This window comes from Aeromonas sp. Y318-3, assembly GCF_027706185.1.
In the GTDB taxonomy this organism is placed as follows: domain Bacteria; phylum Pseudomonadota; class Gammaproteobacteria; order Enterobacterales; family Aeromonadaceae; genus Aeromonas; species Aeromonas veronii.
This window is the reverse complement of record NZ_JAPDCN010000020.1, coordinates 1-56,169: the sequence shown is the minus strand read 5'-3', so window position 1 is coordinate 56,169 and position 56,169 is coordinate 1. Positions and strand designations below refer to the sequence as shown.

Here is a 56,169-nt window from a genome sequence, read left to right as displayed (position 1 = left end):
GCTCTCTCTGCTTTTTGGATAGCGGCAATCTTGTGGCTGCATCCGGGTGATGCGATCGACCCGAAAGTGGCGAAAGCCCTGACGCAGTTCGCACCAGGCCACCAGTACCCGTACCTGTTCGAAGTAGCCTAGAGCAAAGGGCCAGACGGTGCGCTCAGAGGCCTCATCCTTGAGATCCCGATAGATCAGGGTCACCTTACGTTGCTGGCGGATGGCACTGCGCAGGGGGGCTTCATCGGTGAGGCTGTCGCTGCGGGAGGTGCCGATCAGCAGGGCATTGCTCTGGAGCTGCTGGCGATAGTCGGCGGGCAGCACGGCTTCTATCTTGGCCAGCGCACTGCTGGCCGATGCACTCAAGGCTCCGTCACCGTGGGCGACTACCCAACGCGAACCAAGCACCAGTGCATCCAGCTCCTCTTCACTGAACATCAGTGGCGGCAGCATGAAGCCGGGACGCAGCACATAGCCGATCCCTGGTTCACCCTCGATATGGGCACCTTGCGCCTGCAGGGTGGCGATATCCCGATAGAGGGTGCGCAGGCTGATGCCAAGCTGGCTGGCCAGTTCTGTGCCAGTGATGGCGTAACGGTGGCCGCGCAGCAGCTGGAGCAGGGCCAGCAGGCGTTCGGAACGGGACATGGGATGACTCCTCGGGATTTCTGGTTAGCCTGCCATAGCGGAGTGAGCGGGTATAGAGGATGTCATCAGACGTTGTTGCCGCGAAAAGATCGTCGCCACTCGCTGGGGGAGATGGCAAAGCGGGCACGGAAGTGGTTGCGCAGGGAGGTGGCACTCTTGAAGCCAACCAGCTCGGCTATGCGGTCGATGGAATGGCCGCTTACCTCCAGCAGCTCCTGACTGCGCCTGAGCCGCTCCGCCAGCAGCCATTCACCCACCGAGAGGCCGGTAGCCTGATGAAAGCGGCGGGTAAAGGTGCGTCGGCTCATCAGGGTATGGGCCGCCAAAGAATCCAGGGTATGGGGCTCTGCCAGATGAGCACGCAGGTGATCGAGCAACTGGTTCATCCGGACATCGCGGGTGGAGGCGGGTACCGGCTGCTCGATAAACTGGGCCTGGCCCCCTTCCCGGTGGGGCGGGATCACTAGCCGCCGCGCCACCTTGTTGGCGATGGCTGAGCCGTGGTACTGGCGCACCAGATAGAGGCAGCAGTCCAGCCCGGCGGCAGTGCCTGCCGAGGTGACCAGCCCATCGTCATCCACATAGAGGGCGTTGGTATCAAGCTGCACGCAGGGAAAGCGGTGGCAGAAATCCTGCTCATACTCCCAGTGGGTCGATGCTTTGCGACCATTAAGTAGTCCGGCGTAGGCGAGCACATAGGTGCCAAGACAGAGCCCGACCAGTCGGGCGCCTCTGGCTCTGGCGGCAATCAGGGCATCGAGCAACGCAGCGGGTGGCCGTGCTGCCGGGTCGTGCCAGAAGGGGATAACGATGATCTCCGCCTCGGCCAGCACCTCCAGCCCATGGGGCGCCTGAATGGTGAAGCCTTGCGCCGAGTGTGCGTGGCGGTTGCCATCACCGCAGCAGATCTTGAGCTCGAACAGCGGCTGGCCCGGCAGGATATCGCCGAAGATGAGGCAGGGAACGGCGCAGTGAAAAGGGCTGAAGTGATCGAAGGTCACCACGGCAACGATCGGGGTGGGCATTATGTTGGCTCCTCTCTGTGCGCAGACCACTCATCATAAGCGTCTGACAGTGAAAGCCGAAGGGCCATGTCTGGCATGGCCCCCCTGCGGATCACAGCGATATCGCCTCGCCATCTTCCGGCACCCGTACCCGATCCATCATGCCCCGTTTCGCCAGATAGTTGCGCAGCTCCTGGCGTGACAGCACGGCGTGGTTGACCGCCTCCATATGGCTGGCGATCAGCGTGGCTTGCGGTGCAGCCTGATAAACGGCGGCGACATCCTCCTTGCCCATGATGATGGAACCGAGTCCGGGCACCTGTGCATCGCCGCAGTTGAGGATGATGACCTCGGGTTGATGCTGTTGCAGGGCTTGTTCGACCGAGGGATGCCAGATGGTATCACCGGCCAGATAGAGGCTCTGTTCATCGGGATGGGAGAAGACCACGCCGCATACCTCTCCCATGCGCTCACCCAGTACCGCCATCAACGGGTCGCTGCCGTGCTGGCCACCGGTCTGTTGCAGGCGAATGCCGGCAAACTCGGGCTGGTCGCTCAGCAGCCGCACATCCTCAAAGCCACTGGCACGAATGGCATCAGCATCTTTCTGATGTTGTACCAAGAGCGGCAGATGTTTGGGGATCAGAGCTCTGGCGGCATCATCCCAGTGGTCGGGATGGTCGTGGGTGACGATCACTGCGTCCACATCGACCAGCTCATCGATCGGTAGCGGCAGCTCGACCAGCGGATTGCGCAGCTGGCTGTTGGCGGTGCCCTCAAAGCCGGGGAAGGCCCCCTTGGCCGAGAGCATGGGGTCGATCAGAAAGCGGGTGCCGGCATAGTCGAGCAGCAAGGTGGCGTTGCGAACCTGGGTAATCTTCATGGGATGGCTCCATGTTGGCTGGTGGATATGCAACCAATTATGGGGTGCGGAGCGCATTGCCATCAGTGGCCCACGGGTCGATTATCATCACTATCGGGCCAACAGGTTGATGTTCTACAGGTCGGCACGGCCATTTTAAAAATTTGAAAAAAATCCCCTTGAAAGGAAAAAGTGAGCCCCTATATAGGTAACAAGGCCGGAACGCTCGACAGAGGTTTCGACCAGGCGCCCGTCCATCAGGAGGGCAAACAATCCGTTATCGCTCACAAGAGGGTAATACTATGCGTTCTATCGACTTTTCTCCGCTCTATCGTTCTGCCATCGGTTTCGATCGTCTGGCCAATCTCATCGAATCTGCGGCCAGCAATGGCAATGCCGGTTATCCCCCTTACAACATCGAGCAGCTGGGTGACAACGATTACCGCATCAGCATGGCGGTGGCGGGCTTTACCCAGGAAGAGCTGGAGCTGAGCTTTCAGGAAAATCTGCTGACGGTGAAGGGCAACAAGCAGGCCGACACCGGGCGCAACTATCTCTATCAGGGGATCGCCGAACGTGGTTTCGAGCGCCGCTTCCAGCTGGCCGACTATGTGCGGGTGAAAGGGGCCGACCTGAAAAACGGCTTGCTGCACATCGAGCTTGTGCGTGAAGTGCCCGAGGCGATGAAGCCGCGCAAGATAGAGATCAACGGCTGATAGCTCGAATTCACTGAAATTTTAAAATTTCCCGGGTGCCGATAACGGGCCTGTGGAGAGTTGAACCTGTTGCTTATTAGAAGGATAGGATTATGCGTAACCTCGATTTTTCTCATCTCTATTCCAACGCCGTCGGCTTCGAGCGGATGGCCCGCGAGCTGGAAGGTCTGTTCGAGCAGAAGACCGCCGCTTACCCCCCGTACAACATTGAAAAGCGCGATCAGGATGGCTATCGCATCACGGTCGCCGTGGCTGGCTTCGAGCGCGAAGAGCTGGAGCTGGAGACCGAAAACGGTACCCTCAAGGTGAAGGGGCGCAAAGGGGCTGCGGCCGGTGAGCGTCAGTTCCTCCATCAGGGGATTGCCGAGCGTGACTTCGAGCTCGCCTTCAAGCTGAGCCAGCACGTGGAAGTGCAGGGTGCCAAGCTGGAGCATGGTCTGCTGACCATCGATCTGGCGCGCGAATTGCCGGAGGCGCTCAAGCCCCGCGCCATCCCCATCGGTAAGCCCGAGCAACTGGCGTTGCCCGGTTAAGCAAACCGGATCGCGATAAACAATAAAGGCCTGCATCTGCAGGCCTTTCTGTTTTTGTATCGCCGGATTGGATTAACCAGCGTAGAGGGCGTTGATTTCATCGGCCAGAATAGCGATGCCGCGACGCACCAGCTTCTCGCTCTGGGAGTAGTTGAGGCGAATGCACTCCTGGCTGTGACGCCACTCGGGGTCATCGATGCCGGGGAAGAAGTAGTGACCCGGCACGATCAGCAGGTTTTTCGCCTTCAGTCGCTCGTACAGCTCCTGACAGTGGATCGGCAAGCCTTCAAACCAGAGCCAGAGGAAGAGGGCCCCTTCTGGTTTGTGAATGTGGAAGCGCGGGTCGGGGATCGCTTCGCGCAGCAGCTGCACCGCCAGCTCTGCCTTTTGCTGATAGAAGGGTTTCACCACCTGTTCGCTGAGGGCGATGATATCGCCGCTCTCGATCATCGGGATGGTGATGGCGGGCCCCAGACTGCCCGGCGCCAGATTGATGATGCCGCTCAGGTTGGTGATGGCCTGAATGATCTTCTCGTCGGCGATGACGATGCCGCAGCGGGTGCCCGGCAAGCCGAGCTTGGAGAGGCTCATGCAGAGGATGGTATTGGCGTTCCAGAACGGCTTTGCCTCACTGAAGATGATGCCCGGGAAGGGGACGCCGTAGGCGTTGTCGAGCAGCAGCGGGATTCCCTTGTCGCGGGCGATCTGATCGAGATGTTCGATCTCTTCGTCGGTCAGCACATTGCCGGTCGGGTTGGTCGGGCGGGAGACACAGATCACCCCGATATCGTCACCTACCTGCAGACTCTCGAAATCCACGTGGTATTTGAACTGGCCATCGGGCAGCTTCTCGATGGTGGGCTTGTAGGCCACGAAGTAGTCGTCGGCCAGCGCCGAGTCGGCATAGCCGATGTATTCGGGGGCGAGCGGGAACAGCACCTTCTTCTTGCGGCCATCGGCAAATTCACCGGCCAGCAGGTTGAACAGGTAGAAGAAGGCATTCTGACTGCCGTTGGTCAGGGCGATATTGCGGGCCGAGATGTCCCATCCCAGCTCCTTGCTGAGCAGGGCTGCCAGCGCTTTGGTGAACCTGTCTTTGCCCTGTGGGCCGTCGTAGTTGGCCATCGCTTTGACCAGCTCGCCGTTGTCGAGCAGGCTCTTGGCCTCGGCCTGAAAGCGTTCCAGCATGGCGGGGATGGGGGCTGGATTGCCGCCACCCAGCATGATGGCGTCCGGATTGGTCAGCCCCTGATTGAGGTCATCCATGAGTTGGGTAATACCGGCGTGGCGAGTGAACTTCTCGCCGAACAAGGAAAATTCCATTCAGTGACAGATCCAGATTTGAGTTACGGGGATGTAGCACCATAGCTCAGTTTAAAAGCGGGTGTCGATCAAAAAGATGGGACGTTCCACGTGGAACATGGTGCAAAAATCAAGCGTGGTTAAAAGCACCAACTGTTGGTTTAAAAATGACCGAGCGGGATGCATTTTGCGACTCAATTTGGTATCGAGATATAGTTAATTTAAACAAAATCATCATGTTATGAATTGCGTGAGGATTGGCACAACTATTGGAATAGCTATCTGGTCATCTCAACCATACCGGAGCAAACCAGATGAAAAGCCTGATCGCTACCCTGATTGTGAGTGCCCTGAGCCTGAACGTGATGGCCAACGAAAACCCGCGGCCCGAGCTGGAGAGTGCCCAACTGGAGCAAGATGTGCAGAGCGAGTTGCAACAGGCATCTCATGCCGTGGTGCAGGATGCGTTGCACAATCTCAAGCCGCTGGCGCTGGATACCCTGGTGGTGGAGGCGAGTCAGGCTGTGGCGACTCACCCCGAGAGTTGAGGTAGCGCAGGGGGGTCTGTCCCGTATGTTGTTTGAAGAAGCTGATGAAGGCGCTGTCGCTGGAGAACTCCAGCGCAGCGGCAATCCGGCTGATGGGCTCGCTTTCTGCCAGCAGCTCCATGGCGCGCAACAGCCGCCACTGCTGACGCCACGCCTGATAGCTCATGCCGGTCTCCCGCATGAAGATGCGGCCAATGGTCTTGTCACTGGCACCCACCCGCTCGGCCAGCCGGTTGAGCCGATCGGGCAGGGCATCCCCCCGTTTCAACTGCTGTAGCCAGTCGCCCAGTCTGGGATCGGTCGGCAGCGGCAACTGCCACGACTCCCGCGGCGCCTGCCCCAACTCCTCCATAAACAGTGCCACCGTCCGCTGTTGCTGCTCTTGCGGTTTGTCCCACGGCCAGAGCGCCATCCGCTCGATCAGTTCGTGCAGCAGTGGATTGACCGCCAGCACCTCCACCGTGCCGGGCAACTCGGGGTGCGGCTGGAAGTAGAGAGAGCGATAGGCCACCACGCCGCGCATCAGTACCCGGTGGGCGGTGCCCGCTGGCAGCCAGGCGGCGCGGGTAGGTGGCAGCAGGCAGACCCGACCTTCCAGCTCCATGGTCATGCAGCCGGATTGGGCGAACAGCAGCTGATGGCGTTGATGTTGATGCAGACCCGAGTCGTGCCAACCGAGCGCGGAGGCAATGCCGATCACGCTGCCCGTCAGCTGGTCGGGGTCAAAAGGGTGATCGGGAAGAATAAAGGCCATATGTCCGATTTTTGATGTTTATAGTCCTGCTTATTGTAATCAGACAATTTGAATCTCTCTAGACTGGCGACCTCTTGTGAAGGAGGTTTGTCATGAACAACAAGTTGCCACCGCTCTGGCTGGTGGTGGGATTGATGATGTTTCCCCAAATTGTGGAGACCATCTACAGCCCGGTACTGACCCACATCGCCAGCCAGTTTCGGGTGAGCGAGGGGCAGGCATCCCAGACCCTGTCGGTCTATTTTCTGGCGTTTGCGGTGGGCGTGGTCTGCTGGGGGCGGCTATGCGATCTGATCGGACGGCGTCCCGCCATGCTGGCGGGTCTGCTCACCTATGGCGTCGGCACCTTGCTGGCGCTGCTGGCCAACCAGTTTGAAACCCTGCTGCTGGCCCGGGTCATCTCGGCCTTTGGCGCTGCGGTAGGATCCGTGGTGACACAGACCATGCTGCGCGATAGCTATCAGGGCAGCGATCTGGCACGGGTCTTCTCGGTGATGGGCATAGCGCTCTCCTTGAGCCCGGTGCTGGGGCTGCTCAGTGGTGGCCAGCTGGCGAGCGGGTTCGGCTATCTCGGAGTGTTCAGCGGTCTGCTGGTACTGGCAGTAGGTTTGCTGCTGGTGACCTGCTGGCAGTTGCCGGAAACCCGCCCGGCCACCAACCAGCGAGTCGCGCTCTGGCCGCTGGCGTGCCGGATGATAAAAGATGGTGGGCTCTGGCGCAGTGCCATGCTGGTTGCCCTGTTCAACACCATGCTGTTTGGTTACTACAGTCTGGCCCCGTTCCTGTTTGCTGGGTTGGGGCTGAGCACTGGCGAGTTTGGTTACTCGGGGATCTTGCTGGCGCTAGCGACTCTGCTCGGCGGCCTGCTCAACAAGCATCTGTTAGGGAGAGGGTGGCAGCCGTCCTCTCTGGTCAGGTTGGCTTGCGCTCTGGCGCTGGTCGCCGGGCTGCTGGTCTGGGCGAGTCAGTCCAGCCTCTGGTTCCTGTTGCCCATGATGGGTGTGGTGGTGGCCTTCGGGCTGGCTATCCCCAATGTGCTGAGTCAGGCGCTGCTGGCCTATCGCGAGGTCGCTGGCAGTGCTGGCGCCCTGTTCGGGCTTGGCTACTACCTGCTGCTCAGTCTGGGGTTGGCGGTGGCGGCCGGATTGCAGGATCTCGGCCTGTTGCTGAGTGGCTGTGGTCTGTCGGCGCTGATTTGCTGTGGGCGTCGTTCCACGTGAAACGTCAGTTGCCGATAAAGCGGTAGCCAATACCGGATTCGGTCTCGATAAGCGTCGGTTGCTGGGGGTTATCCCCCAGCTTTTTGCGCAGGCTGGCGATGACGATGCGCAGGTAGTGGGTGTCCTCCTTGTGGCTCGGCCCCCAGATGTCATTGAGCAGCTGGGTCTGCATCACCAGCTTGCCGGGGTGGCACACCAGCGCCTGCAACAGGGCGAACTCCTTGCGGGAGAGGGGGATCTCTTCGTCTTTCATGGTCACCTTGTGGCTGCTGACATCCAGCGTCAGGCCGCATTGGGGGAAGTGGCGCCGCTCGCCGCTGCTGACACCAGCCCGCTGGCGCAACAGCACGCGAATGCGGGCCATCATCTCGCCGATGCCAAACGGCTTGCTCATGTAGTCGTTGGCACCGGCATCCAGCAGCCGCACCTTCTCCTGCTCCGAATCGCGGGCCGACAACACCAGCACCGGATTGGGGTGGTGCTCGCGAATGGCCTGCAACACCTGAATGCCATCGCCATCCGGCAGACCGAGATCGAGGATCACCAGATCGGGGTTGAGGTGGCGATACTGCTCCAGCCCTTCATTGACCCCCACCGCCTCACTCACCTGATGCCCCTCGGCAATCAGGCTGATCCGCAGAAAGCGACGGATCGCCGCTTCATCATCTATGACCAGAATGTGTGCCATCGAACCTCCAGAGGCGAATGGTGGGAGGGGCTGATTGACCCGATCTGGCGGTCAGCCATCAGACCTCCGGTGAATTGAGGGCGAGCGGCAGGGAGATGCGCATGCAGGTTCCGTTGCCATTGGGGCCGGAGAAGGCCCAAATCTTGCCGCCGTGGGCCTCTATCATAGCGCGGGAAATGGCGAGGCCAAGCCCGGTGCCACGGCTGCCGCAATCGCCCACCGGCTGGGTGTAGAAGAGATTGAAGATCTTCTCCCGATCCGACTCGGCGATACCGACCCCGATATCGATGATGTCGATGATGAGGTCGGGCTCGGCCACCATCACCTTGAACTCGATGGGGGTGCCTGCCGGCGAGTAGCGGGAGGCGTTGTCGAGGATGTTGACCAGCACCTGCTCGATCAGGGCGCCATGGACATAGAGCTGGGGCACATGCTGATCGAAATGGACCAGCAGCTTGTGCTGGCGCCAGGAGGAGTCGAGTCGCTTGCGGGCGCTCTCCACCAGATCCGCCAGATCGACCCAGTCCCGTTTCAGCTGGAAGTCGGGGGAGCCGATGCGGGTCATATCCAGCAGATTCTGCACATAGCTGTGCAGGCGGCGCGCCTCCTCCTGCACCGAGTGGAGCAGTTCGTCACGGTCTTCGGCGGGGATCCGGTCACCATATTCCAGCAGAGTGCTGCCTGCCCCCATGATGGTCGCCAGTGGCGTCTTCAAATCGTGGGAGACCGAGGAGAGCAGGGCCGCGCGCATCCGGTCGGTCTCCGCCTGTAGCTGGCTATCGGCCAGCCGCTCGTTGAGGTCGATCCGCGCCAGCGCGGCGCGAATGTCGGTGAGCAGCGCCTGCAGCTGGTGTTCGGCAGAGGAGGAGAGCGGATTGGCCAGCGTTATGCCGATCACCAGATCATCGTTGAGGTGGTGATACTGGGCCTCGGCGGCATTGAGGGTCGCAGTGTGGGCCCCGGCGCTCTGCTTCTGGGCCAGACACCAGTCGATGGCCGCCTTGTCGGTCTGGCCGGGCCTGTGCTTCTCGTTGCCGAGCCGATCATTGAACTCCTTGTCAATCACCACGGTCGGCTGGCCTAGCGCCAGTGCAATGGCCTGGGCACCTTGTCTGAGCACCTCCTCCGGGCTGCTGGCGGTGGCCAGCCCCTGACTGAGGGAGAGCAGGGCATTGCCCAGCTGCTGGGTCTCGCGCAGACCGATCAGCTGTTGCCGCTGGCGGGAGGCGAGGCGTCCCGCCGTCATACCGACGATAAGCAGCACAAACAGGGTGAGCAGGTCGCTGTGGTTGGCGACGCTCAGGGAGAAGTAGGGGGCGGTGAAGAGCAGATTGTGGGCGATAAAGCCCAGCACCGCCGCCAGTGTGGCGGGCACCAGACTGGTGGTGAGGGCAGTCGCCAGCACCCCCAGTACAAAGATGAGCGGCAACGCTGCTGGTGGCAGCCAGTAGGAGAGTCCCCAGGCGGCGGCCGAGGTGATCCCCATGATCACCACTGCCAGCAGGCTGTGGTGTATATCCTTCGGGGTCGGGACGCGCATCCCCACTTCGGGCTTCTGCTTCTCGGTATCGACCAGCGTGATTTCGAGCCCCTGCGCCTGTTTGAGCAGGTGTTGCACCAGCGAGCGACGCCATGGCGCCTTGTGGGGTTTGCCGAGCAGCAGTTGGGAGACCTGCAGCTGTTCGGCGGTCTCCAGCAGGGTGTTGGCGACCGCCGGGCTTGATAGCGTCAGCACCTTGGCACCGAGGTGGGAGGCGAGCGCCAGCGCCTGCTCCACATCGGCCGAGCGGCGGCCATTGCTGTCGACATGCACCACCAGCCACGGGAGCTGACGGCGCTGGGCAAAGCGGTGGCCGTAGCGCACCAGCGCCGAGCCGTGCAGGTCGCCGAGGCAGACCATCAGCTTGCCCCGCAGCGGCAAGGTACTCTTGCCTGCTGCCTGCCACTGCAGTTGCAGATCGCCCTCCACATGGCTGGCGGCGGTCTGCATCGCCAGCTCCCGCAATGCGGTGAGGTTGTTGAGGGAGAAGAAGGATTGCAGTGCCGCCTTGGCCTGATGGGGCACATAGACCTTGCCCTCCTTGAGGCGGCCGAGCAGCTCCTTGGGGGGCAGGTCGATCAGCACCAGACTATCGGCTTCCAGCAGCACCTGATCGGGCAGGGTCTCTTTCACCCTGACCCCGGTCAGCTGCCACACCAGATCGTTGAGACTCTCCAGATGCTGCACGTTGAGGGTGGTGTAGACGTCGATCCCGGCGTTGAGCAGCTCCTCCACATCCTGCCAGCGCTTCTCGTGGCGGCTGCCGGGGGCGTTGCTGTGGGCCAGCTCGTCCACCACGGCGATGGCCGGTTTGCGGGCGAGCAGGCCGTCGAGATCCATCTCCTCCAGTCGCTGCTGGCGGTGCATGTGGATCTTGCGCGGCATGATGGCGAGCTTGTCGAGCAGGGCCAGCGTCTCCTGCCGGCCGTGGGTCTCCACCACGCCGATCAGGATGTCGACCCCCTCTTTGGCCTGTTCCCGCACAGCCTGCAGCATGGCGTAGGTCTTTCCCACGCCGGGAGCGGCCCCGAGAAACACCTTCAGCTTGCCCTTGTGCTCCTGTTCCAGGCTCGCCAGCAGGGCGTCGGCCCTTACCTCATCACGCATCCCCATGCTCCTGCATCAGACTCGCCAGCAGGGCGTCAGCGCTTGCTACATCAGCCATTGTTATCCCTATCGAGCCAACCGCCCGTTTCGAAAATCGAGGTCATCACCAAACCGGAATGGGCGCCATCAGGCGCCCTTTTTATGATCCAGTTGCAGATTCAGCTGGAGAATGTTGACCACCTGCGGGCCAAGGATACCAGCTTGTGTGGCCGACTTGACCTGCTCCGTCAGTTGGGCGGGATCCAGTCCACGTTCTTTGGCGACGCGGTCGACCTGAGCCAGCACCGCATCCAGCGGCAGATGGGGATCGAGGCCGGAGGCGGAGCGGGTCAGCATGGCGGGGGAGCGGGTTCCAGGCTGTGCCTTGGCCACCTGTTCGGCAAACTCTGCCCGCAGCGGTGAGCTCATCCCCAGATTGCTGGCGCTGCCGCCAATGGTGTTGAAATCGCTGGCTGAGGGGCGGGGATGGAAGTAGTCAGCCCGCTCGAATCTCTGCCCCAGCAGGGCGCTGCCGATGAGTTGCTGCTTGCTGTCGGTGAGCTGGCTGCCGTTGGCCTGCCAGGGGAACAGCAGTTGGGCCAGCCCGGTCACCGCCAGCGGATAACCCACTCCCAGCAGCAGGGTCAGGGTCAACAGGGTTCTGATTGCTATCATGATTCTCTTGCTCCAAATGGATGGCAGGGGATGCGGGTCTGACCCGCATCCCGGTTATGTCGTTACACCAGACCCAGGCCGGTAATGACCAGGTCGATCAGCTTGATGCCAATAAACGGCACCAGCAGGCCACCGACACCGTAGATCAGCAGGTTGCGGCGCAGCAGGCTGGCGGCCGAGCCTTTCAGGTCGACACCGCGCAGCGCCAGCGGCACCAGCGCCACAATGATCAGGGCGTTGAAGATGATGGCCGACAGGATGGCGCTCTGCGGGCTGCCCAGCTGCATCAGGTTCAGTGCCCCCAGTTGCGGGTAGGCGGCGATGAACAGGGCTGGCAGGATGGCGAAGTACTTGGCCACGTCGTTGGCGATGGAGAAGGTGGTCAGGGCGCCACGGGTCACCAGCAGCTGTTTGCCGACCAGCACCACGTCCAGCAGCTTGGTGGGGTTGGAGTCGAGATCCACCAGATTGCCCGCCTCCTTGGCAGCCTGGGTACCCTCATTCATGGCCAGCCCCACGTCAGCCTGCGCCAGTGCGGGCGCATCGTTGGCGCCGTCACCGCACATGGCGACCAGGCGACCATCGGCCTGCTCCTGCCGGATATAGGCGAGCTTCTTCTCCGGCGTCGCTTCGGCGATGAAGTCATCCACCCCGGCTTCGGCGGCGATGGCGGCGGCGGTTTTCGGGTTGTCTCCGGTGATCATCACGGTACGGATCCCCATATGGCGCAGGATCTGGAAGCGAGCCTTGATACCGGGCTTGATGATGTCCTTGAGGTAGACCACCCCCAGCAGTTTCTCCTGAGTGCAGACCAGCAGCGGAGTCCCACCCTGACGGGCGATGCTGTCGACTGACTTGAGCACCAGCTCCGGCACCGCCTTGCGGTCGAGGCTGAGGTAGTTCAACACGGCATCCACCGCACCCTTGCGATATTGATGACCGTTGCGATCCAGTCCGCTCAGCCGGGTTTCGGCGCTGAAGGGGATCACCTTGTCGCTCTCCAGCTGACTCGGCTTGGCCATGCTCTTGCTGGCCAGAGTCAGGATGGATTTGCCCTCCGGGGTGTTGTCACCCAGCGAGGCCAGCATGGCGGCTTGTGCCAGCAGGGCGGGGTCGACACCCGGTGCCGGGATCAACTCGTCGGCCATCCGGTTGCCGAAGGTGATGGTGCCGGTCTTGTCCAACAGCAGGGTGCGCACGTCACCGGCCGCTTCGACGGCACGGCCAGACTTGGCGATGACGTTCAGCTTCACCAGTCGATCCATACCGGCAATACCGATGGCTGAGAGCAGGCCGCCGATGGTGGTCGGGATCAGGGTGATAAAGAGGGCAATCAGGTAGAGGCGCGGTACCTGGGTGCCGTTGTAGTCGAGGAACCAGGGCAGGGTGGCGACTACCAGCAGGAAGATCAGGGTCAAGCCCACCAGCAGGGCGTCGAGCGCCATCTCGTTGGGGGTCTTCTGGCGCTTGGCCCCTTCCACCAGTGCAATCATCCGATCCAGCGTGCTCTCGCCCGGATTGTTGCTGACGCGCACCCAGATCTCGTCGGAGACGACCGTCGTGTTGCCGGTCACGCCGCTGCGGTCGGTACCCGACTCGCGGATGACGGGGGCGGATTCGCCGGTGATGGCGGCCTCGTTGACCGAGGCGATACCAGCGACCACTTCGCCGTCGGCCGGGATCATCTCGCCGCTGCGTACCAGCACCAGATCCCCCTTCATCAGGCTGGTGGCGGGTACCCATTCGCCCTGACCATCTTTTGCGTTAGCCACCCGGCGGGCCTTGAGCTGGCTCATGCCCGCTTTCAGGCTGTCGGCGCGGGCCTTGCCGCGCCCCTCGGCCAGGGTTTCCGCGAAGTTGGCAAACCAGAGGGTCAGCCAGAGCCAGGCGGTCAGCTGCCAGGCCAGCGAGGGGGCGACGCCGGAGAAAGGCTGCCCCAGCAGGGACTCCACGGTCGCCATGACTGCGGCCAGCCAGAGGGTGAACAGGATGGGGCTGCCAAACAGCGCCTTGGGATTGAAGCGATAGAGGGCCTCAACCATTGCCTGGATGATCTGTGATTTCTGTTTTTTGCCCTTCACCAACATGGTGTCGGTGCTCATTGCAGTGGACTTGCTCATTGGAAAGCTCCCAGCATCAGATAGTTGGCCATTGGCATCCGGATGGTGATCGAAAGGGTCTGGTTCATCAGAATGCACCTCCGATCAGACTCAGATGTTCGGCCACCGGGCCCAGTGCCAGCACCGGCAGGAAGGAGAGGCCACCTATCAGCAGGACGGTGATGATCAGCAGGGTAACGAACAGCGGGCCGCTGATGGGGAAGTCCCCTACGCTCGTCTCCTGACGGGGCGCGCGGGCCAGCTGACCGGCGATGGCCAGTACCGGAATGATGTAGCCGAAGCGACCGAGCAGCATGGCCAGACCGATGGCGATGCACTGCCAGTTGTCACCGGCGGCAAAACCGGCGAAGGCGGAGCCGTTGTTGCCGGCAGCCGAGGCATAGGCATAGATGAGGCGTGACAGACCGTGCGGGCCATCATGGCCGATGATGCTGCTGGCATCCGGCATCAGCAGGGTGACACCACCGATCACCAAAACCCCCACCGGCATGACCAGCATGCTGGCGACGACCCACTTCATTTCGGTGATGCCGAGGCGTTTGCCCAGATAGGTCGGGGTACGTCCCACCATCAGGCCGCACAGGAACACGGTCAGAAGCACGAACAGCATCATGCCGTAGATACCGGAGCCGACCCCGCCGAAGATGACCTCACCCAGCAGCATGTTGATCATGCCCACCATGCCGCCGAGCGGAGTAAAGCTGTCGTGCATGGCGTTGACGGCACCGTTGGAGGCGGCAGTAGTCGCCACTTCCCAGATGCTGGAGAGCACAGGGCCGAAGCGGCTCTCCTTGCCTTCCCAGTTGCCAGCCATGTTGCTGGCGTCAGTAGTGAGCTGGGCGAGGGCGGGATCCGGTTTCAGCTCCTGGGAGAGGGAGACGAAGAGCCCCAGCACCAGCATGAGGGTCATGGCACCGAGAATGGCGCGGCTGTGGGCCATGTCCTTCACATAGCGGCCCAGAGTAAAGACCATGGCGGCGGCGATGGTGAGCAGGGCGACCATCTCCAGCCAGTTGGAGAGGGCTGTCGGGTTCTCGAACGGATGTGCCGAGTTGATGCCGAAGAAGCCGCCGCCGTTGGAGCCAAGCTGCTTGATGGCGATCTGCGAGGCCGCCGGGCCGAGGGGCAGCAGCTGCTCCTGACCTTCCACACCGTGGAACGACAGATAGGCGGAGAGGCTTTGCGGCACACCTTGCCATACCAGCACCAGCGCCATGATCAGCGCGATGGGCAGCAGCACATAGAGGCAGAAACGCACCAGATCCTGCCAGAAGTTGCCAAGGTTGATGGTCTGCTGACGGGCGATACCGCGGAACAGGGCAATGGCGACGGCGGCGCCCGTCCCTGCGGAGACGAAGTTCTGGGTGGTCAGGCCCACCATCTGGCTGAAGTAGGAGAGGCTGGCCTCACCGGAATAGGCTTGCCAGTTGGTGTTGGTCATAAAGCTGACCGCGGTGTTGAATGCCAGTTGCCAGCTCAGACCCGGCAGTTGTTGCGGGTTGAGGGGCAGCAACCCCTGAGCCATCAGGATCAGGAACAGCAGACCGAAACCGGCGCCGTTGAAGGCCAGCAGGCTGAGGGCGTAGGACTTCCAGTCCTGCTCCCGTCCATCGGTGCCACAGCAAGCCAGCGTGGCGCGCTCGACCGGTGCCAACCAGCGGATTTTGCCTTCAAATACCCGGTAGATGTAGTTGCCCAGCAGCGGTGCTGGTAGCAGAACCAGCAGCACGAAGGCCACCGGATAGATTATTTCTTGCCACATGTTCTAGTTCCTCACTCGTGGTCACGGCGCGTCAGGGCACGCATTGGATTGCTCACGAGGCTCGGCAGTTTGCTGGCCACCGGGTAGATAATTTCTTGCTGCATATAGGTAGTCCCTCACTCGTGACTGCGCGTGAGTGCGCGCATCAGATAGGCCATCAAGGCGAGGACGAGCAGCAGATATAGCCAATTCATATCGACTCCATTGAGATAATTAGCTGCGAGAGCCGATGTAAGACCATATCGACTCTGTTGGTGTCATTGACGCTGAAAAGGGTATGTAAAACAGGCGTAAAGGCGCCATAAAGCGCCATGTGGCAGGCGTAAAATCGGCGTAAAGAACGACGGATCTGCGAGAGAAATGGCGAGGAGGGATCAAAAAACCCGGCCTGAGCCGGGTTTGGATGAAGGGATTACATGGCTGTAGACGCCGGCTGCTCGTGACAGGCCAACTTCATCTGTCCTTAGCGCATAGTGACGAACTCTTCAGCACTGGTCGGATGGATAGCCACGCAGTTGTCGAAATCTGCCTTGGTGGCGCCCATCTTCATGGCGACGCCGAAACCTTGCAGGATCTCGTCCATCGCAAAGCCGATGCCATGCAGACCGACCACCTTCTCTTCCGGGCCGACGCAGACCAGCTTCATCCGGGTGGGCTGGCGATGCTGGGTCAGCGCAGAGTACATGGCGGTGAACTGGCTGCGGTAGACCTTCACCTGGTCCTCGCCGTATTGGGCGATGGCTTCCGGTTCGGTCAGGCCGATGGTGCCGATGGGCGGGTGGCTGAACACCACGGTCGGCACCAGATCGTAGTTGAGGTGCTCGTTCGGCTTGTTGTTGAACAGCCGCTCGGAGAGGCGACGGCCCGCAGCGACGGCCACCGGGGTGAGCTGGATGCGACCCGTGTTGTCACCCACTGCATAGATGTTGGCGACGGAAGTGTTCTGGAACTTGTCGGTCGGGATAAAGCCCTTCTCGTCCAGCGCGATGCCTGCGGCAGCCAGATTGAGGTTGTCGGTAGCCGGTACCCGGCCGATGGCCCAGATCAGGCAGTCGACGGTGAGGTGGCGACCATCTTCCAGTTGCAGGGTCAGGCTGTTGTCAGCGTTCTTGAGCACGGCTTTGGGAATGGCGTGGGTGTGCAGCTTGGGCCCTTCCTGCGCCATGATTTCGACCAGAGTCTCGTGGATCATGGGGTCGAAGTTGCGCAGCGGCGCGTGCTTGCGCACCACCAGATGGGTCTCTGAGCCGAGTGCCTGCATCACCCCGGCGATCTCGACTGCGATGTAGCCCGCGCCAACTACGGCAACCCGCTTGGGTTGGCTTTGCAGGTCAAAGAAACCGTCGGAGTCGATACCCAGCTCGGCTCCCGGGATCGCTGGAATTTCCGGGCGGCCACCGGTGGCGATCAGGATGTGATCAGCCGTGTAGTGCTCGCCATTGACCTCGATGGTGTTGCTGCTGACGAAGCGGGCGAAGCCCTTGATGACGGTGATCTGGTTCTTGCCCAGTACGTTCTGATAGGACTGGTGAATGCGGCCGATGTAGGCCTGGCGGGACTCGACCAGCTTGGCCCAGTTGAAGTGGTTGAGGGTGGTGTCAAAGCCGTAGTCGGCGCCATATTTCAGGGCATCAGCGATCTGACCTGCATACCACATGGCCTTCTTCGGTACGCAGCCTACGTTGACGCAGGTTCCACCCAACTCTTTGGCTTCAATCAGGGCAACTTTCTTACCGTACATGGCAGCCCGGTTGGCAGACGCAATACCGCCGCTGCCGCCGCCGATGGCGATATAGTCAAAATGCTGTGCCATTGCGAGGTTCTCCGCTCATTAAGAATGCAATCACAGCATGATGGGGATAAAGCGGCTGGCTCACAAGAGCCAGCGCTCAGTTATGTTGGATCGGCAGGCGAATATGGAACTGGGCGCCCTGGCCCGGTTCGCTGGCACAGCTGATACGGCCTTTCAGCAGTTGCACCACCAGGTTGTAGATGATGTGGGTGCCAAGACCGCTGCCGCCCTGACCCCGCTTGGAGGTGACGAAGGGATCGAAGATGCGCGGCAAGATTTCGGGCGGGATGCCGCGGCCGTTGTCCGAGTAGTCGATAAACAGCTCTTCTCCCTGCTGTTCCACCTTGATGGTGATCTTCTTCGGTTTGTCCCAGTTGTCGAACCCGTGGTTGATGGAGTTGAGGATCAGGTTCGAGTAGATCTGGGTAAAACTGCCCGGGAAGGAGAAGATAGACAGCTTGGGATCGCACTGGATATCCACTTCGCACTGGCTCTTCTTCAGTTTGTGGCCAAGCGAGACCACCACCTGATGCAGGTTGTCGGCAAGGCTAAAGTTGTAGCGCGCTTCCGATGACTGGTCGACCGCTACCTGCTTGAAGCTGGCAATCAGCTCGGAGGCGCGCCGCAGGTTGCTCTGCAGCAGTTGCATCGACTCGTCGAGGTTGATGGTGAACTCGTTGAGATAGGAGCGCGACAGCTGCTTGGAGTCGATATGGGACTTGAAGTCGGCGACCCGCTCCTGCAGGTAGGAGGAGGCGGTCACGCTGATGCCGATCGGAGTGTTGATCTCGTGTGCCACCCCGGCTACCAGCGAGCCGAGGGAGGCCATCTTCTCCGACTCCACCAGGGTCTGCTGGGCCTGTTTCAGGTCATCGTACGCCTTGCCCAGCTGGTTGTTGGCTTCACTCAGGCTGCGGGTACGTTCCACCACCTTGCCTTCCAGCTGTTCGTTGAGCTGGATTATCTCCCGCTCGACCTTTTTCAGCTGGGTGATGTCGTAGCCGAAGCCGATCTGGTATTTGAGGTTGGGGCCATCGTAGAAGGGGACGAAGGTCCATTGCAGTACCAGCTCATGGGCCTGCTGGTCATGCATGATGACCTCTTTGTCTGATAGTGAACCTTCCGCTGCCAGAATATCGTTCAGCTCTTCCCGCTGTGCCGGACTGACAAAGAGATCCAGCCAGTTGTGCTGCAACAATTCTTGCTGGTGGTAGCCGGTCAGCAGTATGGCTGCCGGGTTGATGCTGGCGATGGTCAAATCCGGCTCCATGCAGCAGATGACCATGTTGGCGGAGTTGATCAGGGTGGCAGAGAAGTCCCGCTCCTTTTGCAGCTGTTCCACCGCCTGATGGCGAGCAACCAGCTCGTCACGCAGTCGGGTACGCATCTGGTTGAGGGTGGAGACCAGGGTATCCAGCTCATCGGGTTTCTTGCGTGGCTGCGGGCGGCCTTCCAGCTCCAGCGCCATGTCGAGCCGATCGAGGTTGAACTTTTGGGCGTAGTTGGCGATGCGGTTGATGTGCCTGACCACCAGATAGTAAATGATGATCAGGATGCAAAATGAGACCACCAGGGTCTTGATGGTCTGGCTGACCATGATCAGCACCGATTTTTCGATGAGGCGCTGGTAGATCTGCTCGAGAGAGGCGGCAACGAACAGCTTGCCGACGATTTCACCCTGATAGGTGAGGTTGAATTCGCGCGAGATATCATAGCTTTCCCGCTCGACCCCCTGGGTCAGCAGCGGGACTTCGGAGTTGCCGAGCATCTCCTTGACCATCACGAACTGCATGTTGGGCAGGTTCATGATCCCTTCAATTTGCACTTTAACCTGCTCTTCATCCAGGTTCCACAAGCTGGCTGCGATGGGTTGCAGGAACGAGGCCTCGATCTGGCCGATGCTGTCTTCGATGACGGCGACATCCTTGCGGTAATCCCACGCGAGTTGCAGCGCCGTAATGATCATCGCCAATACGGTACTGCAGACCAGAATGTAGGAGAGCAGGCGATATGAGAGTCCGTTGCGGCCTACGGCCCTGGCGGTCTTGGTGAAGAGTCCTGACATGGCGTCCTTGCGGTCTGGATGTGGTGTTTTTTAGTTTAACTGCTTCATGCACTTATGTCGTCTTTCCTGCGAAGCATAAAAAAGGCCCCGTATCGGGGCCTTTGCATGTGATTGATGATTAATGTCCGCCGTTTGCTTTGGGCGGAATGGTTTCATCGAATACCGGCAAGGGTTTGTGCTCGGAAGCCAGATAGGTGTATATCACCGGCAGCACGAACAGGGTGAACAGGGTACCGATGGCAAGACCTGCCACGATGACGATACCGATACTGAAACGCTGTGCCGCACCGGCGCCTGCGGCGTAGAGCAGCGGGATCAGACCGGCAATCATGGCCGCCGTGGTCATCAGAATCGGGCGCAGACGAACCTTGGCGGCTTGCATCACGGCTTCCATCCGGTTCATGCCGCGCAGCAGCTGCTCTTCCTTAGCTACTTCACAGATCAGGATACCGTGCTTGGTAATCAGACCCACCAGGGTGATGAGGCCCACCTGGGAGTAGATGTTCATGGTCGCCATACCCCATGCCAGGGCAATCAAGGCCCCGCTGATGGCAAGCGGTACAGAGACCATGATGACCAGCGGATCACGCACCGACTCGAACTGGATTGCCAGCACCAGGAAGATGATGGCCAGTGCCAGCGCGAAGGTGGCATAGAGCGCATTGCCTTCGGTGACAAACTGACGGGCTTCACCCATGAAGTCGTAACGATAGCCTTGCGGCAGCTTCTCGTCAGCGGTGGTCTGGAACCAGTTGATCGCATCACCCATGGCCACGCCCGGAGCCGGAACGGCGCCTATGGTGGCGGAGTTCAGCTGGTTGAAGTGGGGTAGGGCGCGGGGCTCGCCAACCACTTCAATGGTGATCAGGCTGCCGAGCGGGATCGACTTGCCGTCTGCTGCCCGCACGTAATAGCCCTTGATGGACTCCGGATTGAGACGGTACTTGCGCTCGACCTGCGGGATCACCTCGTAGGAGCGGCCATCCAGGTCGATACGGTTGACGTAACCGTCCGCCATCATGGTGCCCATGGTGATTCCGATATCCTGCATGGTGATGCCGTAGGCACCCGCCTTGTCCTTGTCGATGCGGATCTTCATGGTGGCGGAGTCGTAGTTCAGATCGAGATCCGAATAGACGAACTGACCGTTACTCTGCGCCGCTGCCAGAATTTCCCCGGCCACCAGGAACAGGCTTTCGAAGCTGTTCGGGGTGGTGATGACGAACTGGATCGGCAGACCACTCGATGCACCCGGCAGTTCCGGGAACTGGAAGGTGGTGATGGCCATGCCCGGGATGTCTTTCACCAGATTGGCGACCCGGTCCAGCACCTCTTTCTGGCTCGCTTCACGCTGGCTCCAGGGCACCATGGAGGCGATACCGAACGCCTGGTTGGCGTTGAACACCCCTGAGAAGACCTGGGAGAAGGCGATCTCGGGCTGGTCGTCCAGGATCTTGTTCACATCCGCCATGGTGTTTTCGATGTAGTCCAGGTTGGCGTTGGACGGTGCGGTACCCAGCACGGCCATTACCCCCTTGTCCTCTGACGGTGCCAGTTCGCTCGGGATGAACTTGAACAGCAGCGGCAGGCTGGCGAAGACGATGACGGCGAACACCACGATGACGGGGCGCTTTTTCATCACGGCGTGCAGCATGCTGTCGTAGCGATCGGTCATCCGCTCCAGCAGGTGGTGGACTGTGCTCTCGAATTTGCCCGGCTTCTCGTTGGCCTTGAGCATCTTGGAACACATCATCGGTGACAGAGTCAGGGCGATGATGCCCGAGACGAACACGGCGCCAGCCAGCGTCAGGGCAAACTCCTTGAACAGGGAGCCTGTGATGCCCCCCATCAGGGCTATAGGCGCGTATACCGCCGCCAGAGTAACCGTCATGGCGATAACCGGCACCGCAATTTCACGGGTACCGATAATGGCGGCCCGGAACGGTTCTTCCCCCTCCTTGATATGGCGGTCGACGTTCTCCAGCACCACGATGGCGTCATCCACCACCAGACCGATCGCCAGCACCATCGCCAGCAGAGTCATCAGGTTTATCGAGAAGCCGAACATATCCATCATCATCACCACGCCGATAAGACTGAGCGGAATAGTGATGATCGGGATGATGACCGCGCGGAACGAACCGAGGAACAGGGTGATGACCACCAGAACGATGGCGGCAGCCTCCAGGATGGTCTTGATAACCTCGTGGATGGACTCGTTGATCGCCACGGTGGAGTCATACATCACGTTGAGACGCATGGTGCTCGGCATGTTGCGCTCAAGGCTCGGCAGCAACGCCAGCACATCGTGGGCGATGTTGATGGGGTTGGCTGTCGGCGCGGCGTTGACCGCCATGACCACGGCTTCGCGTCCGTTGGCGCTGGCGCGATAGATGTCGTGGCTCTTCTCGAGGGTCACCTTGGCAATGTCGGAAAGGCGGATCACCTTGCCGTCACGGGTAGCAACCACCAGACGCTTCAGCTCGTCGACGTCCTTGACCTGGGTCTCGGCGTTGCCGTTGAACAGGGTAAAGTAACCGGTCGCCTGACCTGTCGCGGACTGATAGTTGTTGCTGTTGAGCACCGTCATCACGTCACTGGCAGTCAGGTTGAAGGCCGCCATCTTGGCCGGATCCAGCCATACCCGCAGGGCAAACTCGACACCACCGTAGAGATCAACCTTGGAGACCCCGCCCACGGTAAAGAGCTGCGGCTTGATAACCCGCTCCAGATAGTCGGTGATCTGGCTGGAATTGAGCTCCGGGCTGGTAAAGCCGAGGTAGAGCACCGCCGTGGTTGAACCGGTGGAGGAGGTGACCGACGGGTCTTCCGCCTCTTTCGGCAACTGGGATCGCACCGAGTTCACCTTCGCCAGGATGTCGGACAGCGCGGCGTTGGGGTCGGTGTTGAGCTTCATGTACGCAGTGATGGTGGAGCTGCCCAGCTGGCTGGAGGAGGTCATGAAGTCGATGTTGTCGGCTTGCGCGACCGCCTGTTCCAGCGGCTGGGTGATGAACCCCTGGATCAGATCAGAACTGGCGCCATAGTAGCCAGTGCTGACGGTGATCACCGTGTTGGTCACCTCGGGGTATTCCCGTACCTGCATCTTGAAGATGGCCTGAAAGCCCAGCAAGGCGATCAGGAAGCTGAGCGAGATCGCCAGCACAGGCCGTTTTATAAATATGTCAGTAAATCGCATCGCAGATCTCCGCGCTTACAGCATCGGGGTTTGTGCCGGAACGGCCAGGGCGTCGTTCTCGACCACATGCACCTTGGTGTCGTTGCTCAGGCGAACCTGACCCGACAGTACGATCTGGTCACCGGCCTGGATGCCGGAGAGCACATGCACATCGTTGCCACGGCGCTCACCGGCCTTGACCACAACCTGCTTGGCTCGCAGCACTTTCACCTTGTTACCCTCTTTGTCGGTCTCTTCGCCCTCTTTGAGCACGTAGACGTTCTGACCGTAAAGGGTGAAGGAGATAGCGCTCTGCGGGATCACGATCTGATCTTTCACCGTCGGCAGAATGATGCTGGCGCGGGCGAACATACCGGAACGCAGCTGACCGTCGTTGTTCGGAATGTCTGCCTGTACCTGGATCAGGCCGCTCTGGAAGTTGACCGCAGGTTCGATGGCGGTGATATGACCGTCAAACTGGGTTTGCGGATAGGCATCCACATTGATCTTGATGGTCTGGCCCAGCTTGATTTTGGAGATATCGGTCTGGGGCACGGTGAAGCGCAGGCGCATCACGCTGGTATCTTCCAGGCGCACGATATCTGTGCCCGGCTGCAGATACTGACCGAGGAACACATTGCGCAGGCCGACCACGCCGCTAAAGGGCGCACGGACTTCACGACGGGCAATGGTCGCCTTCAGACTCTCGATATCTGCTTCCAGCGAGCGATAGGCCGCTTCGGCTTCATCCAGCTGCTCTTTGGAGATGGAGCTGGTCTTGTAGAGGTTCTGGAAACGATCGAACTTGGCTTTTGCCGCTGGCAGCTTGGCCTGGGAGGCGCGCAGATTGGCCCGCTCCACGGTGGAGTCCAGGCTCAGCAGCAGCTGGTCAGCCTTGACCGGTTTGCCTGATTCGAAGGTGATGGCGTCAATGGTACCTGCCAGTTCGGTGGAGAGGGTCACCCCCTGATTCGGCTCGATGAAGCCGATCGCTTCGATGGTCGGTACCCAATCCTGCGCCTTGGTCACCATAGCGGTGACGGGGAATTCGGGTTCCGGCCGGTTGGCCATGTATTGGGCAATCATCTTCTGTTTGAACAAATTGAAGCCGATGACGCTGCCAAACAAGGCGATCGCTATCAGCAACATAATGGCCATCCACTTTTTCATGAACAGGCTCCTGAGGTGGAAAGAATGGGGGATAAAATGGCATTCCAGCTGGCCCGGATCGCGGTTTCCAACTGCGATTCGGTCAGCGTGATGTTGTGAACCCTGCACTGCAGGGCCAGATGCATGACACTGTCCAGACTCAACACCTGGAGTGCCCGTATCGGTAAATCAATAAACAATCCTTGTTCAACGCCCTGTTCAAAAAATCGGTCCAGAGGCTCCCAGGCAGCCAGAATGACAGGATTGGTCTCCAATTCTGCCCCTAGCGGAGAGCTCTCGTACTGCAATTTGCACCGGATAGCGTTGGGTTCGTTAACAAAAATGGCATGAATATTGAGCCATAATTGGCGAAATTGTTGAAATGAAACTTTATCGATTGCTACATCGGCCATGACCATGGGCACACACTGCAAGATAGTGTGCTGGTGCAGTTGCCGGATCAGATCATCCTTGTCGCCGAAGTAACGATAGATGGTGCCGGTGGCAACATTGGCCTTCTTGGCGACTTCCGCAATCGACAGACCATGAAAACCCCGTTCACCCAGCACCTCATGGGCCGCGTTGAAGATGCTCTCTTTTTTATCCAGAATCATCAGTGTGACTTTCGATTGAATGAACGTTCATTCATTCTAGATGGGCATCAAATCAAGTCAAGGCAGCAAGGTGATTTGCGACTGCGATCTGCCCCTTTTCGGCTGTCAGCAGGGGAATAGAGGAAGAAAAGTGCGCAATGTGCTTGAAAAAACAACGAACAGTGTTTCGGTGACAGAAAAGTGTAGACAAACCAGCAACCATCATTAATAATGCGCCCCGTTCGACAGCGTAGCGCCCGTAGCTCAGCTGGATAGAGCGCTGCCCTCCGGAGGCAGAGGTCACAGGTTCGAATCCTGTCGGGCGCACCATCAAAAGTGCGTCGGTTAAACGGGCGTTGTTGTGGAACGAAAACAGCTGTGGTGGCTGTAGCTCAGTTGGTAGAGTCCCGGATTGTGATTCCGGTTGTCGTGGGTTCGAGCCCCATCAGCCACCCCATTTTACAGCTTGTCAGGTACGCGAAGGTGGCGGAATTGGTAGACGCGCTAGCTTCAGGTGTTAGTGCCCCCCGGGTGTGAGGGTTCGAGTCCCTCTCTTCGCACCATACTTGCTGTATGACGAGGATGACCATCAGGTCGTCTTTGTTTTTTTGAAGTAAACTATTTTGAAAGAAATAGCCTCGGTGATTAGCGCAGTCCGGTAGCGCATCTGGTTTGGGACCAGAGGGTCAAAGGTTCGAATCCTTTATCACCGACCACATTTAGAAAAACCTCGCTTCGGCGGGGTTTTTTGCTTTCTGGCCTCCGCTGGGCCAGTACTCTCTCCCTGTTACGTCTGTTTACACTCTATTTGGGCAGCGCGCCCTGCCTTTCGGTTATGCTTCAGCCTCGAGTCACTGACAACCGGATGTCATCGGCCCATTTCAGGCATTTTTCCATGAATAACAAAATTTCCTTTGCTTGCTCTCCCGCCCTGCTGGCTGCCTTGCTGCTGGGTGGCTGTACCATCAAGCCGCCATCCACCGATGTGATGATGGGCTCCATTGCATCACAACCGCAGGAGGAGCGCTCTCTCTCCCCCTTGCTGACCAGCGGTGATTTTTGCGTTGCGGTGTCCCAACAGAAGGTGTTGGCACAACCTTGCAGCGGAAAAGACGATCAACTGTTCGAGTGGGATCTGGGTGAGTTGCGCCTGCAGGATCTCTGTTTGCAAGCCAAAAACGACAGCGAAGTGATGCTGGCACCCTGTGACGGTCAGGCGCAGTGGGAGTGGCAGAAAGACAGGCTGTTCAACAGCAAGGTCTCCCGCTGCCTCGATGTGGCTGGGAGACGCCATACCCCCGGCACGCCGCTGCGGCTGGCTGAATGCTACGGCGGAGCGAACCAGAGCTTCAGCTGGCAGCGGCCCAATCCCTGGCTGGAGACCCTGAAAAAACAAAGCCTCACATGGTGAGGCTTTGCTGAATCGGATGTCGGGATGAAGAGGATCAGGCGGCGCTGACGCTCTCCAGCTCGAACAGTTTCTCCAGATAGACGGCGACGCCATCTTCGTCAGAGGTGAGGGTCTGCTCATACTCCGGCAGCGCCATTTTCAGGCGATCATGGGCGTTGCCCATCACGATGCCGCGTCCCACCATGGTCAGCATCTCGAAGTCGTTCATGCCATCGCCGAAGGCGATCGCCTCCGACATGTCGAACCCGTTCTGCTCCAGCACGGCTCGCACAGCATTGCCCTTGTGTACCCCGGCGTGCATCACTTCGAGGCAGTCCGGCAGGGAGAAGGTGACGTTGAGCTGATCGCCATAGCGCTGGTTGAGGTGCGCCTCGATCTTCAGCAGCTTCTCGTGGTCGCCGATGTAGAACACCTTGTTGATCTGCTCTTTCGGTTCCTGTTTCAGGTCATCGACCAGGCGGTAGGTGAACCCTGACTCGTCGTGGAACTGCAGCAGCCAGGGCAGCTCTTCTTCCACCACCCAGTCATCACCCTGATAGACATTGAGGTGGATAGAGGGGTCGCGCTCCAGCGCAATCAGTTCGGCGGCGATCTCGGTCGGCAGCGGCTGGTTGAAAATCAGCTGATCCTGTTTGTCATGGACCACGGCGCCATTGGAAGTAATAAGGTAGATGTCCATCCCCAGCGCATCGCGGAAGCTGCGAACGTCAACGTGATGACGGCCGGTGGCGACCACGAATTTCACACCTTGTTCTACCAGGCGGTGCAGGGTATCCCGGGTACGGGGAGAGATCTGGTGCTGCTTGTTGAGCAGAGTGCCATCGAGATCGGATACAACTACCTTGAACATCATTACCTCGGCATCGATTGAAAACAGGGGCAGTTTACCTTAGCCCGCACTGTCACCCCATTTATTTAGGGTTACAAAAAATAGCCAGCTCAGAAGCGGGCGAAAAAGTCGACCATCGCGGTCAGGGCGGGCTGGCGCTTGTCATCGGATTCGATAAACAGCTCGTGCCAGGCCCCCTCGATCCGCAGCGGTTTGCCCCCTTCGCACTTGGCCATGGTGCAGAAGCGATCCTGCGCGGCATTGTCCACCACGCTGTCGTTGCCAGCTTGCAGCACCAGCAGCGGGGTTTTGATGGCGCCCGCATCGGCAATGGCGGCATCGGCACCGGTGATCCCCTGATAAATCCAGTGCGCGGTCGCGCCACCCAGCTTGATCTGCGGGTGCTGCTCGTAGATTTGGCGGAAGGCTTGATAGCGGGGCTGGCTGTGAGTCAGTTCGTTATCGGCAAAGCCGTGATCTTGATAGGCGCCCTGGCCGGGGCCGTAGGGAGGCTCACCAATCCAACCGCCGACCGTGCCTATGGTGCTAGCCAATCCCTTGGCCAGCCACTTGGGCAGACCGCCGAGATTGATGCCCAGCATGGGGGAGGAGAGCACGGCCGCCTTGATATCATCGGGCCAGCGTTCCAGATAGCGGGCCGAGATGGCTCCGCCCATGGAATGGGCCAGCAGGAACAGCTTGGCAGGCTGGTCCGCCATGATGATCTGGTCGTGAAACTGCTTGAGATCGACCACATAATCGTCGAACTGGTCGACATATCCCTTCTGCGGGTCATTCAGCATCCGGTCGGACATCCCCTGACCGCGATGGTCGATAAGGTAGAGGCTGTAGCCCTGACGCCAGAGATCCCACGCCAGCTCCTGATACTTGAGGTAGCTCTCGACCCGGCCATTGACGATCAGGATGGCGCGATCAACCTTGGCTTGCCGCAGCGCAGCATAGCGGATGGTCACCCCATCCTTGCCCTTGAACTCTCCTTCCACCGCATGCTGGCGCCAGAAGTCGGGCAGGGTTTGCTGGTAGAGGCTGGGTACATCGGCTTCGCTGGTGAGCTGATAGGTATTGGTCACGGCAAGGGCTCCGGCAGAAAACAGGGTCAGGGCCAACAGGGAAAGAGAGAGGGGTTTCATCAGGCACACTCCTGTTGCCAATGGTGATAAAGGGCGGTGATATCCTCCGAGCAAAGCAGCACCATGCTGGCTTGCAAGCGGGGCAGGGGCCAGTCCCACCACTGCATCTCTTGCAGCATGAGGATCTGCTCATCACTGAAGCGACGGCGGATCGGCTGGGCCGGGTTGCCGCCGACTATGGTGTAAGGGGCCACATCTTTGGTCACCACGGCGCGGGTGGCGATGACGGCGCCATCACCTATGGTGATGCCGGGCATGATCATCGCTTCCGAGCCGATCCAGACATCGTTGCCAATCCGGGTGTCCCCCTTGCGCAGAAAGCCGCTGCGGGCCCCTTCGCCAAAGGTGTCGGGATTGAACGGGAAGGTGGAGACCCAATCCAGCCGGTGGCCCTGATTGCCCGCCAACATGAAGGTGGCGCCCGAGCCGATGGAGCAGAATTTGCCGATGATCAGCCGGTCCACCTCGCCCCAGAGGCCGCTCTCCCAGGTGTCGCGGGTCGAGCCATCGCCGAGCAGGTAGCGGACGCAGTGATCCTCGAACGGCTTGCCGTGGTAGTAGCCGGAGTAGTAGCTGTAGTCGCCGGCCTCTATGTTCGGGTTGGTCAGGTGATCCCGGATGATTTGCGATTCCAGCCAGCTGCCAAAAGGGTTATCCATCACTCCTCCTGCGGATCGTCCTGTTCGCTCTGCTGCGCCCACCCTTTGCGGGTCAGCTGCATCCGTTGCCACCACTCTTCGTCCGCCAGAATTTCACCGGCCGGGCCGAGCTGGGGGTAGGGCATCTCTTTCTCTTTGCAGAGCTGGGCATAGATAGGATAACCCCCCTCGAACAGGATGCTGTTTTGCTCCTCCAGCGTGAGCGGGCAGCCGCGTTGATAGCAACCGGCCAGCTCGCGCTGGCGCTGCGCCTCGTAGAGGATGGCGGCGGCAGCCACCGAGACGTTGAGGGACTGCACCATGCCCACCATGGGGATGACGATATGGTGATCGGCCAGGGCCAGCGCCTCTTCACCGATGCCGTGCTTCTCCTGACCCACCAGAATGGCGGTTGGTTTGGTGTAGTCAATGGCGCGAAAATCGACCGAGCTGTCGGAGAGGTGGGTCGCCAGGATCTGCATGCCGGAGGCTTTCAGCTCTGCAACGGCTGTGCCGATATCCGGGTGCAGTTTTACATCCACCCAGTTCTGGCTGCCGCGGGCGGTGCCCTTGCGCTTGTGGATCCAGGTTTTGGGCCAGACGGCGTGTACCCGGTGGATGCCGATGGCATCGGCGGTACGCACGATGGCGGCCAGATTGTGAGGTTTATGGACCTCTTCCATACAGACGGTCAAATCGAGCTGACGCTGGGCCAGCATGTCGGTGATGCGCTTGAAGCGTTCGGGGGTCATGGCTTGTCTCTATAAAAGCAGCAGGCGGCTTGCGCCGCCTGTGTTCAGTTCTTCTGTCGGCTCACCTTGAGCACGTTGGGCATCACGCGGATCTTGCGCATGATGTTGGCCAGGTGGATGCGGCTCTTGGTGGTGATGAGCAGGCTGACCTGATAGACCCGGCCATCCTTCTCTTCGGTGCTGATGGCGTGAATATTGGCGCCGGTGGCGGCAATCACGTTGGCCAGCTCGGCCAGCGCACCCTGATGGTTGACGATCTCGATGCTGATGCCGGTGCGGAACTCCTGTTCCTGCTCCTTATCCACTTCCCACTGCACCGGCAGGTACTTGTCCGGCTCCTTGCTGTAGCCCTTGATGTTGCGACAGGCTTCCTGATGGATCACCAGACCCTTGCCCGGGCTGATGTGGGCGATGATGGCATCTCCCGGGATCGGACGGCAGCAGTTGGCGAAGGTGACCAGCATGCCATCGGCACCCTTGATCGGCATCTTCTTGCTGCTGGACTTGGGTTGCTCTTCCGGCGGCAGTTCATCTCCCAGCATGCGGCGCGCCACCATGACACTCATGGCGTTGCCGAGGCCCACATCGGCCAGCAGCCCCTGCAGGTTCTCATGCTTGGTATCGGCGAGCACCTGCTTGATGCGCGGCTCGGGGATGTCTTCGATATTCTTGGCGCCCAGCGCATGGTTGAGCAGGCGGCGACCCAGCACCACCGACTCTTCGGTGCGCAGGTTCTTGAGGAACTGGCGGATCTTGGAGCGCGCCTTGGTGGTCACCACGAAGTTGAGCCAGGCCGCGTTGGGGCGAGCCCCCGGTGCAGTGATGATCTCCACCGTCTGACCCGAGTGCAGCGGGCTGCTGAGCGGGTAGGGGTGGCGGTCGACCCGTGAACCAACGCAGGCGTGGCCGATGTCGGTGTGCACCGTGTAGGCGAAATCCACCGGCGTGGCGCCAGCGGGCAGCTCCATGATGCGTCCTTCCGGCGTGAACACGTAGATCTCGTCGGGGAACAGGTCGGTTTTGACCCCTTCGATGAATTCAAACGAGCTGCCGGCGCTCTGCTGCAATTCCAGCAGGCTCTGCATCCAGCGCTGGGCGCGGATCTGGGCGGTAGTGCCCGAGCTGTCGCCATCCTGCTTGTAGGCCCAGTGGGCGGCAACCCCTTTGTCGGCCATCTGATCCATGAACTCGGTGCGAATTTGCACCTCCACCGGTACCCCGTGCGGCCCCACCAGCGAGGTATGCAGCGACTGGTAGCCGTTGGTCTTGGGGATGGCGATGTAATCTTTGAAGCGGCCGGGGCGCGGCTTGTAGAGGCTGTGCATCTGTCCCAGCACCCGGTAACAGGTATCTATGTCCTTCACCTTGACACGAAAGGCGTAGATATCCATTACCTCATGAAATTGCAGCTCTTTTTTCTCCATCTTGTTGTAGATGGAGAACAGATTCTTCTCGCGGCCACTGACCTGATGCTCGATCCCCGCTTCTTTCAGGCGACCGCTGATTTCGCTCTGGATGGAGTCGATGATCTCGCGGCGATTGCCACGGGCGCGGCGCACCGATTCGCGCAATACGCGGGATCGCATCGGATAGAGCGCCTCGAAACCCAGCTCTTCCAGCTCGTTCTTCATGGTGTGAATACCGAGGCGGTTGGCGATGGGGGCGAAGATTTCGAGGGTTTCCCGGGCGATGCGGCGGCGTTTGTCAGGGCGCAGGGAGCCCAGGGTGCGCATGTTGTGGGTGCGGTCGGCCAGCTTGATCAGAATGACCCGGATATCTTGGGTCATTGCCATCACCATCTTGCGGAAGTTCTCGGCCTGCGCCTCTTTGCGATCGCGAAATTTCAGCTTGTCGAGCTTGGAGACCCCGGCCACCAGTTCTGCAACCGCATTGCCGAATTGTTCGGCCAGATCGGCCTTGGTGACAGAGGTGTCTTCGATGACGTCGTGCAGCACGGCAGCCATCAGGGTTTCATGATCGAGGCGCATGTCACCCAGGATTCGGGCAACGGCAACAGGGTGGGTGATGTAGGGTTCGCCACTGGAACGCATCTGGCCCTGGTGGGCATCACGGGCCACCACATAGGCTTGCTTGAGCTTCTCAACCTGCTCTGGTGGCAGGTAGGAACTGGCTATTTCTTTAAGGTTTTCAAATAAATACAAGACAGTCCCCGCAGCGGTGAAACGGCAATTCGTGGAATTGAGGGTATAGCCCTGAGTTTGCGAGGTTTTCGAGCGGTTGTAAATGGGGATGAACAGTCGGCACCCGGGCGGGTGCCAACCGGAGGAATAACTTAACCGCGGCCTTCGGCGATGGCAGCAACGGCAGCCAGCTCGGCGGCTTCCTGCTCTTGCTGTTCGTAGCGGTCCTGGGTGTCCATCACTTGATTGTTCACCAGACCCAGCTCGATCTCACGCAGGGCGATCACAGTCGGCTTGTCGTTCTCTTCGTCGACCAGGGGATCTTTGCCTTGTACCGCGATTTGACGAGCGCGGCGCGCGGCGACCAGCACCAGGTCAAAACGGTTACCTACCTGTTTTACAGCATCTTCTACAGTAACGCGTGCCATGCAGGACTCCAGTGTTTGGGCTTTCTGTATTTAGAAAAGCAGTGTTTAAAAATGACGCAAAAGTTTACTTGTTTTTGGCTTACTCTGCCAGTAGCTGTTGCAGCAAGTTTTTTTGAGCCTGTTGCTGGTGACGCATCTCCAGCCGTTGGCACTCAATAATGGACCTGAGCTGGAACAGCGCCTGCTCGAAGTCTTCATTGATAATGACATAGTCATACTCGTCGTAGTGCACCATTTCGGCAATGGCTTTCGCCATCCGGCCGGCAATCACTTCGGCGCTGTCCTGACCGCGCCCAATCAGGCGGCGTTCCAGCTCTTCGCGGCTGGGGGGCAGGATGAAAATGGATTTGGTCGGCATCTGCTCGCGGATCTGGCGGGCACCTTGCCAGTCGATGTCGAGGAATACGTCGATCCCCTGCGCCAGACAGGCTTCGATGGCGGCGCGGGAGGTGCCGTAGTAGTTGCCGAACACTTCGGCCCACTCCAGAAAATCACCACGCTCGATCAGCGCCTTGAACTCTTCCACCTGAACGAAGTGGTAGTGTACGCCGTGCTCTTCGCCCGGGCGGGTGGCGCGCGTGGTGTGGGAAACCGACAGCTGCATCTTGCCCGCAGTGTTATGTTGGGTCAGCAAGGCATTGAGCAGACTGGATTTACCCGCGCCGCTCGGAGAAGAGATGATATAGAGAGTGCCTTGTTGCGCCATATTATTACCTTTAATCGAAACAGCTGTTTTGGTTGTAGCAGAGACCGCCGTCTTGTGCCCGAAAGGGAGACAGCCAAACGCAAAACGCGGAAAATTCTTGAGTCAGAAGGATGTAAAGGCGGCGAATTTTACCAGAATGCGGCGAATAAAAAAACGGCCGGAATCATATTCCAGCCGATCAAAGTATTCGTAGCTTGCTGCGGGAGCGTAACCCACATCAGCCTGCATTATGCCTTTGGCTGAGGGCAGAGGCTATCAGGTTATCCCTGCCTGATGGCTCGGAATTCCCGAGGTGCCCTGTCACTACGGCAGTTGACGATCGGCGCAGAGCCGATCGAACGCGGCGATCACCTGCTCATGGGTTATCTTGGCCATGGCCTCCGGGTCTTTGAGGCGGGTGCGCCAGCTCAATTCGGCCAGCGGCTTGCCGGTCTCCTGCTCGACCAGCTCCTGATAGACGCTGACCACGTAGTCGCGGCACAGATAGGGGCCGGTGCGGGCCGGATTGTGGTGGGCATAGAGACCGATCACCGGAGTGCCCACTATGGTGGCCATATGGGTGGGGCCGGTATCGGGGGCCAGCACCAGACTCGCCTCACCAATCAGCGCCAGCAGCTGCTTGAGGTTGGTCTGCCCCACCAGATCGACCGGTTTGCTCTGGCTTAAGCGCTGGATCTCGGCAGCCAGATCCCGCTCCAGTTTGGCAGGCCCGCCACAGAGATAGACCTGAAAGCCCTTGTTGGCGGCGTGATCTGCCAGCGCGGCATAGCCTGCGGCCGTCCAGTTTTTGAATGCCTTGCTGGCGGCTGCGCAGATAAGCAGAGTCGGTTTGCCGCCAATCTTCTCCCTTGCCCACGCCTGATGATCGGCGCTGATGGGCAGTTGCCAGTCCGGGGTCAGATCCTTGATGCCGAGCTCTTTGGCGAAAGCGAGGAAACCGTCCAGCACATGGGGAGAGGCAGGCGAAGGCACCTTGTGGTTGGTGAACAGCCACTGGCCGTCGTTGGCCCGTTCCCGATCAAACCCGAGTTTGACCTTGGCGCTGATGCCGAGGGTGGCGATGCTGGCTCGCATCGCTGCCTGCAGGTGGAGCAGGGCATCGAATTTGCGCCCCTTGAGGGTATGCCAGAGATCGCGATAGCCGCGCCACCCCTTGCTCTTGTCGAAGGGGATTACTTCGACGCCGGGCAGATCAGCAAACAGGGTTGCCTCGATTTTACCGGTGATCCAGGTGATACGGGTCTGTGGCCACTCCCGCTGGATGACGCGCACCAGCGCCAGTGCGTGGCAGCAATCCCCGATGGCGGAGAGCCGCAGGATGCAGATGGAGGAGGGGGGCGTTTGAAATAGCGGCATGTTGTGGCGCACGGCTGGCAAAAAGGGTGGATGGCATTATGCAAACTCCCCTCTGGATTGTAAAATTGCGCACAATCGTCAGCCAGGATAGGCCGGGCCCAGTGCCATGACCTGTTTCTGCACGTCGTTGATTAAAGGCCACTATTGCGGGCATGCCAGAGCGGCAGCCTCATCGCCAATTGAAAAATTGCGATCCATGACCCACCGAGCGGGATCTCCACGATGCGAGTACAGACCGAACACAACCAGATCTGCTGGTATGCCGAAGGGGCCTTTCGCGACCCCTCTCCCCAGTTATTCGATCCTGCCTGGTGGCAGAACAACCGTCAGGTGGTGGGAACCTCCATCGGACGGGGAGTGACCTGGTTCGTCAAGGATGAGTCCCGCCATCTGGTGCTGCGCCACTACTATCGTGGCGGCATGGTGGGCAAGGTGGTACGGGATCGTTTCTGGTTCGAAGGGGTCGAGTCGAGCCGCGCCATGGCCGAATACACCCTGCTGGCCAAGCTGTGCGAGCTGGGGCTGCCGGTGCCGCGTCCGTTTGGCGCCCGCATGGTCAAACAGGGCCCATTCTATCGTGCCGATATCCTGATCGAGCGAATTCGCGGTGCCAAGGATATGGTGGCGCTGCTCAAGCAGGGGCCGGTGGCGACCGAGGTGTGGCACAAGATAGGCCAGACGGTGCGCCAGCTGCACGATGCCGGGGTCTATCACGCCGATCTCAACAGCCACAACCTGCTGCTCGATAAAGAGGGCAAGGTGTGGGTGATCGATTTTGACAAGGGTGCGATCCGCTCCCCCGGCGAATGGCAGAAGGCCAATCTGGAACGCTTGCTCCGTTCATTCAATAAAGAGTCTCAACTGCATACCAGTTTCCACTTCGTACCGGAGAACTGGCAGGCCCTGATGAACGGGTATCAGGGAAAAGCGCTCTGACCCTGTTGCTCGGCGTGAACGCCAATGTTACTTATTGAGCAGGTATTCAGATCCTGTTTCGAGGCGCCCCATGGAAATGCTCAAGACACCTTTGGTCGATGTGACTGCCCGGCTTGATCCGGGTCTGCTGTCTGATGCCATGGCGCTGCTGGAGGCGGGGATCTGGAGCTGGTCAGCCCAACATGGACTGCAGCGTGATCCCTCCTGCCTGCGCCTGTTGGGATTGGGAGAGTGCTGGCCGGATGATCTCGGCTGGCTGGATCGGGTGCATCCCGACGATGTTGCCCGGCTGGAAGATGCCCTGCTCGCCTGCCAGAGCGGCCGCAGCAGCGGTCTGCGCCTCGAATACCGCATTCTGCATCATCACGGTCACTACATCCGGCTGGAAGAGCGGATGCGTCGCGATGAGCGGGGTTATCTGCTGGGGGTTGTCCGTCACCTCGATCCCGCTGCCGTGCTGGTGGAGGAGCGACATGGCACCGATCCGCTGACCGGTCTGGAGAGCCGTGGCCGTTTCGAGCAACTGCTGGAGGAGCGGCTGGCGACCGAGAGTGGCACTTTCAGTCTGCTGCAGTTTTCGGTCGATCACATGGCCAAAATCCAGCAATTGTTTGGCGAAGCGGCTTGCGACGCCATGCTGGCCAAGCTGGCGCGTATCGTGCGCCACGAGCTGCGGCGGGAAGATCCCTTCGCCCGCTGGGATGAAGACGGTTTTATCCTGATGCTCTCCCAGACCGAGCGGATGAGTGCGCTGGAGATCGCCGAGCGGCTGCGCCTCGAGATTGCCGATGCCAGCCTGTTGTCACAGCGGCCGGTCACCGTCAGCATCGGGCTGGTGCAGAGTCAGGCTGGCGAGCAGCTCGATCATCTGCTGGCCCGGCTGGCCAGCTGTCACAGTCAGGCCAGACGGGAGCACAACACCGTTGTCGGCTGAGTGAGGTCAGGGTTGGCTGCGCTTGTCACGCTGGCAGATCCAGAGCGAGGCCAGCATCAGCAGGCCGCCGATGGTCAGCCGGGTCAGGTCGGTATCCTTGCCCCAGAGCAGCAGATTGACCAGCAAGCCGGCCGGAATGAGCGCATTGTTCATGATGGCGAGCACCCCGCTGGTGACCAGCGTCGCCCCCTTGTTCCAGAGGAAGTAGCCGAGGCCGGAGGCACCCACCCCCAGCCAGAGCAGAATGCCCCACTGCAACCCTGATGTTGGGTATTGCGGCTTGCCCAGTAGCCACCAGGCGGGCAGTGCGATCACCAGCGCTCCCAGATAGAAGCAGCCGAACACCGCCAGTTGCGGCGGTTGCTCCGCCTCCCTTGCCAGCAGTACCTTGTAGCCCACTTGACCCAGCGCGAAACAGAGGTTGGCCCCCTGCACCACCAGAAATCCCAGCACATAACTTTCGGTCAGGCCGTCGAAGCGGATGACGGCAGCCCCGAGCACCGCCAGCAGGGCGCCCCACAGATAGGTGGGCTTGAAGCGCCCCTCCAGCAGATCGTGAAGCAGGGTGACGTAGATGGGGGTGAAGATGGTAAAGACCAGTACTTCCGGCACCGTCAGCAGCAGGAAGGAGTGGTAGTAGAAGAGATACATGATGCCGAGCTGGATGGCGCCCAGCGCCATCAGCTTGGCCGCCAGATCGGGGCGCAGCCAGCGGCGGCGCAGGAAGGGGAGAAACACCAGACTGGCGAGGGCGATGCGGGTCAGCACCGAGAAGTAGGCATCGACCTGACCAGCGAGGTAGACCCCGATCAGGCTGAAGGAGAATGACCAGAGCAGGGTGACCCCTATCAAGTAGTTCATGTGTTTGATTTATCATCAGTTGTCAATTTTAAGGGGGCTATGATGGCCGAGATGGAAGCGGCAATCCAGCGTTTATGGGGGCGATTGCCACAGGTCGGAGCATTTTCCTTTACCGCCAGCAATAGCGAGGGGTCGGCGACCGACTGGAATGGTCGCGGCGAGGGGCGTGTGCAGGTGACCGATCATCAGGGAGGCTGGCGGTTTAACGAGCAGGGCCGTTACATCACGCCTCATGGAAGGGAACTCGCCATGCACAACCGCTTCTGGTGGCAGCGCAGTGCGCGAGGGATCCGTCTCTCCCATCTGCGTTATCAAGCGCCGGTCGAGCTGTTCGAGCTGCTGCCGCAGGGGGATGGCCGCTGGCTGACCGCCGAGCCCCATCTGTGCGGGGCGGATCACTACAGTGCCGAGTTGACCGAGATAGACGGCGGTTTCTTGCTGAGCTGGCAGATCACCGGGCCGCGCAAGAACGAGCGACTCAGCTATCGCTATCTGATCTGACGCCGGCTGGCAGGTATAAAAAAACCGGCGCAGAGCGCCGGTAGCGGGGGACAAATCGGAGGTTTTTTAAAACAGTCCCAAAAACAGGAGAGATAGACTCTCGTCACACATTCAGAGATGGACTTCAGGCATTCAGGGCATAGCTCAGCATGGCTTGCAGCTTGCTATCGAAGAACCAGGGCAGCAGTACCATCAGCAGGCCCAGGATCCCGGCCAGCCGCTGGCGATACTGCCAGCCGGCAATCAGTACCAGACCACCGCACAGTGTGGTCAGGATGCCTGACATAGGGAGACCTCGCGCTGCATGCGACGCTGTTGCGCCCACTGGTTCATGGCGACCGAGCCGAGGATCAGGGCCAAGGCCACGCCGGTGGTGGGGTGGATCTGCTCGCCGAGGAACAGGGCACCCAGCATCACGCCGAACAGCGGCACCAGATAGTTGCTGAAGGAGGCGAACGTCGGGCCGGCCTTCTGGATCAGCGCCATGTAGAGGAAGTAGACCAGACCGGTACAGAGGGTACCCAGCACGGTGATCGCACTCAGGGCCTGGGTGCTCGGCAGGGTCAGGCTGCCGAGGTCAACCATGAAGGGGGCGACCAGCAGCAACTGGATTGCCGAGGAGATCAGGATATTGCGGGCGACCACGACCGGATGGTCCTTGGCGAAGCGCTTGATCATCAGCAGGCCGATGGCGAAGCAGCTGGCACCCAGCAGGATGGCCATGGCACCGAGCAGACCGGCGTTCATGCCCTGGGAGAGTTTCGGCCAGAACAGGGTGAGTACACCGGCAAAGCCGATGATCACGGAAAGCAGACCGGTTTTGGTGATTCTTTCACCAGAAATAAACAGCGGTGCAGCCAGAATGGTCACAAACGGGATACAACCCATGACCACGGCGGCGATGGCGCTATCCACATACTGTTGGCCCCAGGCGACCATGATGAAGGGGATGGTGGCATCCAGCAGGGCGATCAGCATATAGGTGCGCCACGGGGTGTGCTCACTCTTGAGCCGCATGAACAGGCAGAGCAGACCCAGGGTCAGGCTGCCGCACAGGGCACGACCGGCAGCCACCAGAATGGGGGGCAACTCGGCGACGGCCTGGTGCATGAAAATGAACTGGGAACCCCACAGCAGGCCAATGGCCAGCAATAACAGATAGCTACGCATTTGAATCTCCGATGTATTAAGCCAGCGCATTCTAGGCAATCTGTTACTATGGTAAAAATGAATTGTTGGCATTTAACTATGGCTAATATCGATGGATAGCTCGCTCGCCCGTCTCGACCTCAATCTGCTCGCCGTATTCGACATGCTGATGCAGGAGCGCAACGTCACCCGTGCCGCCGAAAGGCTGCATCTCTCCCAATCCACCATCAGTCACGCCTTGGGGCGGCTGCGGGTGGCGCTGGATGACCCGCTGTTCGTGATGAGTCGGCGCGAGATGATGCCGACCGAGCGGGCCAAGGCGCTGGCCGGGCCGGTTCGCCAGGCGCTGGCGATGCTGGAGCAGGGATTGCGGCAGGCCAAAGGGTTTGATCCCGCCACCGCGCGGCGGATTTTCCGTATCGCTACCCCGGGCTCGGTGGAGCATGGGCTGGTGCCGGTGCTGGTGGACAGACTCCATCGGCAGGCCCCTCACTGTCGGCTTGAGGTGTGCGAGCTGGCCGACAGCAACTACGAGCGGGAGCTGGAGAAGGGTGAGCTGGATCTGGTGATCGGCTTCGCCGGGGCGAATCACCTCTCACCGCGCTTGTGGCGGGAGGAGTGGTTCAACAACCCGCTGGTCTGCCTGTCGCCCCTTGGCAGCGAATTGCCCGATGTGCTGACTCCGGTTGAGCTGGTGAGCCGTCCCCACATCCACACCTCCAGCTGGGGTCACAGTCAGGCGATGGTGGAGCTCTGGCTGGCTCGCTTCGGGGTGGAGCGGGAGCTGGGCGTGCGGTTGCCGAGCTTTATGGCGGTGCCGCCGCTGATGGCGACCGGCCGCTATCTGGTGGTGGTGCCCGAGATGATCGGACGCCACTTCTGCCGCTACTACCCGCTGAGGATGCATCAACTCGACCCCGCCATCCCCATCGTCTACCTGATGGCGGGGCACCCGCTGACCGCCCATGACGAGGCGATCGGCTGGTTCAAGAGCCTGCTGCACCAGCTGGTGTTCGACCTCTACGGCGACGATGCGCTCGGGACTCCCGCTCAGCGGATGCTGGCGAAGTAGTCGAGCCCCATGGCGCTTTTCACCTCCGCCAATACCTCATCTGTGATGATGCGAGCCTGCTCGGTGCCCTGATAGAGCAGCTCCAGCAGCATCTTCTTGTCGGCAATGGCCGCGGCACGGCGCTCCCGCATCGGGGCGAGCAGGGTTTGCAGGCAGTCATTGAGCACCAGTTTGCAGCGCAGGTCCCCCAGTCCGCCGCGCCGGTAGTGGGCCTTCATCTCGGCGACCAGCGCCTTGTCGGGGTGGAAGGCATCAAGGTAGGCGAACACCGTATTTCCCTCCACCTGACCCGGATCGTTCACCTTGAGGTGGTTGGGGTCGGTATACATGGCGAACACCGCCTGTTTGACCTCTTCCACCGACATGCCGAGCTCTATGGTGTTGCCGAGGGATTTGGACATCTTGGCCTTGCCGTCGATGCCGGGCAGGCGGCCGGTGTCGCTCAGGATCGGTTGGCATTCGGTCAGCACCTCTTTGCCTACCAGCGAGTTGAAGCGGCGGACGATCTCGTTGGTCTGCTCCAGCATTGGCAGCTGATCTTCCCCGACCGGCACATGGCTGGCGCGAAAGGCGGTGATGTCGGCGGCCTGACTCACCGGATAGACCAGAAAACCGGCCGGCAGCGTGCGTTCAAACCCTTTTTGCTGGATCTCCGCCTTGACGGTGGGGTTGCGCTCCAGCCGCGCGACGCTGACCAGATTGAGGTAGTAGCAGGTGAGCTCGGTGAGGGCGGGCAGGGCGCTCTGCAGGCAGAAGGTAGTCTTGGCCGGGTCGAGGCCGACCGCCAGATAGTCAGCCATCACCTCCAGCACGTTGTCTGTCACCTTGGCCGGGTTGTGGCCGTTGTCGGTCAGCGCCTGCAGATCGGCGATCATCACGAATTGACGGTAGTGGTGCTGGGCTTCGACGCGCTGGCGCAGGGAACCGACATAGTGGCCGATGTGCAGTTTGCCGGTGGGACGATCGCCAGTCAGGATTACGGGGTTGTGCATGTCACTCTCTCCAGTTGGGTGAGCCGGGAGGCGACAAAGGGATAAAAACAATGACCGCCTCTCGGCGGTCACGGTGTTTTCTTTGGGAAATCTTGAATAGAAACGCGGTGCCGCCTGTTTAGGAGCAGCACCACCAGTAGTTGTGATTGAATGCGGTCATGTTCATAGCAAATCAAACTACGCCGGTTTCATTACTTCTGCAAGGGGACGACCAGCAGATCGCAGGGCACCGTATTCATCAGCTGACGGGCGCTGGAGGTGAGCAGGCTCCAGAAGCTCTGGCGATGGCCGCACACCAGCAGGTCGATCTCGTACTCCTTGACCGCCTGATTGACCCGCTCGCTCAGATCGCCGCAGATCACCAGCTTCTTCTCGATGGGATAGTCCACCGAGGCCAGAAATGCCTCCAGCTTCTCTTTCGCTTCGGCGATCACCTGATCCTGCACGTTGTCGATGTCGATATCGATCATCTCGGTGTAGAGATCCTTGAGGTCCACATCGACATGGATAACCGACAGCTTGGCGCCGTTGGAGCGGGCTCTGTCCACCGCCTTGTCGATCACCTTGCGGTTGTCTTCAGAGAGGTCGATCGCGGCCAGAATATGCTTGTAATAGGTTGTTCCACTCATGGGGGTTCTCCTTACCGATCCTTCAGCCCACTATACCAATCTCTGCTGAAACTAAAATGGTGCCTCAGGCACAGTTTTGGGATTTAAATGAGTTTAATGACGTGTGACACAGGGTCAGCCACTCAGTTATTAACCACTGTTTGCCTATAAATTAAACAAGAGTTTGACGCCGGTCACACCCCTCGGCTTGCCGATCAGGGGGGAGAGGCATAGGATGGGCCCGTGCTTCGCAATGAACACAAAACAACAAAAAGCATCTGAATACCGCTTTGGGGAGCCACGTGCTCCCTTTTGTTTTTCTGCCTCAATTCCCGCGGCTTTTCTGACTGATAGCGATCCGGCATCAAGTTAATCTCCTTCGATTTGGTTATGCTGTAGCCAGTTTCTTTGGAGGCCTTCCCATGATCATTCATCCCCAGATTCAAGGTTGTGTTGCCCGCAACTGTCATCCCATCGGCTGTCGCGCCGCAGTGCAGCAGCAGATCGAACGTATCAAGGCCGCTGGCCCGTTCAACGGCCCCAAGCGGGTGCTGGTGCTGGGTGCCTCCTCCGGGTTTGGACTGGCATCGCGCATTGCACTCGCCTTTGGTGCCGGTGCCGACACCATCGGTATCTCCTTCGAGCGCGGCCCTTCCGACAAAGGATTGGGCAGCGCCGGTTGGTACAACAACATCTGGTTTCGCAAGGAGGCGGAGCAGGAGGGGCGTATCGCCATCAACCTGATCGGTGATGCCTTCTCCGACGAGATACGCCAGCAGGCCATCGATACCATCCGCCAGCAGCTGGGGCAGGTGGATCTGGTGATCTATTCGCTCGCGAGCGGCATCCGGGTGCTGCCCGATGGCACGCAAGTGCGCTCCGTGCTCAAGACTACCGGCCAGCCGTTCAGCGGCTGGGGGCTGGATCTGGAGCGCGATACGCTGGTGCAGCAGTCGCTGGCGCCCGCCACGCCGGAGGAGATCCGCGATACCGTCACCGTGATGGGCGGCGAGGATTGGCAGCTCTGGATGCAGGCGTTGCAGCAGGCCGGTTGTCTGGCCCCCGGTGCGCAAACCGTGGCCTACTCCTACATCGGCCCCGAATCCACCTATCCCCTCTATCGGGATGGCACCATCGGTTATGCCAAGGAGCATCTGCACGCCACCGCCGAGACCATCAACCTGCAACTGGCCGAAATTGGCGGCCACGCCTGGGTATCGGTCTGCAAGGCGCTGGTGACCAAGGCGAGCGCCTATATTCCGGTATTGCCGGTCTATCTCGGCTTGCTGATGGGGGTGATGAAGGAGCGCGGTGTGCACGAAGGCTGCATCGAGCAGATGCAGCGACTGTTTGCCGCCAAGATGTACGGGCCCAATGGGGTGGTGGCTGATGGCAACCGGCTGATCCGGATGGATGACCATGAACTCGCCCCGGCCATTCAGGCTGCCGTTTCGGCGCTCTGGCCCAAGGTGACGCCGGAGAATTTTCACGGGCTGGGGGACTTTGCCGGGCTGCGGCAGGACTTCATGCAGCTCAACGGCTTCGAGCTGCCGGGTGTCGATTATGCTGCGCCGGTGGATGTCGCCTCCCTTAGGGAGCTGACCCCCTGAGCTGAAAGAAACGGGATCTCCCTCTCGTTGGCGGGTTGATTCGCGGCGGGAGTGTGGCGACAATCGATACCAAATCACTGAGGAGAAACAAGATGCTGGCCCAAGCCATGATCGAGAAGTTGAACGAGCAGATTAACCTGGAGTTCTACTCCTCCAATCTCTATCTGCAGATGAGCGCCTGGTGCGAAGACAAGGGCTTTGAAGGGGCGGCGACCTTCCTGCGTCAGCACGCGGTCGAGGAGCGCCAGCACATGGAGCGTCTGTTCACCTATGTGAGCGAGACCGGCGCCATGCCAAAACTGGGTGCCATCGATGCCCCTCCCCACGAGTTCAAGTCGCTGGGCGACGTGTTCCGTACCACCCTGGAGCACGAGTACCACATCACCAAGTGCATCAATGGTCTGGCCCACGTAGCCTTCACCACTCAGGACTACTCCACCTTCAACTTCCTGCAGTGGTATGTGGCCGAGCAGCATGAAGAGGAGAAGCTGTTCAAGAGCATCGTCGACCGTCTGGGTCTGGTGGGTGAAGATGGCAAAGGCCTCTACTTCATCGACAAGGAGCTGGCCGAACTGGCCAAGGGCGCCCCTGCCAGCATCATGGACAGCAACGCCTGATAGTCGTGGACACTTAGTGTTCAGCCAGTACAATAACGGCCCTTTTAAGGGCCGTTGTTTATTCTGGTGGGCAGCCACTATGGTTGTGTTCCGCCAGAGACAATCACGGTTCTGGCAAAGTGCCGTTTCTATTTTGATAAGTGAGTGATGATGAAGCAGGTCGATGTGGTGGTGATCGGGGCCGGTGCGGCCGGATTGATGTGTGCGGCGCAGGCGGGCTACCGTGGCCGCTCCGTGCTGGTGCTCGACAACGCCAAGAAGCCGGGCCGCAAGATCCTCATCAGTGGCGGTGGCCGCTGCAACTTCACCAACCACCAGGCGGGCGCTCACGCCTACCTGTCGGAGAATCCCCACTTCAGCAAGTCGGCGCTGGCCCGCTACACCCAGCAGGACTTCATCGATCTGGTGGATCGCCACGGGGTCAACTATCACGAGCGCACCTTGGGGCAGCTGTTCTGTCTCGAGAGCGCCAAGGATATCGTCGATGTGCTGCTCACCGAGTGTGACTGGGCCGGGGTGACCCTGCAGTTCCAGACCGAGATCCTCACCGTCAGCAAACAGGATGAGGGTTTCGTGCTGGCCACCAGCAAGGGTGAGATCGGCTGCCACTCGCTGGTGGTGGCGACCGGCGGTCTCTCCATGCCCAAGCTGGGGGCGACCCCCTATGGCTTCAAGCTGGCGGAGCAGTTCGGCCTCAAGGTGCTGCCGACCCGCGCCGGTCTGGTGCCCTTTACCCTCCATCAGGCGGAGAAAGAGGCGTTTGCCGATCTGGCGGGTATCAGCCTGCCGGTAGCGGTGACCGCCGAGGATGGCACTTGCTTCAAGGAGGCGATGCTGTTTACCCATCGCGGCCTCTCCGGCCCCGTCATCCTGCAGATTTCCTCCTACTGGCATGCGGGTGAGAAGATCCATATCAACCTGCTGCCGGAGCTGGATATTCCGGCTGCCCTGCGTGAATGGGCGCAGGCGCACCCGGCGCAGGAGCTGAAAACCGTGCTGGGGCGCGAGCTGCCCAAGCGCTTCGTCGACAAGCTGGTGGAGCTGGGTCAGCTGGTCAGCAAGCCGATGCGCCAATACAACGAGCGGGAGCTGGAAGCGGTGGCCAACTTGCTGGGTGACTGGCAGATCCTGCCCAACGGCACCGAGGGGTATCGCACCGCCGAAGTGACCCTGGGTGGCGTCGATACCAACGAGCTCTCCTCCAAGACCATGGAAGCGCGCAAGGTGCCCGGCCTCTACTTCATCGGCGAGGTGGTGGACGTGACCGGCTGGCTCGGTGGCTACAACTTCCAGTGGGCCTGGTCCTCCGGCTGGGTGGCCGGTCAGTACTGTTGATGTCACAGGGGCTGGTTTATCCGGCCCCGATTTATTGGTCGGGGTTATGGTGATCGGTCGGGTTGCCGCAAGGGGGCGCAGATGCTTGAGAATCAGATGATGTTGTTGGCGGTGTTCGAACGGGCGGCGCTGATGCTGATGACCCTCTTCTTCCTGACCCGCACCCGGCCGTTCCAGCGGCTGTTCCAGAAGCGGGATCACACCCCGGCCGAGCTGGTGCTGGTGGCCTCCATCTTCGGCCTGTTTGCGGTGTTCAGCACCTACACCGGCATTCCGGTGGAGGGGGCGCTGATCAACGTGCGGATCATTGCCATCATCTCCGGTGGCATCCTGTTCGGCCCCTGGGTCGGCATTCCGGCCGGGGTCATCTCCGGCCTGCACCGCTATCTCATCGACATGGATGGTCACACCTCCATCCCTTGCCTGATTGCCAGCATCATCGCCGGTCTGCTCGCCACCTGGTTGCACCTGCGCTGCCGCAAGTCGCGGCTCTGGCTCTACGGCATTCTGGCGGGGATGCTGTGCGAAGGGCTGACCATGCTGCTGATCTGGCTGCTGACCGAGCCCCACGAAGTCGGGGTGGAGATCGTTAACCACATCGCCTATCCGATGATCGCCGGGGCGCTCTGCATCGGCCTCATCATCAAGCTGGTGCAGGATCTGGATGACGAGAAGGAGCTGATTGCCGCCAAGCAGGCCAAGCTGGCGCTCGATATCGCCAACAAGACGCTGCCCTTCTTCCAGAACATCGATCGCCACTCCCTCAGTCAGGTGTGCGATGTGATCCGGCGGGACATCAGCGCCGATGCGGTGGCCATCACAGATACCCATGACGTGCTGGCCTATGTCGGGGTGGGCAAGGACTATTACGAGCTGGACGAGCACCACGCCATCAGCGGCATGACCCAGCAGGCGGTGCTGCTCGACCAGATCATCATCAACAACGATCTGCGCCAGTATCACCTCTCCGATTTCCACTCGGTCATCATTATTCCGCTGCGGGAAAACGGCTCGGTGAGCGGCACCCTCAAGATCTACTATCGCCGCACCCACAGCATCACCAGCTCCCTGCGGGAGATGGCGGTGGGCCTCTCTCAACTCATCTCCACCCAGATGGAGGTGTCGCGCATCGAGCAACTCAAGGAGATGACCCGCAAGGCGGAGTTCACCGCGCTGCAGAGCAAGATCAACCCGCACTTCCTGTTCAATGCCCTCAACGCCATCTCGTCGCTGATCCGCATTCGGCCCCAGCAGGCGCGCCAGCTGATCGCCAATCTGGCGGACTACCTGCGCTACAACCTCAACAAGGGGGATGAACTGATCGACATTCAGGAGGAGCTGCAGCAGGTGCGCGACTACGTGGCCATCGAGCAGGCCCGCTTTGGCGACAAGCTGGAGGTGGTGTTCGAGGTGGACGATGTGCACATTCAGGTGCCGAGCCTGCTGTTGCAGCCGCTGGTGGAAAACGCCATCCTGCACGGCATCCAGCCCCGCAGCGCGCCGGGTCGGGTTACCATCGAGGTGAAACAGCTGGCGGGGGGCATCCGGGTCGCGGTGCGGGATACCGGTTATGGCATTAGTCAGGCGGTGATCGACGGGGTGGCCGCCGGTCGGGTGGAGAGCCGTAGCATCGGTCTGATGAACGTGCATCAGCGGGTCAAGCTGCTCTATGGCGACGGCCTGCACCTCAAGCGGCTGGAGCCGGGTACCGAAGTGAGTTTCTATCTGCCGGATCAGGAGTCGATGCCATGCTGAGTGCCATCATGGTTGAGGATAAGTGTGTGCCGCGAGAGGTGTTGTCATGCTGAAAGCGATCATAGTGGAAGACGAGTATCTGGCTCGCGAGGAGTTGATCTATCTGGTGAATCAGCACAGCCAGATCGAGATAGTGGCGAGCTTCGAGGATGGGCTGGAGGCGTTCAAATACCTGCAGGATCACGAGGTGGATGTGGTGTTTCTGGATATCCAGATCCCCTCCATCGATGGCCTGCTACTGGCCAAGAACCTGCACAAGTCGAGCCATCCGCCCCACATCGTCTTCGTCACCGCCTACAAGGAGTTTGCGGTGGAGGCGTTCGAGCTGGAGGCGTTCGATTACATCCTCAAACCCTACAACGAGCCCCGCATCATCAATCTGCTGCAAAAGCTCGAGCATGCTGGCAAGTCGCAGCCAGCCTCCACGGGGGAGGCGAGCGGCGAGGGGAGCAGCTCCCACAATCGCACCGTCAATCTGGTGAAGGGGGAGCGCATCATCGTCACCCCCTGCGAGCAGATCTACTACGCGGAAGCTGACGAGAAGCTCACCTATGTCTACACCCGCGATGATCGTTACGTGATGACCATGACCATCAGCGAGTTTGTCAGCCGGCTGCCTGCCGAAGGGTTCTTCCGCTGTCACCGCTCCTACTGCGTCAACATCAACAAGATCCGCGAAATAGTCCCCTGGTTTAACAGCACCTATCTCATCCGGCTCCATGATCTGCCGTTCGAGGTGCCGGTCAGTCGCAGCAACATCAAGGCGTTCCGTCAGCTGATGCGGCTCTGATTGTCATTCATTCCCGCCGATCTGCATTTCATGCCTTAATCGATCGGCGCGAGCTGCGTCTTGCCTATAGTGGCCTCAATTTCCTTAAGGCCATCGACCGAGACGCATCATGACCAAAGAGATGAATCGCACCCGGTACCTGACACTGATCGGTACCATTATCACCCAGTTCGCACTGGGTTCCGTCTACACCTGGAGCCTGTTCAACGCCCAGCTCTCCGACAAGCTGGACGAGCCGGTGAGTCAGGTCGCTTTCGCCTTCGGCCTGCTCAGCCTGTCGCTGGCAGTCGCCTCCTCCATGGCGGGCAAGCTGCAGGAGCGGTTCGGGGTGCGTAACGTGACCCTGGGGGCTGGCGTGCTGCTCGGTATCGGCTTCTTCCTCACCGCCCATGCCAGCAATCTGGCGATGCTCTACCTCTGCGCGGGTATTCTGGTCGGTTTTGCCGACGGTACCGGCTACCTGATGACCCTCTCCAACTGCGTGAAGTGGTTCCCGGAGCGCAAGGGGCTGATCTCCGCCTGTTCCATCGGTGCCTATGGTCTCGGCAGTCTCGGTTTCAAATATATCAACCTGCTGCTGCTCTCCAGCTCCGGCCTTGAGACCACCTTCCAGCTGTGGGGGCTGATCGCCATGTCCATGGTGCTGGTGGGCGGCATGCTGATGAAGGATGCGCCCAAGCAGGCTGCTTCCGTGCAGCAGAGCGAGAGTCGTGACTTCACTCTGGCCGAGGCGATGCGCAAGCCGCAGTACTGGATGCTGGCGCTGATGTTCCTCACCGCCTGCATGAGCGGCCTCTACGTCATCGGCGTGGCCAAGGATATCGGCGAGAAGATGGTGGGTCTGCCTGCTGTCGTCGCCGCCAATGCCGTCGCCATCATCGCCATGGCCAACCTGGGTGGCCGTCTGGTGCTGGGTATCCTCTCCGACAAGATGTCCCGCATCCGGGTTATCACCATTGCCCAGCTGATTACCCTGGCGGGCATGGCGCTGCTGCTGTTCGTGCCGCTCAATGCCAACCTGTTCTTTGTGGCGGTCGCCTGTGTGGCATTCAGCTTCGGTGGCACCATCACCGTCTACCCCTCACTGGTGAGCGACTTCTTCGGTCTTAACAACCTGACCAAGAACTACGGCGTCATCTATCTGGGCTTTGGTCTGGGCAGCATCATCGGCTCCATCGTGGCCTCCCTGTTTGGCGGCTTTATGGCGACCTTCCACCTGATCCTGGTATTGCTGGTGGTGGCGCTGGTGCTCTCCCTCACCATTCGCCTGCCGGCACCGGTAGCGGTCGAGCGGGCCTGACAAGCCTCCCTGCCACCGCAAGCAAAAACAGAGACCCGGGCCATGCCCGGGTCTTTGCATTTCCGATGCTCGATCAGCGCGGCGGCAACCCCAGCAGCTGGCGGGCCTGACGGCAGCGCTCCTCCACCGTTGGCCAGTCGTCACCGGTTACCGTGATATGGCCCATCTTGCGGCCGGGGCGGGGTTCGCCCTTGCCGTAGAGGTGCAGATGCAGGCCGGGCAGCGCCAGCAGGGAAGCCCAGTCGGGCGTGCCGTTCTGCCAGAGATCCCCCAGCAGGTTGATTAACAGGGCGGGGCGCACGGCGATCTGCTCCGGCAGCGGCAGATCGCACAGGGCGCGCACCTGCAACTCGAACTGGCTGCATGCAGCGTTGTCGAGGCTGGGGTGACCCGAGTTGTGGGGGCGGGGCGCCAGCTCGTTGACCAGCAGTCGCCCCTCCACCAGAAAGAACTCCACCGTCAGTACCCCCACGTAATCGAGGGCGGCAATCAGTCGCTCAGCGATCCCTTTGGCTTCGCTCTCTAGCACCGGCACATTAGCCGGGGAGCGAGTCTGATCGAGGATGCCGCCGCTGTGCCAGTTCTGTACCAGCGGCAGGGCACTGATGGCGCCGCTCGGACTGCGGGCCAGGGTCAGGGCAAACTCCTCCTCCAGTGCCAGCCGTTTTTCCAGCACGCAGGGCACGCCACTGGCTGCCAGCGCGCTCGCCAGCTCATCCAGATCGCTCACCTGCCACTGTCCCTTGCCGTCGTACCCTTCGCGGGCCGTCTTGAGAATGGCGGGTAAGAGTTCGCTGGCCTGTGCGGGGATAGGCTCTTCCGGCAGTAGCGCAAGATAGGGGGCGACCGTGATGTCAGCTCCGCGCAGAAAGGCTTTCTCCTCGCGGCGATCCTGACAGATGCGCACCGCGCTGGCGCCCGGGCGTACCGGCTTTTGTTTTTCGAGCAGTGCCAGGGTGGCGGCGGGCACGTTCTCGAACTCGCAGGTAATGGCATCGCAGCGGCTGGCCAGCTCGTGCAGGGCGGTCGGGTCGTCATAGGGGGCGACAATATGGTGATCGGCGGCGGCACCGGCGATGCTGGCGGGGTCGGGATCAAGCACCACCACCTTATAGCCGAGCCGATGGGCGGCCATCACGAAGTAGCGGCCAAGCTGGCCGCCACCGAGCATGCCGAGGGTGGCGGGGGGCAGGATCATGTCGGCTCCTCCAGTTGCAGCGCCAGCACCCGATCTCGCTCGTGGGTGCGAAAGTCGTCGAGCTGCTGCCGGTAGCGGGGGGCGTCGTCATCCCAGGTGACCGAGAGCAGGGAGACCGCAAACAGTGCTGCGTTGGCGGCCCCCGCCTCGCCGATGGCGAAGGTGGCGACCGGCACTCCTTTGGGCATCTGCACGATGGAGAGCAGGGAGTCCATCCCCTTGAGATGGCGGGAGGGGATGGGCACCCCCAGCACCGGCAGCGTGGTCTTGGCGGCGACCATACCCGGCAGGTGAGCGGCGCCACCGGCTCCGGCGATGATGGCGCGCAGGCCGCGCTCGCGGGCAGTGGCGGCATACTCGAACAGCAGATCCGGGGTGCGATGGGCCGATACCACCTGCGCCTCGTAGGGCACGCCGTGCTCCTTGAGGATGCGGGCGGCAGCCTGCAGCACTGGCCAGTCGGAGTCGGAGCCCATTACCAGGCCGATCAGGGGAGGGGTGTTCATTTTCTCTGAATCCTTGTTGTTAAACGTTTGCTTTTGGTGGACAAAAAGAGCCGGCAAGCCGGCTCAGAATTTCTCGGGTCGCACGATTTCGACCGGTTGCAGAAAGGCGATCATGGCGTAATCGGGGTAGTAGCGACTCTGCAGGTGGGCCAGCAGCCGTTCCGCCTGCTCCCGGCTGCAGATCGCCTCCAGCCGGATGTTGCCGCTCTCGCTCCAGCTGGCGTTGCGCTCGCCATGATCCCCCCTGCCGCGGGCATCCGTGATGGTGTAGCCGCGCAGCCCCTCGCGGGTGAGGGTGCGCAGCAGGGTCGGCTCCAGATTGGCTTCCGTGATGACGGTCAGCAGGGTGCGGGTCTCGGTCTGCATGTGGCTACTCCGTGAAGTGGCGGGCCCAGCTGTGGTAGAGCGGGATCCCCAGCATGATGTTGAACGGGAAGGTGACCCCCAGCACGGCGCTGAGAGAGAGCCCCGGGTTGGCCTGGGGCACGGCGATGCGCATGGTGGCCGGCACGGCAATATAGGAGGCGCTGGCCGCCAGGGTGGCCAGCAGGGTCAGGCCGCCGAGGGAGAGCCCCATCAGCTGGCCAGCAGCCAATCCCAGTCCCGCTGAGGCGAGCGGCATCAACAGGGCGAAGCCGAGCAGGAACAGGCCGTGGCGGCGCAGATCCTGACACTGGCGGGCGACGATGAGGCCCATCTCCAGCAAGAACAGCGCCAGCGCCCCCTTGAACAGGTCGACAAACAGCGGTTTGAGCGGGGCAATCCCGTCCGGCCCGGCCAGATAGCCGATGGCCATGCCGCCGAGCAGCAGAGTTACCCCTTTGCCGAGGAAGGTCTCGTGGGCCAGCATGCGCCAGCGGGTCTCGCGACTGATGCCGCGGGCCAGCACTATGCCCACCAGAATGGCGGGGATCTCCATCACCGCGAGAAAGATGGATAGCTGGGATTCAAAGCTGATGCCCCGCTCGGTGAGCCAGTTCACCCCGACCGCAAAGGTGGCGACGCTGACCGAACCATAGTGGGCGGCGGTGGCGGCGGCATCGACCCGGTTCATCTTGAGGCGCAGCACGGCAAAGCCGAGCAGGGTCTGCACCACGCCGAGCAGGATCACCAGCGCCAGTTGTGGCAGCAGAGGCTGCAGGGATTGCTGGGCCAGACCGACGCCGCCCTTGAGGCCGATGGCCAGCAGCAAAAAGAGGGAGAGGGTGTCGTAGAGGGCAGGAGGCAGTTTGAGCTCGGAGCGCACCAGACCGGCCAGCAGGCCAAACAGAAAGAAGAGAACAACAACGTCCAGCATGATGGTTCGCAGGGCAGTTCAGATAATGGTTGCATGCTAGAGCCCGCAATGTTTCGATAAAATCAGATTCTCGCTGATGGTTGTTCGGTAAAAACTGATAGGGAACGGCATGCTCAACTACAAACAGCTCTACTACTTCTGGCATGTGGCGCGCTGCGGCAGCGTGACGCAGGCCGCCGAACAGCTGCACTTAACGCCGCAGACCATCAGCGGTCAGGTCGCCGAGCTGGAGCAGTCGCTCGGGGTGGCGCTGTTCAACCGGGTGGGGCGGCGTCTGGTGCTGACCGCTGCCGGACGGCAGGCGCAGGAGCAGGCGGGGGCGATTTTCTCGCTCGGCGCCGAGCTGGAGCACACCCTGCGCCACGCCAGTCAAGAGTTGACAATGCAGGTGGGGATCGCCGATTCGGTACCCCGTACTCTGGCGTTCGAGCTGCTGGCCCCCGCCATGGCGCTGGCGACGCCGCTGCGGCTGGTGTGTCACGAGGAGCGAGCCGAGCAGCTGTTCAGCGAACTGGCCCGTCACAAGCTGGATATGGTGCTGATCGATCGCCCGCTCCCTCCCGACAGCGGCGTGCGCGGCTACAACCACGAACTGGGGCGAACCCCGCTGGCGCTGTTTGCCAGCCCCGAGTTGGCGGCGCGGGCGCGGGATGGCTTTCCCGCCTCGCTGGAGGGGTTGCCGCTGCTGATCCCCGGAGAGAAATCGGCTACCCACGATCGGCTGCTGGCCTGGTATCGCCAGCAGGGCACTCATCCCCATCTGGTGGGGCAGTTTGATGACTCCACTCTGATGAAGTCGTTCGGCAAGGCGGGGATGGGGATCTTCCCGGCGCCGCTGGCGATGGCTGACGAAATTGGTCGCCTCTACGGAGTGGAGCGGATTGCGACCCTCACCGACGTTACCCTCTCTTATTATCTGGTCTCGGCAGGGCGCCATCTCTCCCATCCAGGGGTACAGGCGGTGATGGAGGGGGCACAGCAGCGGCTGGCAGCGCTGGCTGACAAGAAATAGAAATCTGGATGGCTATACATCCAGCTTGGCTCTGCCTATAATCCTCCCGCTTTGGCGCATCATGCTTAATAGGGAATCCGGTGAAAATCCGGAGCTGGCGCGCAGCGGTAAGGGGGAACGAAGCGACATCAGGGCACTGCCATCAGGCGGGAAGCCGTCGCCGTAGGCTATCAGCCCCCGAGCCCGAAGACCTGCCAGAGTTCGTATTTCGGGCCGAGAGAAACCGGCCACGAAGTAGATACTTACGCGAACTTAAGGATCTCTCATGTCGAAGAAATTTCTGGCGGCTGCCCTGTTGCCGACGGCGGCGTTTGCCCAGCAGCTGACCATTCCCGTCAATCCCACCATGGTGGTGACCGCTACCCGTGTCGCCCAACCTGCCTCCAGCGTACTGGCCCCGGTCAATGTGGTGACCCGGGACGAGATCGATCGTCTGCAAGCCCGGACCGTGACCGATGTGGTCAAGACCCTGCCCGGCGTGGAAGTTGTCAGCAATGGTGGCCGAGGCCAGCTCAGCTCGCTGCGGGTGCGTGGTGGCACCTCTTCCCAGACGCTGGTGCTGGTGGATGGGGTGCGCAGTGCCTCCCTGACCGCCGGGATGACCGAACTGAACAATCTGCCACTCAATCAGGTCGAGCGGATCGAGTATATCCGCGGCCCGCGCGCCACCATCTACGGCTCCGACGCCATCGGTGGGGTGATCAACATCATTACCCGTCCCGACAAGGGGACAAATCAGCACAAGTTCAATATCGGTGCTGGTTCCCATCAACAGCGTCAGGCCGCTTTCAGTAGTGCCAGCCAGGTAGGTGAGGCGGGTCAGCTCAAGGTGGCTGGCGGTTTTGATGATGAAGAGGGTTACAACGTACACCCCTTGCCCGGCATCAACGATGGTGACCGTCACGGGCATCAGGGCTACAACGCCATGCTGGACTACCAGCAGGCGCTCGGCAGCAATTGGGATCTGTTCGGTACAACCCGCTGGTTCCGCAATGTCGCCCAGTACGACCGCTCTTCTGCGGCTTCCGCCTGGGGGCCTGCCACCCATCAGCGCAACGAGACCTGGACTGAAAACCAGAGCTATCAGCTGGGGTCACGCTATCACGATGATCGCTATCTGAGTGAGTTGCGTGGCGCCTTCTCCAAACAGGATGCCTACGACTATCAGGACAACAGTGGCCGCGATCAGGCCAATACCCGGACCTACACCCGCCAGTACAGCCTGAACTGGGTCAACAGCTTGAAATTGAACGAGAGCTGGACGCTGGGAGGCGGGGCCGATTGGCAGAGTGATCGACTGGATGATCGCTCCCGCTCCTCCGGCTCCACGTATCCGGTCGACGCCAAAGAGCGCGACAACACCGGCCTCTATGCCCTGGCCCAGTTTGACAACCAGATATGGCAGGGTGAGCTGAGCGGCCGTAGCGATGACAACGAACAGTATGGCCGCCACAATACCTGGCAGACCGGCGCTGGCTGGCGCTTTGCGGAGGATTACCGCCTGAGTGCCCGTTACGGTACCGGTTTCCGCGCCCCGACCTTTAACGATCTCTACTATCCGGGTTCTGGCAATCCCAACCTGAAGCCGGAAGAGTCGAAGAGCAGCGAGCTGATGCTTGACGGTCAAACTGCGGGTGTCGAGTGGCGTATGACCGGTTATCGCAATGATTTCGAGCAGATGATCCAGTGGGCCCCTAATGGTAATGGTGGGTCATCACCACAAAACGTTGGTAAGGCTCGCATTGAAGGGGTCGAGCTGGAAGGGGAGTTTGATACCGGCTGGTTGAGTCATCGGGTCTCTGCCGAGTACAAGGATCCCAAAGACAAGGTGACCGATAAACAGTTGCAGCTGATCTCCCGCAAAGGGGCCAAGTGGATTACGCAGGCGCAGTGGCAGCAGTTTGACGGCTCGTTGAGCTGGATCTATCAGGGGGAGCGCTATGGCAATGTGGCCAATACCACCGAACTAGGTGGTTACAGCCTCTGGAATCTGGCCGTTGGCTACAAGGTGACGCCGGCACTCAAGGTATCGGGCAAGATCAACAACCTGCTGGATAAGGAGTATCAGACGGCGGTGGGTTACCCTGCCGATGAGCGCGCTTACTACGTGACAATGGATTACTCACTCTAAGCCGGACCCGGCCAAGCGGAAAAATCAGGGGCCCTGCCATTGGCAGGGCCTTTTCTATTGGCTGCAGGCGGGAGTATGATCGCCGCCTTGCACCAAAGGGGAGCTCAAGTGGCCAATATTCTCGTGTTCGACTCCGGTATGGGTGGCCTGACCATCTACCGCGAGATCCGCCGCGTTCTGCCGGCACACAACTATTTCTACTGCTTCGACAATGCCAACTTCCCCTATGGTGAATTGAGCGAGCCCGCCCTGATTGCTGCCTGCACCCGATTGGTTACCACCATGGTGGCCCGTCATCAGATCGATCTGGTGGTGATTGCCTGCAACACGGCCAGCACCATAGCGCTGCCGGCCCTGCGCGAGGCGCTGGATATTCCCGTGGTGGGGGTGGTGCCAGCCATCAAGCCCGCCGCCGCGCAGACTCGCAACGGTTGTATTGGTCTGCTTGCTACGCCGGGAACCGTCAGCCGCGACTATACCCACGAACTGATCGCCCAGTTTGCTCCCGGCAAGCGGGTGCTGCTCAAGGGCACCACCGAGCTGGTCATAGAAGCCGAACACAAGCTGGCGGGCCTACCGGTCAATATGGCGCTACTGCGCGAGGTATTGGCCGATTGGCTGGAAGGGGAAGAGAAGCCGGATACGCTGGTGCTTGGTTGCACTCACTTCCCGCTACTCAATGAAGAGATTGGGCAACTGATGCCGCAATGTCAGCTTATTGACTCGGGCAGTGCCGTTGCCAAACGGGTGGCCTGGTTGCTGAACAATGGCGGGCATGCCATCGTGCAGCCTGTACATATAGAAGAGGTAATTGCCAGGGCTTACTGTACCCGGCTGGATGGGGAGGCTCAAAAACTGACAGCCCCCTTGCAAGCATGGGGGCTGTCATCACTGGAAGAGGTGAAGTACTGACGAGCGGTTAGGCGTCAGTTTCGCTACCTTCTCTTTCCTCTTTATCACGTTTGTCATTCGCTTCACGCACCTTGAGGGTGCGCTGCTGATACTCTCTGTCATTCAAAGCGGCAATCGCCTTGGCGGCATCGGCGGCGGGCATCTCCACGAAACCGAAACCTCTGCGCTTGCCGGTTGCCTTGTCCTTCATCAACCGTACGGAAATGACCTGGCCCTGTTCGGCAAACAATTCGCGCACTGCAATCTCATTGGCGCGATAGGGCAGGTTGCCTACATATAAGGTGCAAGTCTCCTGATTGGCGATCGACTCGGCAACATTAGCCGGGGTTCGCTTCAGGAACAGCGGTACCACGAAACCGCCGATGGCCAGACCTGCTGCAAAAATCACTTCCGCTTTCAAAGAGAACTGCAGGGCCTGGGCAACCAGGTAGCCAACCACTGCCAATACCAGAGCAAGGATTGCGGCCTGCATATATACGGGAAACTTGGATAAATTCATCTTAAAAGACCTTTTGTAAATGAAAGCAAAAAAGGTGCAACACTATATTCACCTCCATGGTAACCAGCTTTCCTGATTGGCGCTACCATGGACCACTCGGGAGAGGTTATCGGCTCCAGTATGGCATTCCCAAGGTCACTGAAGGCGACATAAATGACGCTAAAATGGGAGTGAAATAACCGGATTGTGGATAACATTGTATATATACACTGAATAAGCTGTTTCTAATTGAATAATTTGAAATTTTCGTGATTTTCTTCAAAAAAAGTCTTGTCATCGCAGCGCGGCTCCCTATAATGCGCCCCTACCAGCACGGCGGAACACGCCAAACTGATGAGCCAGCTTCCTAGCGAAGTGGGCGCCGAAAGAAAAGCGAAAACAATCGCTTGACTTTCGAAGTGAGAAGCGTAATATGCGCCTCCTCAGCGCGACAAGCGTGACGCTCTTTAACAATTTGAATCAAGCAATCTGTGTGGGCACTCACAGCATCGAACATCAAAAACAATTTTTGATTTT

Annotated in this window: 51 protein-coding genes, 4 tRNA genes and 1 riboswitch (1 of these 56 only partly in view); of the genes, 22 read left to right on the top strand and 33 right to left on the bottom strand. The window is 60.2% G+C overall.

All coding sequences use genetic code 11. The features are described 5' to 3' along the window. The 3 genes from OKB77_RS20990 to OKB77_RS20980 form a co-directional block, all read right to left on the bottom strand. Nucleotides 1-639, bottom strand: partial view of a helix-turn-helix transcriptional regulator gene (locus tag OKB77_RS20990; protein WP_265776385.1) — the 5' portion only. 66 nt of this gene lie to the left of the window's left edge; 639 of the gene's 705 nt are visible here — the first part of the coding sequence; the start codon lies at nt 637-639; its stop codon lies beyond the left edge, outside the window. A 65-nt stretch (nt 640-704) separates the two neighbouring features. After that, complete coding sequence (locus tag OKB77_RS20985; protein WP_265776384.1) at nt 705-1,664, bottom strand: helix-turn-helix domain-containing protein; 960 nt, start codon at nt 1,662-1,664, stop codon at nt 705-707. Between the two features lie 91 nt (nt 1,665-1,755). Next, nucleotides 1,756-2,526, bottom strand: coding sequence for an MBL fold metallo-hydrolase (locus OKB77_RS20980; RefSeq protein WP_150390022.1), 771 nt, complete (start codon nt 2,524-2,526; stop codon nt 1,756-1,758). Between the two features lie 281 nt (nt 2,527-2,807). On the opposite strand from OKB77_RS20980, the gene OKB77_RS20975 reads away from it, so the two are divergent. Together OKB77_RS20975 and OKB77_RS20970 are read left to right on the top strand one after the other, a co-directional pair. Continuing rightward, on the top strand, nt 2,808-3,221 hold the full coding sequence (locus OKB77_RS20975) for an Hsp20 family protein (RefSeq protein WP_005339298.1): 414 nt from the start codon (nt 2,808-2,810) through the stop codon (nt 3,219-3,221). A gap of 92 nt (nt 3,222-3,313) precedes the next feature. Further along, nucleotides 3,314-3,754: an Hsp20 family protein gene (locus tag OKB77_RS20970; RefSeq protein ID WP_005339297.1), complete on the top strand. Its 441-nt coding sequence runs from the start codon at nt 3,314-3,316 to the stop codon at nt 3,752-3,754. A gap of 72 nt (nt 3,755-3,826) precedes the next feature. On the opposite strand, the gene OKB77_RS20965 is transcribed toward OKB77_RS20970, so the two are convergent. Continuing rightward, nucleotides 3,827-5,077 (bottom strand): valine--pyruvate transaminase, encoded by a 1,251-nt coding sequence (locus OKB77_RS20965; RefSeq protein WP_150390021.1) that lies wholly within the window; start codon nt 5,075-5,077, stop codon nt 3,827-3,829. Nucleotides 5,078-5,370: 293 nt separating this feature from the next. On the opposite strand from OKB77_RS20965, the gene OKB77_RS20960 reads away from it, so the two are divergent. Then, a complete protein-coding gene (locus OKB77_RS20960; RefSeq protein WP_005342304.1) occupies nt 5,371-5,604 on the top strand; it encodes a hypothetical protein in 234 nt (77 codons plus the stop codon). Here the strand turns inward: OKB77_RS20960 and OKB77_RS20955 are convergent. Beyond that, a complete protein-coding gene (locus OKB77_RS20955; RefSeq protein WP_199428001.1) occupies nt 5,534-6,358 on the bottom strand; it encodes an AraC family transcriptional regulator in 825 nt (274 codons plus the stop codon). The two genes, OKB77_RS20960 and OKB77_RS20955, sit on opposite strands and share 71 nt — an antisense overlap. Nucleotides 6,359-6,450: 92 nt before the next feature. Between OKB77_RS20955 and OKB77_RS20950 the strand changes: the two genes are divergently transcribed. Continuing rightward, nucleotides 6,451-7,578, top strand: coding sequence for a multidrug effflux MFS transporter (locus OKB77_RS20950; protein WP_199428002.1), 1,128 nt, complete (start codon nt 6,451-6,453; stop codon nt 7,576-7,578). Between the two features lie 4 nt (nt 7,579-7,582). On the opposite strand, the gene OKB77_RS20945 is transcribed toward OKB77_RS20950, so the two are convergent. The 10 genes from OKB77_RS20945 to OKB77_RS20900 form a co-directional block, all read right to left on the bottom strand. After that, entirely contained in the window at nt 7,583-8,266 is a 684-nt protein-coding gene (locus OKB77_RS20945) for a response regulator (RefSeq protein WP_005357169.1), read from the bottom strand. Nucleotides 8,267-8,324: 58 nt separating this feature from the next. Next, complete coding sequence (locus OKB77_RS20940) at nt 8,325-10,913, bottom strand: sensor histidine kinase (RefSeq protein ID WP_270818447.1); 2,589 nt, start codon at nt 10,911-10,913, stop codon at nt 8,325-8,327. A gap of 126 nt (nt 10,914-11,039) precedes the next feature. Beyond that, nucleotides 11,040-11,567 (bottom strand): potassium-transporting ATPase subunit C, encoded by a 528-nt coding sequence (locus tag OKB77_RS20935; protein WP_199428004.1) that lies wholly within the window; start codon nt 11,565-11,567, stop codon nt 11,040-11,042. Between the two features lie 62 nt (nt 11,568-11,629). After that, nucleotides 11,630-13,687 (bottom strand): potassium-transporting ATPase subunit KdpB, encoded by a 2,058-nt coding sequence (gene kdpB, locus OKB77_RS20930; protein WP_047439857.1) that lies wholly within the window; start codon nt 13,685-13,687, stop codon nt 11,630-11,632. Nucleotides 13,688-13,754: 67 nt separating this feature from the next. Then, nucleotides 13,755-15,449 carry a potassium-transporting ATPase subunit KdpA gene (gene kdpA, locus OKB77_RS20925; protein ID WP_013723346.1) on the bottom strand — a complete coding sequence of 565 codons (1,695 nt, stop codon included), beginning with the start codon at nt 15,447-15,449 and terminating at the stop codon, nt 13,755-13,757. A gap of 463 nt (nt 15,450-15,912) precedes the next feature. Then, nucleotides 15,913-17,262, bottom strand: coding sequence for a glutathione-disulfide reductase (gene gorA / locus OKB77_RS20920; protein WP_064339089.1), 1,350 nt, complete (start codon nt 17,260-17,262; stop codon nt 15,913-15,915). A gap of 76 nt (nt 17,263-17,338) precedes the next feature. Next, the gene (locus tag OKB77_RS20915; RefSeq protein WP_064341118.1) at nt 17,339-19,306 is read right to left on the bottom strand and encodes an ATP-binding protein; all 1,968 of its coding nucleotides are present in this window, start codon (nt 19,304-19,306) and stop codon (nt 17,339-17,341) included. 118 nt (nt 19,307-19,424) lie between these two features. Next, the gene (locus OKB77_RS20910; RefSeq protein WP_150390013.1) at nt 19,425-22,505 is read right to left on the bottom strand and encodes a multidrug efflux RND transporter permease subunit; all 3,081 of its coding nucleotides are present in this window, start codon (nt 22,503-22,505) and stop codon (nt 19,425-19,427) included. Between the two features lie 15 nt (nt 22,506-22,520). Further along, on the bottom strand, nt 22,521-23,654 hold the full coding sequence (locus OKB77_RS20905) for an efflux RND transporter periplasmic adaptor subunit (RefSeq protein WP_005339268.1): 1,134 nt from the start codon (nt 23,652-23,654) through the stop codon (nt 22,521-22,523). Further along, complete coding sequence (locus tag OKB77_RS20900; protein WP_201954387.1) at nt 23,651-24,247, bottom strand: TetR/AcrR family transcriptional regulator; 597 nt, start codon at nt 24,245-24,247, stop codon at nt 23,651-23,653. The genes OKB77_RS20905 and OKB77_RS20900 overlap by 4 nt, the downstream gene beginning before the upstream one ends. A gap of 232 nt (nt 24,248-24,479) precedes the next feature. Between OKB77_RS20900 and OKB77_RS20895 the strand changes: the two genes are divergently transcribed. The 5 genes from OKB77_RS20895 (at nt 24,480) to OKB77_RS20875 (ending at nt 25,637) form a co-directional block, all read left to right on the top strand. Further along, nucleotides 24,480-24,556: transfer RNA gene (locus tag OKB77_RS20895), tRNA-Arg, on the top strand. A gap of 51 nt (nt 24,557-24,607) precedes the next feature. Beyond that, nucleotides 24,608-24,683, top strand: a tRNA-His gene (locus OKB77_RS20890). Between the two features lie 20 nt (nt 24,684-24,703). Continuing rightward, nucleotides 24,704-24,789 (top strand) — tRNA-Leu (locus OKB77_RS20885). Nucleotides 24,790-24,865: 76 nt separating this feature from the next. Continuing rightward, nucleotides 24,866-24,942 (top strand) — tRNA-Pro (locus OKB77_RS20880). A 179-nt stretch (nt 24,943-25,121) separates the two neighbouring features. Beyond that, the gene (locus OKB77_RS20875) at nt 25,122-25,637 is read left to right on the top strand and encodes a ricin-type beta-trefoil lectin domain protein (protein WP_005339265.1); all 516 of its coding nucleotides are present in this window, start codon (nt 25,122-25,124) and stop codon (nt 25,635-25,637) included. A 34-nt stretch (nt 25,638-25,671) separates the two neighbouring features. Here the strand turns inward: OKB77_RS20875 and OKB77_RS20870 are convergent, their stop codons facing one another. From OKB77_RS20870 to OKB77_RS20835, 8 genes are all read right to left on the bottom strand, one after another. Next, nucleotides 25,672-26,487: a Cof-type HAD-IIB family hydrolase gene (locus tag OKB77_RS20870; RefSeq protein WP_005339262.1), complete on the bottom strand. Its 816-nt coding sequence runs from the start codon at nt 26,485-26,487 to the stop codon at nt 25,672-25,674. A gap of 89 nt (nt 26,488-26,576) precedes the next feature. Further along, nucleotides 26,577-27,617 (bottom strand): alpha/beta fold hydrolase, encoded by a 1,041-nt coding sequence (locus OKB77_RS20865; protein ID WP_270818439.1) that lies wholly within the window; start codon nt 27,615-27,617, stop codon nt 26,577-26,579. After that, on the bottom strand, nt 27,617-28,276 hold the full coding sequence (locus OKB77_RS20860) for a CatB-related O-acetyltransferase (protein WP_270818437.1): 660 nt from the start codon (nt 28,274-28,276) through the stop codon (nt 27,617-27,619). Before OKB77_RS20860 ends, OKB77_RS20865 begins: the two co-directional genes overlap by 1 nt. Beyond that, entirely contained in the window at nt 28,276-29,007 is a 732-nt protein-coding gene (gene trmH / locus OKB77_RS20855) for a tRNA (guanosine(18)-2'-O)-methyltransferase TrmH (RefSeq protein ID WP_021230464.1), read from the bottom strand. Before trmH ends, OKB77_RS20860 begins: the two co-directional genes overlap by 1 nt. Before the next feature lie 44 nt (nt 29,008-29,051). Then, on the bottom strand, nt 29,052-31,169 hold the full coding sequence (spoT, locus tag OKB77_RS20850) for a bifunctional GTP diphosphokinase/guanosine-3',5'-bis pyrophosphate 3'-pyrophosphohydrolase (RefSeq protein WP_019446267.1): 2,118 nt from the start codon (nt 31,167-31,169) through the stop codon (nt 29,052-29,054). Nucleotides 31,170-31,300: 131 nt separating this feature from the next. Then, entirely contained in the window at nt 31,301-31,576 is a 276-nt protein-coding gene (rpoZ, locus tag OKB77_RS20845; RefSeq protein WP_005307060.1) for a DNA-directed RNA polymerase subunit omega, read from the bottom strand. A gap of 79 nt (nt 31,577-31,655) precedes the next feature. Next, the gene (gene gmk, locus OKB77_RS20840) at nt 31,656-32,282 is read right to left on the bottom strand and encodes a guanylate kinase (protein WP_270818434.1); all 627 of its coding nucleotides are present in this window, start codon (nt 32,280-32,282) and stop codon (nt 31,656-31,658) included. Nucleotides 32,283-32,585: 303 nt separating this feature from the next. After that, a complete protein-coding gene (locus tag OKB77_RS20835) occupies nt 32,586-33,638 on the bottom strand; it encodes a glycosyltransferase family 9 protein (RefSeq protein WP_270818432.1) in 1,053 nt (350 codons plus the stop codon). A 222-nt stretch (nt 33,639-33,860) separates the two neighbouring features. Here OKB77_RS20835 and OKB77_RS20830 point away from each other — a divergent pair, with 222 nt between their 5' ends. Both OKB77_RS20830 and OKB77_RS20825 read left to right on the top strand, forming a co-directional pair. After that, nucleotides 33,861-34,574, top strand: coding sequence for a 3-deoxy-D-manno-octulosonic acid kinase (locus tag OKB77_RS20830; RefSeq protein ID WP_058056567.1), 714 nt, complete (start codon nt 33,861-33,863; stop codon nt 34,572-34,574). A gap of 70 nt (nt 34,575-34,644) precedes the next feature. After that, on the top strand, nt 34,645-35,508 hold the full coding sequence (locus OKB77_RS20825; RefSeq protein ID WP_040069586.1) for a GGDEF domain-containing protein: 864 nt from the start codon (nt 34,645-34,647) through the stop codon (nt 35,506-35,508). Nucleotides 35,509-35,514: 6 nt separating this feature from the next. Here OKB77_RS20825 and OKB77_RS20820 read toward each other — a convergent pair whose 3' ends face one another. Further along, a complete protein-coding gene (locus OKB77_RS20820) occupies nt 35,515-36,369 on the bottom strand; it encodes a carboxylate/amino acid/amine transporter (RefSeq protein ID WP_139476792.1) in 855 nt (284 codons plus the stop codon). A gap of 39 nt (nt 36,370-36,408) precedes the next feature. Between OKB77_RS20820 and OKB77_RS20815 the strand changes: the two genes are divergently transcribed. Further along, nucleotides 36,409-36,870: a DUF6314 family protein gene (locus OKB77_RS20815; protein ID WP_199428011.1), complete on the top strand. Its 462-nt coding sequence runs from the start codon at nt 36,409-36,411 to the stop codon at nt 36,868-36,870. A 124-nt stretch (nt 36,871-36,994) separates the two neighbouring features. On the opposite strand, the gene OKB77_RS20810 is transcribed toward OKB77_RS20815, so the two are convergent. Beyond that, on the bottom strand, nt 36,995-37,156 hold the full coding sequence (locus OKB77_RS20810; RefSeq protein ID WP_005339236.1) for a hypothetical protein: 162 nt from the start codon (nt 37,154-37,156) through the stop codon (nt 36,995-36,997). Further along, nucleotides 37,141-38,040 carry a DMT family transporter gene (locus tag OKB77_RS20805; protein WP_005357113.1) on the bottom strand — a complete coding sequence of 300 codons (900 nt, stop codon included), beginning with the start codon at nt 38,038-38,040 and terminating at the stop codon, nt 37,141-37,143. Before OKB77_RS20805 ends, OKB77_RS20810 begins: the two co-directional genes overlap by 16 nt. 91 nt (nt 38,041-38,131) lie before the next feature. Here OKB77_RS20805 and OKB77_RS20800 point away from each other — a divergent pair, with 91 nt between their 5' ends. Then, nucleotides 38,132-39,091: a LysR family transcriptional regulator gene (locus OKB77_RS20800; RefSeq protein WP_265776498.1), complete on the top strand. Its 960-nt coding sequence runs from the start codon at nt 38,132-38,134 to the stop codon at nt 39,089-39,091. Here OKB77_RS20800 and trpS read toward each other — a convergent pair. Beyond that, nucleotides 39,070-40,083, bottom strand: a complete 1,014-nt coding sequence (trpS, locus tag OKB77_RS20795) for a tryptophan--tRNA ligase (RefSeq protein ID WP_265776499.1) — start codon at nt 40,081-40,083, stop codon at nt 39,070-39,072. The two genes, OKB77_RS20800 and trpS, sit on opposite strands and share 22 nt — an antisense overlap. Before the next feature lie 191 nt (nt 40,084-40,274). Continuing rightward, nucleotides 40,275-40,712 (bottom strand): universal stress protein, encoded by a 438-nt coding sequence (locus OKB77_RS20790; protein WP_005339229.1) that lies wholly within the window; start codon nt 40,710-40,712, stop codon nt 40,275-40,277. A gap of 401 nt (nt 40,713-41,113) precedes the next feature. Here OKB77_RS20790 and fabV point away from each other — a divergent pair, with 401 nt between their 5' ends. The 6 genes from fabV (at nt 41,114) to OKB77_RS20760 (ending at nt 48,098) form a co-directional block, all read left to right on the top strand. Then, complete coding sequence (gene fabV / locus OKB77_RS20785) at nt 41,114-42,301, top strand: enoyl-ACP reductase FabV (protein WP_265776500.1); 1,188 nt, start codon at nt 41,114-41,116, stop codon at nt 42,299-42,301. A gap of 92 nt (nt 42,302-42,393) precedes the next feature. Beyond that, a complete protein-coding gene (gene ftnA / locus OKB77_RS20780) occupies nt 42,394-42,918 on the top strand; it encodes a non-heme ferritin (protein ID WP_005339225.1) in 525 nt (174 codons plus the stop codon). A gap of 150 nt (nt 42,919-43,068) precedes the next feature. Next, on the top strand, nt 43,069-44,253 hold the full coding sequence (locus tag OKB77_RS20775) for an NAD(P)/FAD-dependent oxidoreductase (protein ID WP_265776504.1): 1,185 nt from the start codon (nt 43,069-43,071) through the stop codon (nt 44,251-44,253). A gap of 81 nt (nt 44,254-44,334) precedes the next feature. After that, the gene (locus OKB77_RS20770; protein ID WP_005357096.1) at nt 44,335-46,008 is read left to right on the top strand and encodes a sensor histidine kinase; all 1,674 of its coding nucleotides are present in this window, start codon (nt 44,335-44,337) and stop codon (nt 46,006-46,008) included. A gap of 46 nt (nt 46,009-46,054) precedes the next feature. Next, nucleotides 46,055-46,798: a LytR/AlgR family response regulator transcription factor gene (locus OKB77_RS20765; RefSeq protein WP_265776501.1), complete on the top strand. Its 744-nt coding sequence runs from the start codon at nt 46,055-46,057 to the stop codon at nt 46,796-46,798. A 109-nt stretch (nt 46,799-46,907) separates the two neighbouring features. Next, nucleotides 46,908-48,098: an L-lactate MFS transporter gene (locus tag OKB77_RS20760; RefSeq protein ID WP_040069602.1), complete on the top strand. Its 1,191-nt coding sequence runs from the start codon at nt 46,908-46,910 to the stop codon at nt 48,096-48,098. A 73-nt stretch (nt 48,099-48,171) separates the two neighbouring features. On the opposite strand, the gene OKB77_RS20755 is transcribed toward OKB77_RS20760, so the two are convergent. The 4 genes from OKB77_RS20755 to OKB77_RS20740 form a co-directional block, all read right to left on the bottom strand. Next, nucleotides 48,172-49,296 carry a 5-(carboxyamino)imidazole ribonucleotide synthase gene (locus OKB77_RS20755; protein WP_265776502.1) on the bottom strand — a complete coding sequence of 375 codons (1,125 nt, stop codon included), beginning with the start codon at nt 49,294-49,296 and terminating at the stop codon, nt 48,172-48,174. Then, nucleotides 49,293-49,802 (bottom strand): 5-(carboxyamino)imidazole ribonucleotide mutase, encoded by a 510-nt coding sequence (purE, locus tag OKB77_RS20750; RefSeq protein WP_236354456.1) that lies wholly within the window; start codon nt 49,800-49,802, stop codon nt 49,293-49,295. Before purE ends, OKB77_RS20755 begins: the two co-directional genes overlap by 4 nt. A 63-nt stretch (nt 49,803-49,865) precedes the next feature. Further along, nucleotides 49,866-50,168, bottom strand: a complete 303-nt coding sequence (locus OKB77_RS20745; RefSeq protein ID WP_005321666.1) for a P-II family nitrogen regulator — start codon at nt 50,166-50,168, stop codon at nt 49,866-49,868. A 4-nt stretch (nt 50,169-50,172) separates the two neighbouring features. Beyond that, nucleotides 50,173-51,099 carry a sodium-dependent bicarbonate transport family permease gene (locus OKB77_RS20740; protein ID WP_005342109.1) on the bottom strand — a complete coding sequence of 309 codons (927 nt, stop codon included), beginning with the start codon at nt 51,097-51,099 and terminating at the stop codon, nt 50,173-50,175. Between the two features lie 109 nt (nt 51,100-51,208). Between OKB77_RS20740 and OKB77_RS20735 the strand changes: the two genes are divergently transcribed. The 3 genes from OKB77_RS20735 to murI all read left to right on the top strand — a co-directional run bounded on the left by OKB77_RS20735 (nt 51,209) and on the right by murI (nt 55,154). After that, complete coding sequence (locus OKB77_RS20735) at nt 51,209-52,111, top strand: LysR family transcriptional regulator (RefSeq protein WP_265776503.1); 903 nt, start codon at nt 51,209-51,211, stop codon at nt 52,109-52,111. Nucleotides 52,112-52,146: 35 nt separating this feature from the next. Further along, a riboswitch (cobalamin riboswitch) is annotated at nt 52,147-52,324 on the top strand. A gap of 52 nt (nt 52,325-52,376) precedes the next feature. Beyond that, nucleotides 52,377-54,242: a TonB-dependent receptor domain-containing protein gene (locus tag OKB77_RS20730; protein ID WP_199428018.1), complete on the top strand. Its 1,866-nt coding sequence runs from the start codon at nt 52,377-52,379 to the stop codon at nt 54,240-54,242. Nucleotides 54,243-54,350: 108 nt separating this feature from the next. Then, nucleotides 54,351-55,154, top strand: a complete 804-nt coding sequence (gene murI, locus OKB77_RS20725; protein WP_199428019.1) for a glutamate racemase — start codon at nt 54,351-54,353, stop codon at nt 55,152-55,154. Between the two features lie 7 nt (nt 55,155-55,161). Here the strand turns inward: murI and OKB77_RS20720 are convergent, their stop codons facing one another. Then, nucleotides 55,162-55,653 carry an RNA recognition motif domain-containing protein gene (locus OKB77_RS20720; RefSeq protein ID WP_150389998.1) on the bottom strand — a complete coding sequence of 164 codons (492 nt, stop codon included), beginning with the start codon at nt 55,651-55,653 and terminating at the stop codon, nt 55,162-55,164. Between the last annotated feature and the right edge of the window lie 516 nt (nt 55,654-56,169).

Excerpts from the sequence above, each read along its gene's own strand:
- OKB77_RS20745 (WP_005321666.1), bottom strand. The coding sequence starts at position 50,168 with ATGCAGACCGAGACCCGCACCCTGCTGACCGTCATCACGGAAGCCAAT.
- OKB77_RS20950 (WP_199428002.1), top strand. The coding sequence starts at position 6,451 with ATGAACAACAAGTTGCCACCGCTCTGGCTGGTGGTGGGATTGATGATG.
- OKB77_RS20905 (WP_005339268.1), bottom strand. The coding sequence starts at position 23,654 with ATGAAAAAGTGGATGGCCATTATGTTGCTGATAGCGATCGCCTTGTTT.
- gorA (WP_064339089.1), bottom strand. The coding sequence starts at position 17,262 with ATGGCACAGCATTTTGACTATATCGCCATCGGCGGCGGCAGCGGCGGT.
- kdpB (WP_047439857.1), bottom strand. The coding sequence starts at position 13,687 with ATGAGCAAGTCCACTGCAATGAGCACCGACACCATGTTGGTGAAGGGC.
- OKB77_RS20975 (WP_005339298.1), top strand. The coding sequence starts at position 2,808 with ATGCGTTCTATCGACTTTTCTCCGCTCTATCGTTCTGCCATCGGTTTC.
- OKB77_RS20800 (WP_265776498.1), top strand. The coding sequence starts at position 38,132 with ATGGATAGCTCGCTCGCCCGTCTCGACCTCAATCTGCTCGCCGTATTC.
- OKB77_RS20980 (WP_150390022.1), bottom strand. The coding sequence starts at position 2,526 with ATGAAGATTACCCAGGTTCGCAACGCCACCTTGCTGCTCGACTATGCC.
- OKB77_RS20910 (WP_150390013.1), bottom strand. The coding sequence starts at position 22,505 with ATGCGATTTACTGACATATTTATAAAACGGCCTGTGCTGGCGATCTCG.
- OKB77_RS20830 (WP_058056567.1), top strand. The coding sequence starts at position 33,861 with ATGCGAGTACAGACCGAACACAACCAGATCTGCTGGTATGCCGAAGGG.
- OKB77_RS20935 (WP_199428004.1), bottom strand. The coding sequence starts at position 11,567 with ATGATAGCAATCAGAACCCTGTTGACCCTGACCCTGCTGCTGGGAGTG.
- OKB77_RS20820 (WP_139476792.1), bottom strand. The coding sequence starts at position 36,369 with ATGAACTACTTGATAGGGGTCACCCTGCTCTGGTCATTCTCCTTCAGC.
- trmH (WP_021230464.1), bottom strand. The coding sequence starts at position 29,007 with ATGACCCCCGAACGCTTCAAGCGCATCACCGACATGCTGGCCCAGCGT.
- OKB77_RS20735 (WP_265776503.1), top strand. The coding sequence starts at position 51,209 with ATGCTCAACTACAAACAGCTCTACTACTTCTGGCATGTGGCGCGCTGC.
- kdpA (WP_013723346.1), bottom strand. The coding sequence starts at position 15,449 with ATGTGGCAAGAAATAATCTATCCGGTGGCCTTCGTGCTGCTGGTTCTG.
- OKB77_RS20765 (WP_265776501.1), top strand. The coding sequence starts at position 46,055 with ATGCTGAAAGCGATCATAGTGGAAGACGAGTATCTGGCTCGCGAGGAG.
- OKB77_RS20915 (WP_064341118.1), bottom strand. The coding sequence starts at position 19,306 with ATGTCAGGACTCTTCACCAAGACCGCCAGGGCCGTAGGCCGCAACGGA.
- OKB77_RS20960 (WP_005342304.1), top strand. The coding sequence starts at position 5,371 with ATGAAAAGCCTGATCGCTACCCTGATTGTGAGTGCCCTGAGCCTGAAC.
- OKB77_RS20900 (WP_201954387.1), bottom strand. The coding sequence starts at position 24,247 with ATGATTCTGGATAAAAAAGAGAGCATCTTCAACGCGGCCCATGAGGTG.
- OKB77_RS20875 (WP_005339265.1), top strand. The coding sequence starts at position 25,122 with ATGAATAACAAAATTTCCTTTGCTTGCTCTCCCGCCCTGCTGGCTGCC.
- OKB77_RS20720 (WP_150389998.1), bottom strand. The coding sequence starts at position 55,653 with ATGAATTTATCCAAGTTTCCCGTATATATGCAGGCCGCAATCCTTGCT.
- OKB77_RS20940 (WP_270818447.1), bottom strand. The coding sequence starts at position 10,913 with ATGCGTGATGAGGTAAGGGCCGACGCCCTGCTGGCGAGCCTGGAACAG.
- OKB77_RS20955 (WP_199428001.1), bottom strand. The coding sequence starts at position 6,358 with ATGGCCTTTATTCTTCCCGATCACCCTTTTGACCCCGACCAGCTGACG.
- OKB77_RS20860 (WP_270818437.1), bottom strand. The coding sequence starts at position 28,276 with ATGGATAACCCTTTTGGCAGCTGGCTGGAATCGCAAATCATCCGGGAT.
- OKB77_RS20945 (WP_005357169.1), bottom strand. The coding sequence starts at position 8,266 with ATGGCACACATTCTGGTCATAGATGATGAAGCGGCGATCCGTCGCTTT.
- rpoZ (WP_005307060.1), bottom strand. The coding sequence starts at position 31,576 with ATGGCACGCGTTACTGTAGAAGATGCTGTAAAACAGGTAGGTAACCGT.
- OKB77_RS20825 (WP_040069586.1), top strand. The coding sequence starts at position 34,645 with ATGGAAATGCTCAAGACACCTTTGGTCGATGTGACTGCCCGGCTTGAT.
- OKB77_RS20775 (WP_265776504.1), top strand. The coding sequence starts at position 43,069 with ATGAAGCAGGTCGATGTGGTGGTGATCGGGGCCGGTGCGGCCGGATTG.
- OKB77_RS20760 (WP_040069602.1), top strand. The coding sequence starts at position 46,908 with ATGACCAAAGAGATGAATCGCACCCGGTACCTGACACTGATCGGTACC.
- OKB77_RS20770 (WP_005357096.1), top strand. The coding sequence starts at position 44,335 with ATGCTTGAGAATCAGATGATGTTGTTGGCGGTGTTCGAACGGGCGGCG.
- OKB77_RS20740 (WP_005342109.1), bottom strand. The coding sequence starts at position 51,099 with ATGCTGGACGTTGTTGTTCTCTTCTTTCTGTTTGGCCTGCTGGCCGGT.
- trpS (WP_265776499.1), bottom strand. The coding sequence starts at position 40,083 with ATGCACAACCCCGTAATCCTGACTGGCGATCGTCCCACCGGCAAACTG.
- OKB77_RS20730 (WP_199428018.1), top strand. The coding sequence starts at position 52,377 with ATGTCGAAGAAATTTCTGGCGGCTGCCCTGTTGCCGACGGCGGCGTTT.
- purE (WP_236354456.1), bottom strand. The coding sequence starts at position 49,802 with ATGAACACCCCTCCCCTGATCGGCCTGGTAATGGGCTCCGACTCCGAC.
- OKB77_RS20970 (WP_005339297.1), top strand. The coding sequence starts at position 3,314 with ATGCGTAACCTCGATTTTTCTCATCTCTATTCCAACGCCGTCGGCTTC.
- OKB77_RS20790 (WP_005339229.1), bottom strand. The coding sequence starts at position 40,712 with ATGAGTGGAACAACCTATTACAAGCATATTCTGGCCGCGATCGACCTC.
- gmk (WP_270818434.1), bottom strand. The coding sequence starts at position 32,282 with ATGGCGCAACAAGGCACTCTCTATATCATCTCTTCTCCGAGCGGCGCG.
- OKB77_RS20835 (WP_270818432.1), bottom strand. The coding sequence starts at position 33,638 with ATGCCGCTATTTCAAACGCCCCCCTCCTCCATCTGCATCCTGCGGCTC.
- OKB77_RS20870 (WP_005339262.1), bottom strand. The coding sequence starts at position 26,487 with ATGTTCAAGGTAGTTGTATCCGATCTCGATGGCACTCTGCTCAACAAG.
- OKB77_RS20985 (WP_265776384.1), bottom strand. The coding sequence starts at position 1,664 with ATGCCCACCCCGATCGTTGCCGTGGTGACCTTCGATCACTTCAGCCCT.
- ftnA (WP_005339225.1), top strand. The coding sequence starts at position 42,394 with ATGCTGGCCCAAGCCATGATCGAGAAGTTGAACGAGCAGATTAACCTG.
- fabV (WP_265776500.1), top strand. The coding sequence starts at position 41,114 with ATGATCATTCATCCCCAGATTCAAGGTTGTGTTGCCCGCAACTGTCAT.
- OKB77_RS20805 (WP_005357113.1), bottom strand. The coding sequence starts at position 38,040 with ATGCGTAGCTATCTGTTATTGCTGGCCATTGGCCTGCTGTGGGGTTCC.
- OKB77_RS20815 (WP_199428011.1), top strand. The coding sequence starts at position 36,409 with ATGATGGCCGAGATGGAAGCGGCAATCCAGCGTTTATGGGGGCGATTG.
- OKB77_RS20965 (WP_150390021.1), bottom strand. The coding sequence starts at position 5,077 with ATGGAATTTTCCTTGTTCGGCGAGAAGTTCACTCGCCACGCCGGTATT.
- OKB77_RS20755 (WP_265776502.1), bottom strand. The coding sequence starts at position 49,296 with ATGATCCTGCCCCCCGCCACCCTCGGCATGCTCGGTGGCGGCCAGCTT.
- OKB77_RS20865 (WP_270818439.1), bottom strand. The coding sequence starts at position 27,617 with ATGAAACCCCTCTCTCTTTCCCTGTTGGCCCTGACCCTGTTTTCTGCC.
- OKB77_RS20810 (WP_005339236.1), bottom strand. The coding sequence starts at position 37,156 with ATGTCAGGCATCCTGACCACACTGTGCGGTGGTCTGGTACTGATTGCC.